The organism is Methylobacterium sp. AC315, from assembly GCF_979253755.1.
On record NZ_CEEDEA010000001.1, the window covers coordinates 114211 to 169834 of the forward strand.

Genomic DNA, 55624 nt, shown 5'->3' on the forward strand with positions numbered 1-55624 from the left:
GGCCGTCGAGGGTCAACCGGAACCCGCCCGGCCCTTCCGCGAAGCCGGCCTCCTTGTAGAACCGGCGGGGGAGGGCGGGCTTGGCATGGCCGCGGGCCGCACGCACCGGGTCGGGACGTTCCCCATCGCCCGGTTCGCCGAGCCACTCGTTCGTCACATCGCTCATGGATGCCAGATAGGAGCTTTCCGGTGCGTCTGCGAGCCTCGTTGCAAGGCTAGGTCTCACCCCTGGAGAACAACCCCTCCAGCGCGCCCGCGCTCGACACGACCGTGACCGCCCCGGCCCCGTAAAGGGCGCCGGCCGGGTGGTAGCCCCAGCCGACCCCGATCGCCACGGCACCGGCCGCGACGCCCATGCCGATGTCGAAGGTCGTATCGCCGACCATGATGGTGGCGTCCGGGGTGCAGCCGGCCTCCGCCATCGCCTGCTGCAGCATGGTCGGGTCGGGCTTGGAGGGGGCGTCGTCCGCGCTCTGCGTGGTGGCGAACCAATCGGCCCAACCGTGATGGGCGATCAGGCGATCGACCCCGCGCCGGGACTTGCCGGTTGCGAGGCCGATCAGCACGTCGTCGCGGGCATGAAGCCGCGCCAGCAGATCGCCCATCCCGGGAAACAGCGGCTCCTCGTAGGCGGGGTCGATCCGAAGGCGGTTATAGGCCTGCTTGTAGCTCTCGGAGAGGTCCGCGATCGGCCCGTCCTCACCGACGAGGCGCCGGAACGCCTGCGGCAGCGACAGCCCGACCACCGAGAGCGCCTCGCGCCGTCCCGGGGCCGGCAGGCCGTTCTCCGCGAAGGCGAGCCCCTGGGCGGCGACGATCAGGTGCTGGCTGTCGACCAAGGTGCCGTCGACGTCGAACACGATGAGCTTCATCGCCGTGTCACGTCCGGCACGGGACGACCGGTCACGGCTTCCGGCCCGGCTGTACCGGTTGGCCGGGATTCTGCTGCGCCGGCTGGCCGTGCGTGCGCTCGTAGCCGAGCCGGCAGCGGATCAGGAACCGTCGGCGCTTGCCGCCGCGTAGGCCGCGCTGGTGGGAGGCGCGGTTGCAGGCCGCATAGGACCGCCGGCGGCGCTCGGCCCGGGCGCTCGAGGCCGGGCGCTGGGCGGCCTGCGGCGTGGTTGCGGATGGGGCGGCCGAAGGGGACATCGATGGGGACAATGGAGGAGCGGCCGGAGGCGCCGGCTGTGGGGCCTCGCCCACCGGCGCGGGCTGCGCCGACTTCGGCACGCTGGCCGCTGGGGCTGGGCTCGCCGGGACGGCCGGCTTGGGCGGATCGCCCGGCGCGGCGTAGGCGGCCGGCCCGACCAGGCAGAGGACAGCGAGGCAGGCCAGCGTCGCGAGCTTCATGCGTCAGGGTCTCGAACCGCGGGAAATCGGCCCCGCGGCGGAACGGCGGGTCGCGGATCAGCATATGAGGCGAGGCGGCCAATTGCCAAGGCGTGCCGGTCGGGAGACTTTCAGGCTGCGGTCCGCGCTTCACCGGGGAGGCGCGCGCCGCATCTCGAAAGAGGGGCGCCGCTCCGACACCGACGATGCGCCGGGCCACCGAGGATCACGACCGCGCCATGCCCCTCGTTCTGCTTCCCGGCTTCATGACCGATCCGGACCTGTGGGCCGACATGGCCCCGAGCCTCGCGCCGTTCGGGCCGATCCTGCACGGCGATCTGGGCCGGGACGACAGCATCGCGGCGATGGCGCGGCGGGTCGTCGAGGAGGCGCCGGACCGTTTCGCCCTCATCGGCTTCTCGATGGGCGGCTACGTGGCGCGCGAGATGGCCCGCATCACACCGGAGCGGGTCGGAGCGCTCGTATTGATCGCCACCTCGGCGCGGGCGGACACACCCGCCCAGGCGCGCCGGAAGGATGCGGCCGTCGGGCACGTGCGCCGCCAGAGTTTCACCGGGCTCAGCCGGTCCGCAATTCGTGGATCGGTGCATCCGGACCGGGCCGGTGACGACGCCCTGATCGCCCGCATCTGCCGCATGGGCGACCGGCTCGGGGGCGACGTGTTCCTGCGCCAGGCCGGACAGACGCGGGCGAGCGACCGGGACAGGCTCGGCGCGATCTCCTGCCCGACCCTTGTGGTGGCAGCAGCCCAGGACGGCCTGCGCAGCCTCGACGAGGCGCGGGAGCTGCGAGACGGCATCCCCGGCGCCGCCCTGATAGTGATCGACGGCTCCGGCCACATGCTTCCGATGGAGGCCCCCGAGGCGCTGGCAGAGGCCATCGTACCGTGGCTGCGCGATCAGCTCTCCGGCGCCTCGACGATCGGATCGTAGCGGGAGGCGTCGAAGCCCAGCAGGTTCCAGCTCTGGGCCATGTGCTGCGGCAGCGGCGCGCTGACATCCACGGGCCGGCCGGTGCGCGGATGCGGGATCACGATCCGCCGGGCGAGCAGGTGGAGCCGGTTCTGGATTCCGCCCGGAAGCTCCCAGTTCTCCACGGAAAAGTATTTCGGATCGCCGACGATGGGGTGGCCGATATGGGCCGCGTGGGCGCGCAGCTGATGGGTCCGCCCGGTGACGGGCTTGAACGACAGCCACGACAGCTTCTGGGCGGCCTGATCGACCATCGCGTAATAGGTCAGCGCGTGGCTGGCGCCCTCGTCGCCATGCTTGGCCACCCGCATCCGCGCATCGGCGTCGGTGGGCTCGTCCTTGGCCAGGTAGGTCGAGACCCGCCCCTGCCGCACCCGCGGCACGCCCGCGGTGAGCGCCCAGTAGATCTTGCGCGCCGCCCGCGAGCGGAAGCTCTTCGCCAGCGTCGCGGCCGCCAACCGGGTCTTGGCGATGATCAGGCAGCCGGCCGTGTCCTTGTCGAGACGGTGGACGAGGCGCGGCTTCTGGCCGTCCGGGCCGGTCAGCGCGGCGAGCAGCCCGTCGACGTGGCGGACGGTGCCCGACCCGCCCTGGACCGCGAGGCCGAACGGCTTGTTGAGCACCATCATGTCGGCATCCTCGTAGAGGATCAGCGAGCGCAGGAACTCGGCATCGTCCTGCTCCCGCGCGGCGCTGCGCGGGCGCTCGGTCGGCTGGTCGAGGCGCAGCGGCGGTACGCGCACGCTCATGCCCGGCTCCAGCCGGTCATTCGGCTTGGCGCGCTTGCCGTCGACCCGTAGCTCGCCCTTGCGGACGATGCTCTGCACCCGTGTGAAGGGCAGGAGTGGAAAGCGCGCGGTGAGGAAGCGGTCGATGCGCATGCCGGCCTCGTCCGCCTCGACCGTCAGGGTCTGCACCCCGGAGGCGAGGGTCGCGGAGGCGGCAGCACGCTGCTCGCGCCTTGTCGGGCCGGCCGGCGGGGCGGGGGGCGAAGGCTGGGCAGCCGGCCGCGTCTCGACGGGTTTGGCATACGCCTTCGCGGCCGGCCTGGCGCTCGGCCGGGGCGGGGCCTTGCGCGGGGGCGCGGCATCGTCGCGCTCGACCCGGGCAGGCCGCGGCCTCGGTTTCGCGGCGGCAGCGGCGGCGGCTGCAGCCGCAGCCGCCATAGCGTGGGGCGTGCCCGGTGCGGTCCAGGGATCGCGCGCGCCGGCATCGTCGCCGCGGTTGCGGGCCGCGCGCTCGGCCGCGTCGCGGGCGCTGGTGCGCGGGCCTGTGCGGGCGCGATCGCCATACGGCTGAAACTTACCGGACGGGGGCTTGCGTCCCTTCGGGCCGCCGCGGGGAGGTGGTCGTGTCGTCATGATTCCGCCAGCACCCGTCTCCGCTTCGGACGGAACGTCCGGGCGCATCGGCCGCGGCGTCGCGGAGGACCCGGACCGATGGGGTCACCCGGCTCTAGCATCGCGGGGGCGCAGCGGCAAAGGCGGCGATGGCCGACGCCACAACCATCAGTATTTGAGGCCGCTGTCGCATAGCACCGTCACGGCGACCGCGTCTGCCGGCAGGCGACCGGAAATGAGCAGGGCGGCGGCGACGCAGACATTGGCGGCGGCCGAGTAGCCGACATGCAGACCCTCCCGCGTCGCCAGCAACCGGCGCCATCGCACGACCTCGTCGTCGGTCACCGCGACGGCCAGATCCTTGAGCCCGGGATCCCAATGCGGCGGCACGCTGCCGTACCCCGTCCCCTGCAGGACATGACGCGGCTTGGTGACAAGCTCGCCCGCCAGCGGCCGGCAGCCGTCGGGCTCCACAGCCACACAGACGACGCGCGGATCGCGCGCCCGGAGCGCTGCGGCGACACCCAAAAACGTCGCGCCCGTCCCGACCGAGGCGACCCAGGCATCGACCCGCCCCTCGGATTGCGCCCAGATCTCCGGCCCGGTCGTATCCCGGTGGATCGCGACGCCCTCCGGGGCATGGAACTGATCGACATAGAAGCCGCCGCGTTTACCCGCCAGGCGTTGCGCCGACTCGACGGCAGCCGCGACATCGGCCCCGGTCACCTGCCCCGGCACCCCATCGACCTGCGGCACCAGCATGACCTCCGCGCCGAGCGCCTCAAGCATCCGTGCCCGCTGCGGGCTGTTCCCCGCCGACAGGGTGACGAGCAGCGGATGACCGAGCGCCGCGCAGGCCACGGCGAGGCCGGCCCCCATATTGCCGCTCGACATCTCCACCACCGGGGCCGCCGGTGCCAAACGGCCGTCCGCCCGCGCGGCGAGCAGGATGGCGCGGGCGGCACGATCCTTCACACTCCCGCCGGGCTGCATGAATTCGGCCTTGGCAAGGATGCGGCCCGGCCCGGGATGGACGCGATCGAGGGCGATCAACGGCGTGCCGCCGATCAGATCGAGGGCGGACGCGGCGATGGGGTAGGGCACGGACGCGGGCTCGGCGTGGGTGATTCCACCGCGGTCGTTTAGCAGCCGCACCGTGCGCCCGGCAGGGAAAGCGCCCTTCGGCACAGGTACGCGCGCCTACGATCGCCGCTCGGCCAATAGCCGCGCCTTCAGTCCGACCGGGTACAACACGGGACCGCCGTCGCGATCGAGGACGTCCAGATCGTACCAGCGGGCGACGCACGGCGTGCCGCAATCCTCGTGGAAGACGACGCATTCCCGCGTATCGAGCGGGCCCGGCGGCAGGCCAACCGGGAACAGAAACAGCGCCTCGTGGCCCGGGCTGCCCTCGTGGGTGTAGAGGTTCTCCGTCACGAACGGGACGCCGAGGATCCGCACCGTGAGACCAAGCTCGTCCCGGAATTCCCGCACGAGCGCCGCCTCGGCCGGCTCAACGAATTCGACGCTGCCCCCGAGCTGCCGCACGCCCTTGAGGCGCCCGTCGTCGGTATAGACCTCGGCGACGAGCAGCTGGCGCCCGCGCCAGGGCAAGCCCAGCGCCTTCATGCGAATCTCTGGTGGGGGGCGCTAAACATTCATGCGGCCTGGTATGCTGCGGCTCGTAAACCGACAACGGCCCGGGGTGCAGGGTCCGTGGCTCCCGGCGGCGGCGCGCAACGCCTCGTTGTCGGCCGTACACTCTACCAGATGGGTCCAACGTGCGGAAAGCTTCGTCGAGCGGGTGTTCTATTTCACCGCTGCTTCATCGAACGCCGACGCAGCGGGCGTCGCGAGCCCTTGGACCCCCTCCGGGCCTACCCGGGCCTATCGGCTGCTCGGACTATTCTGTCGAACAAGTGGAGGCTTTGCAGGGCGAGCATACAGTCCCGCCCTCGGCTGCGACAGCTTCGGTCTCCATGATCCCTAGATCTGCTCCCGAACACGTTGCGATCGGGAGCAGTTCTAAAGCCTTGATTTAACGCGCTCGCGTATGCCGAACCCGCCTCCGACTTCGGCGGCGATCGCTCGAGCCGAGATCCGATAGGTGCGAACGTTACGCGAAGGCGTGCTTCCGTTCGGACGTATGAGCCCGTGTCTGCGCAACCTGGAGCCGTGTCGCGGCGACCTGGGACCAGGCCTTGGACATTGACTCGTTTCGAACATTCCGCTCGCGCCTGCGCACGGCGGCGATGTCGAACTGCTTCTGCATCTCCATCATCATTTCCATGCTGTACCCGAACGCCTGCTCGATCTGGAAAGCCAGGTCGGCAGTCAAAGGGGTCTTCTCGGTGAGAAAGTCGGTGAGCGCGTGACGCGTGACGCCCAGAAGACCGGCAGCCTCCATGATGGTCAGGTTGCGCGGCTCGAAGACCTTGCGGCGAACAAACAGACCGGGATGACACGGATTTGCCGGTTGATGGACAGCGTTCACCTGGGACTCCTTCGTCGATTGACACAATCGTTTTCGGATGAGCGTTTTGATCGACTGATCGGAACTGCGGCAGACCTCACGGGCACATGGGCGCAAGCAGCGCTCCATCAGCAACATCAGAATCGCCGACTACCTCAGCCACCCACAGTCTTACTTTATTTTGCCGGTTATATATTTTATTGTCTTGCAGATCCGATCAAATCGTCGATATCAATCGGATTGCAGCATGTCAATCTCATCCAGATTTACAAATTTATTTCGAATAAATCAATAATTCGACTGTATTAATCTGCAAAACTTCAAAAATATGCATGATAATTTTGATCGCGATACAGCCTGAGCAAATGTCTCCGATGAAACACGATCAGGGTCGCGTGCGCGGTACCGTCCGATATGGAGAATGCCGATCGCCTTGGCCCGTGACGACGAACGATACCAAGGCATGGGGACTGGTCCCCCTGCGATCGTCACCCAGTCTCGCGCGGAAACGTGCCGAGGTGTTTTCCGGAGCCGTCCATCATGCGTCGCAAAGCGGTGCGTCCCGGCCAAGAAGCGACGACAAGGCGTGGAGGCCCGACCAATGCGCGTTCACCCCGCGTCGCGCAGGGGAGATCCGGTAACGGCCCGGCATCCCGGACAACCGGTCGCCACGAATTGAGCTCACCCAAACGCGTGAACGCGCTTGACGATTACCTGAGGCCTTTCGGTCGGGGTCTGGACGCCGGTCCGGCCCGCGAGTTCCCTCTCGACCTTCTGTTCGAGTTTCCGCGCGCGCGAGATATCGTAGTGGGTCTGCATCTCCATCAGCATCTCCATGCGGGCCCCGAACACCTTCTCGACCCGCAGAGCCAGTTCGGCCGTAAGAGCGATCTTCTCGTTCAAGAAGTCGGACAGCGTTTGGCGCGTCACGTTGAGCAGGCTGGCCGCAGCCATGACGGTTAGGTTACGCGGCTCAAGGATATTGCGGCTAACAAACCCGCCAGGATGACAGGGATTCTCTAATACATAAGGTGAATTCATAATGATTCTCCTACCAGGTTTTGCAAATTTGGCGAATAAGCGACAGAGCGGAAACCACTATTTTAGCCGATGCGCCGTCTTAAAACACCTCTGATTTCGGCTCGCAAATCTTACGCGACAGCTCAAAAAAAGTTCCTGAGTTGTCTAAAAGTAAAATAAGTAGATTTTAATTTGCTTATTTTCAAAATAACAACGCTGATATCTGGAAAAATAAGTTCAAATTCGTTAAGCAGCAAGTCATTTTAAAAAATACTATTACAGTGGAAATACAAAATTTTGCGCCATGCAGTCGGAGGCCCGTGATCCGTTAAGCATCGCGCGAGGCGATCGTGCGCCTGATCGCAGGCCGCCCACGCAGGGGGCCGGATATCCACACGCTTGACGTTCCACCGGCATACAGCCACGCTAGTCGGCGACGGTTCCCCTCGGGGATCAAAAGGGAACGCGGTGAGGGGCCTGCCCTGAAACCGCGGCTGTCCCCGCAACTGTGAGCGGCGAGTCCTTCACCACCACGTCACTGGGTCTCAAGCCCGGGAAGACGGTGCGAGGGCGGCGACCCGCGAGCCAGGAGACCTGCCGTCAGCCGTGGTCACACGCGAAACGCGTCAGGCGGGGTGTCCTGGCGGGTGTCGAGACGGCCGTGCGCGAGCGCGGTCGGCGAGGCCTCGTTCGCGGTGACGTGCCACAGCAAGCGCGCCCGCGTCCCGGTTCCCGATGCTTTCCCTTGTCGTGCCGATCCCGGCCGCGTTTGCACGCGGCCTGATCCTTCACCCGGGCCGCCGCGCGTGGACCGGACCGGATCAGACACGCATCCGCAATTGTAATGTTATTACATTGCTATTAGGGCATCTGAACCGGCGGCCGCCGCGCTCGGACCTATCCTCACCATGTCGCGATCCAAACTTCCTCGTCGCAGCCGGCGTAGACCGCTCTGCGGTGCCATGCTCACGCTCCTGGCAAGCCCGGCCGCAGCCCAGGAAACCGTGACCCTCGATCAGCTCTCCGTCGAGGGGGAGGGCGGCGTCAGCCTGACCCGCGCTGCGCCGACCGGGCTGAACCTGCGCACGCCCGACCGGACCGCGAGCCGGCTCGGGCTGACGCCGCTGGAGACGCCGGCGAGCGTCGATATCGTGTCGGGCGAGACCGCACGGCTGCGCGGCCAGGACACGATCGCCGAAGCTGTGACCCAGGACGCCACCGGCATCACCACGATCGCGGCGCCGGGCAACGGCAACGGCGCCTTCACGTCGCGCGGTTTCGCGGGCCCGAACTCGATCCAGCAGCTCTACGACGGCACACGCTTCTATGTCGGGGCCAACACGGTCACGTTCCCGTTCGACACCTGGAACGTCGAGCGTATCGAGGTGCTGCGCGGCCCGTCCTCGGTGCTCTACGGCGACGGCGCCATCGGCGGCGTGATCAACGTGGTGCCGAAGAAGCCGGTCTTCGTGCCGATCAACACCGCGCGCGCGGTGATCGGCACCGACGGCGTCGCGCGGCTGGCGCTGGATTCGGGCGGGGCGCTCGGGCGCGAGGAATTCGGCGACACCTTCGCGTACCGCCTCAACGTCAGCGGCAACCGCGCGGATGGCTGGATCCGGCCGGAGGGCGATTTCCGCAACCTCGCCGTCTCGGCCGCCCTGCTGTTCCAGCCGAGCCCGGACCTCGCCGTCACGGTGAGCCACGACCTCGGCTACCAGGAGCCGGCGCGCTACTGGGGCACGCCCCTGGTCGAGGGTAGGATCCCGGACCTGATCCGGTTCAACAACTACAACGTCCGCGACGCGAAGATTACCTGGTCGGATAACTGGACCCAGTTCAAGACCGAGTGGACGCCCTCGGACGACATCATCGTGCGCAATACGGCCTATCGGCTCACCAGCCGGCGGCATTGGCTCGATACCGAGCAATACACCTACAACCGCGGCACCGGGCTGGTCGACCGGGGCAGCTACACCGAGATCTACCACAGCCAGGAACAGGTCGGGAATCGCCTGGACGCGAGCGTCAAGGGCAACCTGTTCGGCCTGCCGAACGCGTTCGCGGTCGGGTTCGACGTGAACCACATCGACTTCCGCCACACGAACAATTTCACCTTCGACCAGACCACCAGCGTGCCGCTGATAGGCTACGATCCAGGATACTTCCCGCAGAACGGGCGGGCGCAGCCGGCCTACGCGACACAGACCAGCCAGGCCTCGGTCTTCGCCGAGGACCGGGTGATCCTGTCGGACAAGCTCTCGTTCCTCACCGGCGTGCGCCTGGACGTGCCGACGCTCCGTCGCGAGGATTTGCAGAGCGGATCACAGTTCGAGAAAACCTATCAGGCGCTCGGCTACCGGTTCGGGCTGGTCTACAACCCGACGCCGGACAACGCGCTCTACGCCCAGTACAGCTTCGCGACCGACCCGGTGAACAGCCTCATCACCCTGACGCAGTCGCTCTCAGGGTTCCAGCTCGCCACCGGCACGCAGGTCGAAATCGGCGCCAAGGGCCTCGCATTCGACGGCGCACTGGAATGGACGGTTGCCGGATACCGGATCGTCAAGGACAACCTGATCTCGACCGTGCCGGGTCAGCCGACCGTGTCGACCCAGGTCGGCCAGCAATCCTCGCAGGGCTTCGAGCTGGCGCTGGGCTGGCACCTCGCCCCGGGCTGGCGGCTGGACGGCAACCTCGCGCTCCTGCACGCGCAATACGATACGTTCAATCAGAGCGTGAACGGCGCGACCGTCTCGTATGCCGGCAACCAGCCGATCGACGTGCCCGAGCGGGTCGCCAACCTGTGGCTGACCTGGGACTTTGCCCGCGCCTGGACGGCACGCGTGGGGCTCCAGAACGTCGGCCAGGTCTACAGCGACTTCTCCAACACGGCCCGGCGCCCGGCCTACAACCTCGTCAACCTCGTGCTCGACCATCAGGTGACGGCGGATTCGCGCCTGAGCCTGCGGGTCTACAACCTGTTCGACAAGGTTTACGCAATCAGCGGCAATGCCGTGAACGGGGTCGGCACCAACTGGCTGCTCGGCCGGCCGCGCTCGATGGAAGTCGCCTACACGGTGACTTGGTGAGGCAGCGGGTCGGCAAAGCCGCGCGTCGCTGGCTGCTGCTGTTCCACCGCTGGGCCGGGATCGCCACGGCCCTGATCTTCGCCCTGTGGATCGGCTCCGGACTGGTGATGCTCTACGTGCCGTTCCCGGCACTCACAGCGGCCGAGCGCCTCGCGCGCCTCGCCCCGATCGTCTGGGAGACCGTCGCGGTCCCGCCGGACGCGGCGCTCGCCGCCGGCGACCTTGCGGGCGTGCCGGCGGCGTTCGCGCTGGAGATGCGCGGTGCCGAGCCGGTCTACCGGATCACAGGCCGCGACGGGGGGCGGGCGACCGTATCGGGCCGTACCGGCGCGCGGCTCGGCCCGGTTGGTGCGGAGGCGGCCTTGCGGCTCGCCGCCGGGGATCGGCCGGATGCCCGCGTCGATCCGGTCGAGCGGGACCAGTGGACTGTGACCGCTCGCTACGACCCGCTCCGGCCGTTCCACAAGGTCGTCTTCGATGACCCGGAGGGGACCGAGCTCTACGTCTCCGCGGTAACCGGGGAGATCGCCCTCGACACGACCCGGTTCGAGCGGGCCTGGAACTGGCTCGGTTCGGTGCCGCACTGGATCTACCTGACGCCGCTGCGCGCCCGGGCGGAGCTGTGGCGGACAGTGCTGCTCTGGCTCTCCGGATTCGCCGCCCTCGGGGCGGTCAGCGGCTTGGTCGTCGGGATCTGGCGCCTGCGCCTGCGCCGCCGCTATGCGCACGGCGCCGTCACGCCCTATCGCGGGCTGGCGCGCTGGCACCACCTGTTCGGCCTAGCGGGCGGGCTGGGGCTCGGGGCGTTCATCCTGAGCGGCTGGATCTCCATGAACCCGAACCGCTGGTTCGCATCGAGCGCGCCGCCGACCGCGCTGCGCAGCGCCTACGCTGGAACGCCGGGACCGCTCGGGCTCGATGTCGGGCGGCTGCGCGATCTCGCCGGCCCGGACACCCGGTCGCTGCGCTTCACCACGGTCGGCGGTCGCTGGTGGGTGGTCGCCGAGGCGGTGGACGGCCCCCGCGCTGTCGCACCGGACGGCGGCCCCGGTCCGGACGCGGCGGCCCTGGCCGCCGCCGCCGCGGACGCGATCCCCATGGGACATCTACGGGCAGCGGGCCTGCTCGGGGCGTACGATGCCTACTGGTATCCGCATGGGGTGGACCCGCGTCCCCTGCCGGTTCTGCGCCTGCGCTTCGACGATCCGGACGCAACCTGGCTCCATATCGACCCGCGCGACGGCACCATCCTGCAGCGCCTCGACCGCTCGGGTCGCATCAACCGTTGGCTGTTCGATGCGCCCCACCGCCTCGACTTCCCGTTTCTGAGCGGACGGGCCGCCCTGCGCAACGCGGCGCAGTGGCTCCTGAACCTGCTCGCCGCCGGGATCGCGGTCACCGGGATCGTCGCGGGCTGGCGGCGCCTCGGCCGGACTGTTTCGACGCGGGCTCGCTGAGCGGAATGGGGCAGCTCTTGGCAACCGCCCCGTCAGTCCAGGGCCGCGGAGCGGAGCCCGGATGACGGGGCGGTTGCTCGGTGGACGGCTGCCTAACGCTCTGCCGCCTCGAAGAACCGCGTCCAGGTGAACCGCCGCGACTTGCGTTCGCCTGCGCCCTTCGACCTCAGACGTGTGGCGATGCCAGGTCGTCCTCCGCGAACTGGGACGCGGATCGCTCCTCCGGCACGAGCGGCAGCGCCACCGTCGTCCCGGTCCGCGCCGAGGTCAAAGCCGCGTCGATGCAGGCCATCACCTGGAGGGCCTCCAGCGCCGGCGTATGGTCGACGGCGCCCCGGGAGATCCCGTGAGCCACGTCTTGGTAGAACCGGCGCTGGTCCCCGGCCAATGCGGGCAGGCACCTCACGCTGCCGCGCCCGTCATGGACCGCGATTCCGTCCGGATCCTGGCCCCAACCCGGGGCGCCCGGAGCCATGCCGGCGAGAAGCTGCTGCTCCTGTCCGTCGAGGTGTTGCTTGACGAGGCTGCCGCCCTCGCCGTGGACGACGAAACGGGGCGATCCACCGGCGACCACCATGCTGGCGTGCAGGACCACGCGCACGTCCGGATAGTCCAGCACCACGTGGGCCCAATCGTCGGACAGCGCACCTTTGCGCAGCCGAGCCAGGTTCGCGGTCACCCGGTCCGGCAGACCGAAGAGCTGGAGCGCCTGGTCGACGAGGTGCGGGCCGAGATCGTACCAGATCCCGCTTCCCGGTCCGGCCCCCTCCCGCCACCGGTCACGGACGCCGGGGCGGAACCGGTCGAAATGCGATTCGAAATGCCGGACCTTGCCGATGACCCCGTCCGCGATGGCGGTTCGGACGCTGAGGAAGTCGCTGTCCCAGCGCCGGTTGTGGAACACCGACAGCCTCCGGCCATGGCGGCGCGCCAGCGCGACCAGGCTGCGCGCCTCGGCGAGGTCGAGGGTGAAGGGCTTGTCGATGACGACGTGCTTGCCGGCTGCCAGGGCGATCCGAGCCAGGGGCGCGTGCGTGTCATTGGGGGATGCGATGACCACGAGATCGACGCTGTCCGAGGCGGCGACCGCACCGGGATCGGCGATGACGCGCATACCGGGAAGGTCGGCCTGGACCTTGGCCTTATCCCGCGAAGCGACCAATCGGAGGTCGAGCGCCGGAACCGCACGGATCAGCGGCGCGTGGAAGGTCTTGCCGGCATAGCCGTAGCCGATCAGGCCGACTCGGATCGGTGCAGTCACGCTCGCCATGCAGGTGTCGTCCGGTCGGAATCATCGGGGCCACGCGCTTATAGCCCCGCGGCCGACACCGGTTCACCACCTCCGGAGCGCGAAACCTCCGACGCTGTCCAGACGGAGGCCACCGTGAGCTTCCTTCACCGTCATCACGCGCGCAACGAAGCGACCCAGGGCAGCGCGGCACGTCCGAGGATGGCGCCTTACTGGGTTGCGTCGCTGCACTCGCGCAGACGGAAGCGCTCGCAGGCCATCGCGTGAAACCATATCCGGTGCGGCCGGCGTCTCAGCCCGCCCTCAGAACCGCGCGGTCAGGAACAATCGCACGTTCCGCCCCGGCAGCAGGATCTCGTCCTTCTTGAACGAGGTCGAGTTGCGGATGTCGGCGTCGAGCAGGTTCCGGCCCTGGACCCCGAGGGTGATCGCGCTCGCCCCGTAGACCGCCGGATCGACCGCCTTGGTGTAGCTCAGCTCGGCGCGCAGATCGTCGTAGCCGGGGGTGGGGGTCTCGAACAGGGCGGTCGCCTGGTGGTCGAAGGCATGGAGCAGGTTCACCCGGGCGAACCAGCCATCGGCCCGCAGGTAGACGCCGCCGCCGAGCCGGTAGGGCGGGATGCGCGGCACGTTGGTACCGTTGTCGAACTGCGCGCGCACGAAGTCGAATTGGGCCTCGATGCCGGCGAAGCCGTTGCCGACGGGCAGGATGTCGTACTGGCCGATGATCTCGGCACCGTAGAAGGTGGCGTTCTGCTGCTGGTAGACGATCTGCCGATTCTCGGTGCCGGTGCCGCAGGATGCGAAGTCGTCGTCGCAGGCGAGTCCGGTGAAGTTGCGGTAGATGAAGCCCGTGTAGCGCGTGTAGTAGCCGGTGGCGTCGAGGCGCAGCGGGCCCTCGGCCCGGCGGATGCTGGCCTCCACGGTTCGGGCGCGTTCCTTCTTGAGGTCCGGGTTGCCGATCTCGAAGGTCGCGGTGGCGTCGTGCGGCCCCTGCGAGAACAGCTCGTAGCCGGTGGGTCCGCGCTCGACATAGGAGCCGTTGAGGCTCGCCACGAAGCCGAGGGGCAGGTCCTGCAGGGCGCCGATGCTGGCGCTCTTCGGGGCGAAGCGCCGGGTCCGGGCGTACTGGAACGGATCCTGCCCGTCGACCGGGGCGTAGTCCGCGGGGAACTGCGCCGCGATGCTCGACAATCGGTCCACCTCGTAGCGGCCGGCCGCCTGCAGCCGCGTGCCGGGGCGCAGCTCCAGCTCCTCGAACAGGTAGACCGCGTTGGCCCGGGATTCGGTCTTGGGCAGGAACGATTCGAGCTGGGTGTTGATCACCCGCCGGTCCGACTGGAAGCCGAGCGCCCCGGTCAGCACGCCGAACGGAGTCTCGACCGGGACGTGCTGGAGTTCCAGCCGCCCCTCGGCCTCGCGGTTCTTGAAGATCGCCTGGACACCCTCGATCCCATCCTCGCCGATGCCGACCTCGTTGTGGCGGTAGACCGAGTATCCCGCCCAGTAGCGGATCACTTCGAACGGGCCGTCGAGGGGCCGGTACTCGCCCCGCGACAGGACCCGGTCCTGGTTCGGGGTCAGGCGGGTGCGGTTCTGCTCGGCGACGCCGCCCGGGATCGCGTAGATCGCGTCGTAGTGGCTGAACGAGATGCCGACGAAGCCGCGGTCGCCGATCGCCGAGATGCCGACCGCGCCGCCCTGCGACTCGTTGTAGGAGTTGCGCTGGATCCCGCCCGGGATCGCGTAGCTGTCGTTGGCGGTCCTGAAGCCGTCGGCGTGAACCGCAATCCCGTCGCCGCCCGCATCCACGGTGGCGGCGCCGAGCCGGCCGTTGTCGACGCTGGAGAAGCCCGTGGTGACCTGACCCTGCACGCCGTTCGCCGGGATGAAGGTCGGCACCCGGCTGTTGTCGGCCGAGACCACGCCGCCGATGGCACCGGAGCCGTAGCGCAGGGTCGCGGGTCCGCGGATCACCTCGATCCGGTCGGAGACCAGAGGGTTCACCGGGACCGCGTGGTCCTCGCCGAGATCCGAGACGCCGCCGTTGACGATACCGTTCTCCTGGATGCGCACGCGGGCATTGTCGAGGCCGCGGATGATCGGCCGCGAGGCTGCGCCCGGCGCGTAGGTGGTGGACGAGATACCCGGCCGGTCGAACAGGGCGTCCCCCAGGGTCCGGGGCTGGTCGCGGGCGATCTGGTCCTGGGTGACCACGGTGACCGGCGAGAACGTGTTGGTGGCCACCGGGAGAATGCCGGTCTGGAGCGGCGCCGCGGGTCCGGCCGCAGGCTGGCCGGTCTGGATCGGGCTCGGGCTGGTGACGCTGATCTCGTCGAGGGCCACGGCCTTCTGCGCCTGCGCCGGCACGGCGAACAGGACGGCGTAGACGGGCGCCGACAGAATCGTGCCGGCCAGGAAAGCAAGGCGTCGCGTCGAGGTCATCGAAACTCACACAGTGTATATCGTTTCATTCAGGCCTCGGAGCGGATCGATGCAAGGGCCGATCATGCGGCTTCTCGTGATCGTTCGGAAACGTTACATCGTTACAACACCCGGAACGGCGGGCTTCGACGGGACGATATGCCGAAGGTTGACAATGCAATGTTATAACGTTTTTCTCATGACATGGCCAAACTCCATCGACGCCTTCCCGTCACCGTTCTCTCCGGCTTTCTGGGAGCCGGCAAAACGACGCTGCTCAATCACGTGCTCAACAATCGCGACGGCCGGCGGGTCGCCGTCATCGTCAACGACATGAGCGAGGTGAACATCGACGCCAACCTCGTGCGGACCGGTGGCGCCGGCCTGTCTCGAACCGACGAGATCCTGGTCGAGATGACCAACGGCTGCATCTGCTGCACCCTGCGCGACGACCTGCTGGACGAAGTCCGGCGCCTGTCCGAGGCGGGACGATTCGACTACCTGCTGATCGAAGGCACCGGGATTGCCGAGCCGCTGCCGATCGCTTCGACCTTCGCGTTCCGGGACGAGGCCGGGCGCGCGCTCTCGGACGTCGCCCGCCTCGACACGATGGTGACGGTGGTCGATGCCGTGAACCTGCTGAAGGATTACCGCTCGGCCGCGTTCCTGCGCGAGCGCGGCGAAACGGCGGGGGCGGAGGATACCCGCACGCTCGTGGACCTGCTGGTGGAGCAGATCGAATTCGCCGACGTGGTGGTGATCAACAAGGCGCACGACGTCTCGGACGCGCACCTGGCCCTGGTCCGCTCGGTGGTGCGCGGGCTGAACGCGGATGCGCGCATCCTTGAAATCGATTACGGGCGCGCACCCCTCGACGCGATCCTCGATACCGGGCTGTTCGAGGAGGAGAAGGCGCAACAGCATCCGCTCTGGTTCAAGGCGCTGTACGGCGCGCACGAGCACGTGCCAGAAACCGAGGAATACGGGATCACGTCCTTCGTCTACCGAGCGCGGCGGCCGTTCGATCCGCAGCGCTTCAACGCTTTTGTCAACGAAACCTGGCCGGGGCTGATCCGGGCCAAGGGCCATTTCTGGCTGGCGACGCGGCCGGACTGGGTCGGGGATTTCTCGCTGGCCGGCGCCGTGGCGCGGGTCTCGGCCATGGGCTTCTGGTGGTCGGCAGTGCCGCGCCGACGCTGGCCGGAAGCGCCCGAGTTCCGGGAGCGCCTCGACGCGGTCTGGAGCGAGATCTGGGGCGACCGGCGCCAGGAATTGGTGTTCATCGGCACCGGGATGGACCGGGACGCACTCACCGAAGCCCTGGATGCATGCCTCGTAGCGACCGACCACGCGAAAACGTTTGACCCCAAAGCCTATCGCGACTTGCCGGACCCGTTCCCGGCCTGGCGCCGGGCGGCCTGAGCCGGCAGCCCGTCAGACCGGGATCGCCTCGACCTCGTCTTCGGCCTCTGCATCGATCTCCGCGTCGACATCGGTGAGCTGGCCGGAGGCGCCGGCCGCCTCGGCGAGGCCGCGGGCGGCCTTGCGGAGGAGCTTGCGGAGGCGGCGCCGGTCGGTCTTGTCGAGATGGTCGAGCAGCTCGGCCTCGACATCCTCCTGGATCCGCTCGATGGCCTCGGCCTTCGCCAGGCCGGCCTCGGTGAGTTGCACCCGCACGACGCGGCCGTCACCCGATTCGGCCCGGCGCTCCACGATGCCGAGAGCCGCGAGCCGGGTAACCGTCTTGGACGCGGTCGGCGGGCGGACCCGCAGGAGGGCGGCGAGGTCGCCCATCGTCATGGTGCCGGCGGCGGCGAGCGCCTGGACCACCTGTTCCTGCCCGGCGAACAGGCCGAGCTTGGCCAGCCGGTCACCGGTGCGCGCGCGGTGCAGGCGCGCGGCCTGCACCAGGGCCCAGCCGACGCTGCGCACGCCAGGTGGCCGCATCTTCTTGGACGATCCTTCGGACGCACCCGTGTCCTTGGTCTCGCGCTCACGTTTCTGCTTGTCGCCCACCGGAGCGCCCGCATCTATGCCGGCGGCCGCCGGACCATCCTGAACCTGCACCGTCCACTCCCGTCCCAAGGCCGCCCGGTTTCCTGTGGCGCGCGCGGGTGACGGTGCGATGACGGGGGCCGAAAACGCCCTGCACTCAACAGGGCATCAAGCGCTTCAGCCGGTCAAGGATGTCCTCGCCCGTGCACGGACGGGCGATGAAGTCGGCATGGGCGGGCATCCGGGCCGGATCGGGCGCGGCCCGCCCGGACACGATGAGAATCGGCAGTTGCGGGCGGGCCTCGGCCACCGCGCTCGCCAGGTCGAAGCCGTCGGTCTTTCCCGAGAGCTGGACGTCCGTCACCAGGCCACAGATGTCAGGCCGCGCCTGCAGGATGCTGAGCGCCCGCTCGGCGGAGGCACATTGCACCGTGTCGTAACCGCCATCCTCCAGCACGTCCCCGAGGTCCATGATCGTCAGCGCCTCGTCCTCGACGAGGAGGATCACCGGCCGATCGCCGCCCGAAACCGTCTGCTCGCTCGCCACTGTGTACTCCCTCCGGCAGCGTCCGACCGCGAGGGCCGCCGCACGCGTTGTCAGCGGTGAGCCAACGGCAGAAACGGTTCCAGGTTGCAGGGCGGCGTGGCGACGGCTCGCGGGATCGTGTGGCGGATGCGCTCAGGCGAGCGCCGCGGCCCGCTCGGAGACGACGCCGACGACGGCCTCGATCAGTCGGTCGAGATCGGCGTCCGGAATGGTCAGGGCGGGGGTGAGATAGACGATGTCGCCGAACGGCCGCACCCAGACATCCCGGTCGAGGAAGCCCGCCTTGAGGGCGGCGAGGTCGGGCGGCGCGGTGAACTGCACCGCCCCGAGGGCACCCAGGACCCGGACATCCGCCACGCCGGGCAGTCCCTTCAGGCCGGACAGCCCATCCGCGAGCCGGCGGGCGATGGCACCGGCCTGTTCGAGGCGCGGCTCGGTCGCGAACAGGTCGAGGCTGGCATTGGCCGCCGCGCAGGCCAGCGGATTGGCCATGAAGGTCGGGCCGTGCATCAACGCTGCCGCCGGATCCTCGGACCAGAACGCCTCGAACACCTCCGTCCGGGCGACCGTGGCCGCCAGCGCCATGGTGCCGCCGGTGAGCGCCTTCGACAGGCACAGGATGTCCGGCACGATCCCGGCCTGCTCGCAGGCGAACAGGCTGCCGGTGCGCCCGAATCCGGTGAAGATCTCGTCGGCGATCAACGGCAGGCCGTGCCGGCGAGCGAGGCGGGCGACGGTCGCCAGCACCTCCGGCGGGTGCAGGACCATCCCACCCGCACCCTGGACGAGGGGTTCGACGATCACGGCTACCAGCGTCTCGCGGTGGGCGGCCAGAGCCGCATCCAGCGCCTCCGTCTCGGCCAGGCTCCGCGGCAGGTCACAGAACACCTGGCTGGGCAGGTAGGCGCCGAAGCGGCGATGCATGCCCTCCTCGGGGTCGCAGACCGACATCGCGCCCATCGTGTCGCCGTGATAGCCGCCCCGGAAGGCCAGCACTTTCGTCCGGCCGCTCACCCCGCGATTGAGCCACATTTGGGCGGACATCTTCAACGCGACCTCGACGGCGACCGAGCCCGAATCGCTCAGGAACACGTGGTCGAGATCCCCCGGCAACAGCGCGGAGAGCCGTGACGCCAGCCGCTCCGCCGGGGCATGGGTCAGGCCGCCGAACATCACGTGCGGCATCCGCGCCAGCTGGTCGGCCACGGACCGGGCGATGTGGGGATGGTTGTAGCCATGCACGGCCGTCCACCAGGACGCGATCCCATCCACCAGCTCGCGGCCATCGGCCAGCACGATGCGGCTGCCATGCGTCGCCACCGCCTCCAGGGGCGGAGCGGCCACGCCCATCTGCGTGTAGGGGCGCCAGAGAGTCTGTTTCAACGGTCGATCGGACGTCATGGCGGAGGGATGGGCGGCAAGGCCGGAGTGGTCAAGCAGACGCGCGATCCGGCGTGTGAACGGACTGAAGCCGCTATGTCCGCCGGCGACGGTAAGACAGGCGAATCGCGAGCAGTATTTGTTCTGTGCCGACGAGGGACGCCACGCCGGGGCGCTCGGAATACCCCACGCGTAACTTCCGCAGCTCCGCGCCGGTCGCCACCTTGACATCCACCGCCCCCGCGGCCCCATCACGCACCTGATGGACAGCCTCGACGCCTTCGCCCGCACCAAACTCGACGCGCTGGAAGCCGGCAGCCTGCGGCGGCGGCTCACGCCAACCGAGCGCGGCACCGGAGCCGCGGCGTCGCGCCGGGGCAGGGCGCTCGTCTCGTTCTCATGCAACGACTATCTCGGACTGTCGCATCACCCGCGGGTGATCGCCGCCGCGCAAGAGGCGGCCGGCCGCTATGGGGCCGGGGCGGGCGGCTCGCGCCTCGTCACCGGCGACCACCCCTATCTGGGCGCCCTGGAGGAGGGACTCGCCCGCCACAAGGGCGCCGAAGCCGCCCTGGTGTTCGGCAGCGGCTATCTCGCCAATCTCGGCATCACCCCGGCGCTGGCCGGGCGCGGCGACGTCGTGGTGCTTGATGAACTCTCCCATGCCTGCATGTGGGCGGGGGCGCGGCTGTCGGGCGCCGCAGTGCTGACATTTCGACACAACGATCCGGCCGACCTCGCGGACAAGCTCGCGGCGCACCGCCCGCACCACGCCCGCGCCCTCGTCTTGACCGAGCGGGTGTTCAGCATGGATGGCGACCGGGCGCCGCTCGGCGATCTGCTGGGTGTCGCGGAAGCCTTCGACGCCTGGACGCTGGTCGACGACGCCCACGGGATCGGGGTGGTCGAGGACGGGCCGCGGGCACCGCTGGAAATGGGCACGCTGTCGAAGGCGCTCGGCTCTTACGGCGGCTATCTCTGCGCCTCGCGGCCGGTGATCGACCTGATGACGAGCCGCGCCCGGAGCTTCGTCTACACCACCGGCCTACCCCCGGCCTCGGCCGCTGCAGCCCTGGAAGCGCTGGCGATCCTGGAGGAGGAACCGGCCCGGCGCGCCCGGCCGCTGGCGCTGGCCCAACGCTTCACCGCCCGCCTCGGCTTGCCCGAAGCCGAGAGCGCCGTGGTGCCGGTCCTGGTCGGCGACGCGCAGGCGGCGCTCGAAATCTCTACGGCCCTGGAGGCTGCCGGCTTCCTGGTCGTGGCCATCCGCCCCCCGACCGTACCGGCCGGGACCGCGCGGCTGCGGGTCGCGTTCTCGGCGGCCCACACGGATGCGCAGGTCGACGCCCTGGCCGACGCGGTAGCGGCGCTGACCGGCCGCGCTTCCCGTCCCTGAGCGCCGACCCTATACCTCGTCGCCGACGCTCCCGCACAAGAGGAGCCGGCCGGCACAGATCAACCCTGAGGACGACGCCATGGACGCCACCGCTCTGCGAGCCCTCCAGGCTCCGATCAAGGACCAGTACCGCACGGCGCCGGATTCGGCGGTGATCACCCTGAAGGCGCGGGGTACCCTCGACGACACCAAGATCGCCTGCAAGGTCGAGACCGGCCGCGCCATCGCGGAAGCCGGGCTCCACCCGGCGACCGGCGGCTCCGGCCTCGAACTGTGCTCCGGGGACATGCTGCTCGAAGCGCTGGTCGCGTGCGCGGGCGTGACCCTCAAGGCAGTGGCGACAGCGCTCGCGATTCCGCTGCGCTCCGGCACGGTGAGTGCGGAGGGCGACCTCGATTTTCGCGGAACGCTCGGCGTCGACAAGGAAGCGCCTGTGGGCTTTCGCAGCATCCGGCTGTTCTTCACTCTGGATACCGACGCCTCGGAGGACAAACTCGCAGACCTGCTCAAGCTGACCGAGCGCTACTGCGTCGTGTTCCAGACCCTGAACCACAAACCCGCGCTGTCGGTCGCCGTCACGTCGGCCTGAGGGAACACGACGATGGCCGGCGACATCACCCAGACGGAGTATTGGAACGGCGAGGTCGGCACCCGCTGGGCCCGCAATCAGGCGGTGCTCGACGCGGTGTTCGCACCGCTCACCGAGGCGCTGTTCGCGCGCCTGACGCTCCAGCCCGGGCAATCCGTGCTCGATATCGGCTGCGGCTCGGGCACCACGACGCTGGAGGCCGCCCGCCGGGTCGGTCCGCAAGGGAGCGTGACCGGCGCGGACATCTCGGCGCCGCTGCTCGCGGTCGCCCAGGACCGGGCCGAGGCGGAACCACTCGGTGCCGCGCCGATCCGGTTCGTCGAGGCGGACGTGGAGAACGCCGCTCTCGGAACCTATCAGCAGGCCTTGTCACGGTTCGGCGTGATGTTCTTTCCGGAGTCGGCCCACGCCTTCGCCAACATCCGCCGGATGCTCCAGCCCGAGGGACGGCTGACCTTCCTGTGCTGGCGGGCGCTGCCGGAGAACCTTTGGGTGACGGTGCCGCGCGATGCGGTGCTGCCGCTCCTGCCCGAGATCCCGCCGCCGCCGCAACCGGATACGCCCGGCCCGTTCCGCTTCGCCGACCAAGAACGGCTGGTCGCGCTGCTGCGCGGCGCAGGTTTCGGGACCGTGACCTGTGACGCGATCGACCGGGACGTGGTGCTCGGCCGCGGCGCCAACGAGACCGAGGCGGCGGAGGCCGCCGCCCATGTCGCGCTCAATCTCGGGCCGACCGCGCGTCTCCTCCGCGAGGCCGAGCCAGATCTGCGTGCCCGGGCCGAGGCCGCCGTCACCGCGGCCCTGCACCCGCACGCGGAGGGCGGTATCGTCAGTCTGCGCGCCTCCTGCTGGCTGGTCCAGGCAAGCTGACGACCTGCACGATCACACGGGCTTCCTGTCGGAGTGCCTGCCGCGGCCTGCACCGTCCCCGGATGAAACGCGCCCCTTTTCCGGGCCGCCCGGAATGTCAGCGGACGGTGATCCGGGAGCCAGAGCCGCGGAGCGGCCCAATCGCGAAACGACGCGCTAACCCTCGGCCGCTTCGCGTCACCGCGTGCTGGATCCCGGGTCGCAGTCCTCTGCCGCAGAATCGGTTTCGATTCACAACCCCAACGCCCCGCCGTCGGAACGCGGGTCGTGCATCGCCTCGATCCGCCCATCGCGGGCCCGGCGGACGAGCATGCCGGCATGGCCCAGCGTGTCGCTGTAGGGCACGCCGACCGGCTCGATCTGGTGGCCCATGCGCTCCAGAGCCGACAGGATCGCCGGATCGAACCGATCCTCCACCTTCACGCTGAGCGAGGGCGCGCCCCAGGTCCGGCCGTAGAGCAGCCGGGGGGCATCGACCGCATCGGCGACGGAAAACCCGTAATCGGCGTAGCGGCAGAAGATCTGCGCCTGGAATTGCGGTTGGCCGTCGCCGCCCATCGCGCCGTAGGCCATGACCCGGCCGTCGTCGAAACAGGCCAGCGCCGGGATCAGGGTGTGGAACGGGCGCCGCCCGGGCTCCAGCGGGTTCACGGCGTCCGGGTCGAGGGAGAACGAGACGCCCCGGTTGAGCCAGTCGATGCCGGTGCGCGGCAGAACCACCCCGGAACCGTATTCCCAGTAGACCGACTGGATGTACGAGACCGCCAGCCCGTCGCGGTCGATCGCCCCCATCCAGACGGTGTCGCCGGGGGAATCGCGCAAGGGAATCGTTGCGGCGCGCTTCATGTCGATACGCGCGGCTTCCGTGGCGAGGAAAGCCGGCACCAGGAACTCCTCCATGTCGTGCCGCAGGCGGCCGAAATCGGTCACCACCCGGTCGCGGATCGCGAAGGCGCGCTTCGTCGCCTCGATCAGCCCGTGATAATGCGCCGTGCTCTCCGGGGTGGCGACATTCAGGCGGTCGAACAGGCCGAGGATGATCAAGGCCGCGAGCCCCTGGGTCGGGGGCGGGAAGTTGAACAGCGTGGCGTCGCGCCGACGCATCGCCAAGGGCCTGCGCTCGACCGCCTGGTAGGCCTTGAGGTCGGCCCGGGTCACCGGCGCGTCGAGGCGTTCCAGGTCGGCGCCGATCTCGTGGGCGACATCGCCTCGATAAAAGTCGTCCAGCCCGGCATGTGCGAGCTGCTCGAGGGTCGCCCCGAGGGCCGCGAGCTTGCGGATCTCGCCCGCCCGGTAGGGCTTGCCGTCGTTGAGAAAGGTCGCGGCGAAGTTCGGGGCCTCATGCAGGGTGTCGCCCGGTTGCGGCTTGTAGCGCTCCTCGCTGGGTGAGACCGGGACACCGTCGCGGGCCTGGGTGATCGCGTCGGCGAGCAACACGTCCAGGGGCAGGCGGCCGCCGAGCGCCTTGGACAGCGCCAGAGCGAGGTCCCAGCCGCCGACCGCGCCGGCCACCGTCACCATGGCGTCGGGGCCGCGCGACGGGATCGTATCGTAGCCCTTTTCACGGTAGCGCTGGATCGTCGCGAGGCGCCCGGCCGGCCCGCATGCCTCGATGCCGCGCACCCGGCCGCCGCGCTCGCGAACCAGCCAGAATCCATCGCCGCCGATGCTGTTCATGTGCGGGTAGACCACGGCGATCGAGGCCGCCATCGCCACCATCGCCTCGATGGCGTTGCCGCCCTGTGCCAGCACGGTCCGGCCGGCCGAGGCCGCGAGATGGTGAGGGGCCGCAACAGCGCTGTCGGAGAAGACGGGGGTCTCGAGCATCGAAGATCCTGTGGTGTTCCAGCCGCAGCGTTAGGCAAGTCTGCGGCCGCTGCAAGGGACCACGGTTCGCCACGCCCGTCCCATGCTAGGAACGCCGATGCCCATCGCGCAGAAGCGGCCGATGTCGTTCAAGAGTTTACCTCCGTTGGCCCTCGGCCTCACCTTGGCCGCCCTGCCGGCCGCGGCGCAGCAGCGGGTGCGGACCGTCTACGAGGGTGCGGGCGCCGATCCGCGGATCTCGGTCTCGCAGCCGGAGAGCACCAGCCAGGCGTCCGGCGGCTATGTCCGGTCGATCGAGCCGTCGTTGGGCGCGCTTGGCGATCCCCTGGGGTTGCGCCCGGTGCTGAAAGCGCGTGGCATCGAGTACAGCGTCACCTACATCGCCGACCTATTGGGCAACCCGACCGGCGGTCTTCGTCAGGGGGCGATCGTCGAGGATCGCCTGAACCTGCGGCTCAACCTCGATCTCGACCGGCTGGCCGGCTGGGAGGGCGCGACGATCCACGCCAACGCCTACTTCATCCACGGCACCGGCTTGTCGCGCTACTATGTCGGCGACCTGCTCACCACGAGCGTGATCGAGGCGCTTCCGTCGAGCCGGCTGTACGTGCTGTGGTTCGATCAGAGCCTGATGGACGGGCAGCTCGGCCTCCGGATCGGCCAGCAGGCGGCCGACACCGAGTTCTTCGTCAGCCAGACCGCGACTTTGTTCGTGAACTCCACCTTCGGCTGGCCGGCGATCACCGGGCTCGACCTGCCGAGCGGCGGTCCGGCCTATCCGCTCTCGGCGCCCGCGATCCGCGCGAAGTACGCGCCGGGCAATGGTTTCTCCCTTCAGGTCGGGCTCTACGATGGCGATCCCGCGGGGGCGAACCGGCCAGGCCCGGATCCGGAGGCGCAGCGACTGAACCGTACCGGCACGAACTTCCGGACCAACGACCCGGCCCTGATCGTCGCCGAGGCGACCTACGCGTTCAATATCGAGCCGGGAGCCGAAGGCCTGCCCGGCGACATCACGTTCGGCGGCTGGCAGCATTTCGGCCGGTTCGACAGCCTGCGCTTTGACATCACCGGGGTGCCGCTGGCCGACCCGAACGCCACCGGCATCGGCCGCCCCCTGCGCGGCAATGCCGGATTCTACGGCATCTACGACCAGACCCTGTACCGGGAATCCGGCAAGGACGATGAGGGCCTCGGCTTCTTCGTGCGCACCGCCTACTCGCCGACCCGCTCAAGCCTGATCGACGCCTACGTCGATGCCGGCCTCGCCTACAAGGGCCTGTTCGACGGCCGCGACGACGACACCGTCGGGGTCAGCCTCGCTCATGCCCGGATCAGCGACGACGCCCACCGGGCCGACCGGGACACGATCCTCTACACCGGCGTCCCGACGCCGCGGCGACGGGCCGAGACGGTGCTGGAGGCGACCTACCAAGCCGTGGTGGTTCCGGGCTTCACGGTGCAGCCCGACCTCCAATACGTCTTCCATCCGGGTGCCGGCATAGCCGGCCCGGATGGACGCCGCTTGCGCAACGCGGTGGTGCTCGGGGTGCGCGCCAGCGTGCAGTACTGAGCCGTCCGGCCTGGAACGCGCGCGGACCTGCCCTCTTTCAGGGCTATGGTAATCTTCGAGTGGGTTGTCGGCGTCCTGTTCGGCGCCGTCCTTTTGGCCGCGCTGGCGCGTCGGCTGGGTGCGCCTTACCCGGCGTTCCTGGCGCTCGGCGGCGTCGCGCTGGCCTTCGTGCCCGGGGTACCGAACCTGCGGCTCGATCCCGAACTGGCGCTCGCCCTGTTCCTCGCCCCCGTCCTGCTCGATGCCGGCTTCGACGCGTCCCTGCGGGACATGCGCGAGAACTGGCGCGCGGTGTTCGGGTTGGCGGTGGGCGCGGTGGCGGTCACGACGCTCGCCGTCGCGCTCGTGGCCCATCTCATCGTGCCCGACATGCCGATCGCGGCCTGCATCGTGCTTGGCGCCGTGGTCGCGCCGCCCGACGCCGTGGCGGCCCTGGCGGTGCTGAAGCACGCGCCGATGCCACACCGGCTCGCCACGATCCTGCGCGGCGAGAGCCTTCTGAACGACGCCGCATCGCTGATCATCTACCGCCTGGCGGTGACGGCTGCGATGGCGGACGGCTTTCATCCGGCCGAGGTCGCCCCGGCCTTCATGCTCGGCGTGGTGGCCAGTTTGGCCGCCGGACCCTGCCTGGGCCTGGCCTTCGTCGCCCTGACGAAGCGCGTGACCGACCCGGCGAGCACCATCGTGATGCAGTTCGTCGCCGCGTTCGGGATCTGGCTCGCCGCGGAGCGTCTGGAGATGTCGGGGGTGCTGACCATCGTCACCTTCGCGGTCACGGTCGCCCGCCGGGCGCCCGGCATCACGGCCCCGCGCACCCGGGTGATCTCCTACGCGGTGTGGGACACGGCGGTATTCGTCCTCAACGTCCTAGCTTTCATCCTGATCGGCATTCAGATCGATCCGATCCAGGACCGCCTGACCGGTGCAGATTCCTGGCAGGCGATGTTCCTCGCCGCCGCGATCTTCGCCACCGTCGTGGTGACCCGTCTGGCCTGGGTCCTGCCCACGACCGGCCTCAAGGGCCTCGGCCTGCGTCAGGCCGGTGCCCGCGCGAAGTTCGGGCCGGGGCTCGCTCTGTCCTGGGCCGGGATGCGCGGCATCGTCACGGTCGCGGCCGCCCTGGCGCTGCCGATGGAGTTCCCGCACCGGGACCTCGTGGTGTTCACCGCCTTCTTCACGGTTTTGGGCACGCTAATCGTTCAGGGCCTGACCCTGCGTCCGCTGCTCGCGCACCTGAAGCTGGAGGATGACGATCCGGTTGGCCGGGAAGTGGGCTGGGCGCGCGCCGCCGCCTACAAGGCGGCCCTCGAGAGCCTTGCCGAATCCGGTGACGAGCCGGCGATCGATTCCCTGCGCGCCGAGTTCCGCTCGGCCCTCGAAGAGGCCGAGGCCCACGAGGAGGGCCTTGCTCCCGAGAGTCTCCCCTCGGATGCCGCCCGCCGCCGGTCGGTGGCGGCTGCGCGCAATGCGGTTCTCTCGCTGCGGCGGCAGGGCCGCATCGGAGACGATGCCTATTTCCTGCTGGAGGAGGAGTTCGACTGGGCCGAACTCAACGCCACGCCGAAGGCGGAGACCTGAGTCACAGCCTTCCTACGGCACCCGTTCAGACACCCTTGCGCGCTGCGACCCGGGATTCGATCGCGTCCCAGACTGCCACCGAGAGGTCCGGGCCGCCGAGCCGCTGGATGGCCCGGATGCCGGTGGGGGAGGTGACGTTGATCTCGGTGAGATGTCCGTCGATCACGTCGATCCCGACCAGGATCAGGCCGCGCCGGGCTAGCTCCGGACCGATCGTCGCGCAGATCTCGCGCTCGCGCTCGGTCAGCTCCGAAGCCGAGGCGGCCCCGCCGCGCACCATGTTCGACCGGATGTCGTTGGCCGCCGGCACCCGGTTGACCGCGCCCATCGCCAAGCCGTCCACCAGAATGATGCGCTTGTCGCCCTCGGTCACCCGGTCGAGGTAGCGCTGGATCACCCAGGCCTCCCGGAAGGTGGTGGCGAACAGATCGAACATCGAGCCGAAGTTCGGGTCCGTTTCGGTGACCTTGAAGACGGCAGCGCCACCGTGCCCGTGCAACGGCTTCATCGCGACGGTGCCGTGCTCCAACCGGAAGGCCTCGATCTCGGCCTTGTCGCGGCTGATCAGGGTCGGGGGCATCAGCTCGGGAAAATCAAGCACGAACAGCTTCTCGGGCGCATTGCGCACCTCGAAGGGATCGTTGACCACCAGCGTCTCCGGATGGATCCGCTGCAGCATGTGGGTGGCCGTGATGTAGGCCATGTCGAACGGCGGATCCTGGCGCATCAGCACCACGTCCGCCTCGGCGAGGTCGATCCGCTCCGGCGGCGTGAGCGTGAAATGCGCGCCCTCGACGTCCTGGACCGTCAGACGCTCGACCCGAGCCGTGACCCGCCGGCCCTGCATCGAGAGCCGGTCGGGCGTGTAGTAGATCAAGTCATGACCCCGCCGCTGCGCCTCGAGCAGTAGAGCGAAGGTCGTGTCCCCGGCGATCCGGATGTTCTGGATCGGGTCCATCTGGACGGCGACAGTCAGGCCCATCGAAAATGCCCTTCGCCTGCGGCGCGTATCTGGACCGGTGAAATGCTCAATCGTCCGACAGCGACTTGCTGCCGGTGCGCTTGTCGTAGTCGCCGATCGCCGAGCGGCACTCGGGCGATAGGCGCTTGCGGTTGCGCGTCATGCACCGGTCGGCGTCCTGGCTGTTCGGATCGACGCCGGCGCAGAGACGGAAATAGTCGTTGGCGCAGCCGAGTTGCAGGCCCTGGTCCTCACGCTGGGCGTAGGCCGGGCCGGTGGCGAGCGCGAACAGCACGAGCGCACCCGTCGCCAGGCCGCAGCGGCGGTTGGAGCGCAGGAATCGTTCCGGAACGAGTCGCATTCAGCGGTGTCCTCAAATCTCGGTCGCGCGGAAAATCGGTGCGGCGGTCAGCTCGTCCGCTTGCGCCCGGCATATCGGTCGCGCTGGGCGGTAGGCAAGCGGCACGGCTCTGCATGGGTTCCCCGCGCGCAACGCCGCGCCCACGCTTCGCCGCTGTGTGGCGCCCGGGCCGCATCGTCGGCCAAGAAAAAGGGCCCCGTCCAAGAACGGACAGGGCCCCAGTCAAAGGGAGGAAACGCCCGCCATGGGCGAAACCCGCATCGCAATTCGCGCGCCAGACCAGCCAAAATGCCGCCCCGATCCGGGCCGGGATCCGGCAAGACTCCGTTAACCACGTCATGCTGAATGGGTTCTGTAGCCCTTGCCGACCCCCTCTGCAGGGCCCGGGCACTGCCGCTCGAGCCGCCGACAGGAGCCGGAGACCATGACCCCATTCAAGCCGCAGGTGACTGGCCAGACCCGCCTGCCAATGCCCGCCAACGATGCGGCGCGCGACGCACGGCGGGATCCGCCCGCGGTCCTGCTACCGTTCCCCGGGCCCGACGCGCGCCGGACCCGCCAATTGCCGCGCACCGACGAGCAGCGCGGCGAGATCCTGTTCTTCCTGGGCGTTCGTTACGAGCGCCTTGCCTCCTGAACGCAGCGATAGCCGCCGACCGGCCCGGCCAGGCGACGTTTCCGACGGTTTGATCATGCCTGTTCCGGACCGCCATCGGCCGAGCGTCGCACCCGTTGGAGACAGGCGCGCGAGCCGCGCGCACAGGGCCACCATCGTCCTGGCCGCCGGCACCGCGCTGGCGCTGCTCGCCGCCTGCACGCAGAGCGGCGATTTCGGCCGCCCCCGCACCGGCGTTTGGAATGGACTGATCGACACCACCGGCAGCTTCTCGTCGCGGGATCGCGGCCGGCTGATCCTCGATTCCGGCCTGACCGACGACGAGCAGGCGCTGCGCGACCGCGCCTGGCGCTTCGTCCAGCCGGCCAGCACCCTCACGGCATTCCAGGATGCCCTCTTCGGACTGGCCAGCGCGCACGCGACGCCGACTTGGCGGTTCGACGAGGTCGGCGCCTATTACGACACGCTGACCGCAGAGCCGTCGCGCTCCCCGGTCTCCCGCTACCGCCAGCTCGCCGACGACGCCACGGCCGATGCCCGCCTGATCCCGATCTTCACGGCGCTCGCCGCGCGGGTGATCGACGCGGATGCCGCGCGGCTGCGCAGCTTGCCCTTTGCCAAAACCCTCGACGACGCGGATATCCGCCTCGCAGCCCAGCATGTCGCCGAGAACCGCTGCCTGATCGCCTGGGTGCGGATCGAGGCCGGCCTGCGGCTGGCGCGCTACCGCTATGCCCTGGAGCATCTCTTCGCCCAGGCTCCGGCCAAGGAGTCGGTCGCGGCCGAGCGCTCGCTGGCCATGCTCGCCGCGCGCCGCAACCTGCTCGACCCGCTGCTGCCACCGGACGCCGCGGCCCGATGCGGCCTCGAAGCCGCCATCGTGCCGGTCGCCGAGGCGCCGCCACTGGTCGTCAAATATTGAGTTGACCCGGCGTTACCGCCCAGCGGGCTTACCGCCGGCATCCTTGCCGCCGGCATCCTTGCCGCCGGACTCATCCGCAGGCATGTCGGTGGTGCACGAGACGGCTTGGACGGCGGCGTTAGCGCCGGGTCGCTGGCTCGGCAGGCCGGCGATCACCCGCACGACCACGACGCCCCGCGTGTCCGGCGCGACGATGCGCACGTCACGGCTCGGGTCATTCTCGTCGTCGTCGGCCAGAGCCTCGTCGTACTGTGCCCGGGTGAGGATCACGAGATCGAGGGCGCCGCGCACGGCGGCCTGATCGGTCACCGCGTAGAAGGCCCCCCGCCGGGCATGCGCGGCGAGCGACAACGACAGCGGCCCGGTCCGCGCAGAGACGCGCATCGGCCCGTCGGCGAGATCGTAAGCGCAGACGCCCACCGCCACGGCCGGATCCGGGATCGGCAGCCACGCCTCGGGCGGAGAGGGGTCGTCGCCGGTGGCGACCGTGTAGATCGGCTGCGGGTGGTCGAGGTTCTCGCTGGTCCGGGCGCGCGAGACGGCGTCCGTCTCGGACAGACGCGGGATCGCCAGCACCGCCGCGATGTGCACGATCCCGGCGAGCACCAAGCCGATCAGCGTGGCGAAGACGAAGCGCGGACTCACGAGGCGCATCCCAGGCGGGTGATGGCCGGCACCGAGGCTCGGTCGAGGGATCCGACGCTGGCGGCGACCGGCGTGTCGTAAAGGCGCAGGGCCAGGCGCACAGGCCCGCTGTCCCGGGGGCTCGGCAACCAGTTCCCGGGCTGGACGTCGGGGGCGAGGATCACCGAGAACCGCCCGTCGGCCGAGCGCAGGACCTCCGTGGAGGTGAAACCCTCGCGCATGGCCGGACGCCCGGGATCGCGCGCACCGCGACCCGCGACCGTGAGGGTCCAGGCCCTGGCCGGCGGCGTCCCGCCGCCGATGCGATAGGCGCAGGTCGCGTCGAGCGCCTGGCCCTGGTCGTCGGCCGCCGCGGTCAGCAGCAGGCCCTCACCCACAGCCAGGGGGATCTCCCCCCGGCGGGCGTTGACGGCACGGGTATAGGGATCGGCATTCCCGGCCCCCGCCCGGGGCCAGGCCGTCCAGGCGCCGACCGGCACGCCGCCGAACGGATAGCCGCCCCGCGTCGCCCAATCGGCGCTGGCGAGGCCGAGCACCCCGCCGAGCGCCAGGGCGTAGACCGCGAGGCCGGCGACCGAGCTCTTGCGCCAGACACGGGCGAGGAACCGGCCGGCGCCGCCGAGGGACCGGACCTTCGGCGCGGGACGGCGTTCTCCAGCCGCAGCGCTGTGGCCGGGGCTAGCGGGGATTGCGAACCTCATTGGGTCACCGCAGCTCGATGCGGCCGCCGACGGACCGTGCGCCCTCGGCGACCTCGCGCGGCTGGGCCGGGGGTGCCGCGGCCCGGTCGCCGGGCTTCCGGTCGGTCTTCTGGGTCGCCTTGTCGACGCCACCAGCGGCATCCGGCCGCGCGTCGCCCGAAGGCGGGCGCTCGACGGTGCGGAACAGGCCGTTCAAGCCGCCGATCACCTCGAAGGAGCGACGCGAGAGCTTGCCGTAGGCGCTGGCATTCGGATCGATCGGTGCGGTCGGACCGCCGGACGCCTGCTGCTGGGCGGCCCGCGGGCTTTCCTTCAGGCCGGGCAAACCCTTGATCTCGATGCCCTGGTGGGCCGGCTCCATCACGTCGTGCCAGAGCTGGGCGGGGAGCGAACCGCCGGTCAGCTTGTTGGTCGAGGTGTGGTCGTCGTTCCCGAACCAGACCGCGCCGACGTAATTGCCGGTGTAGCCGACGAACCACGCATCCCGGTAGGCGTTCGTGGTGCCGGACTTACCGGCGACCTTCACGCCCTCGAGCTGAGCGCGCTTGCCGGTCCCCTCCTCGACCACCTTGTTGAGCATGAAGTTCATGTCGGCGACGACCTGGGACGGGAGCACCCGATCGGGCGCCTCGTCGGCGTGGCGGTAGATCACCTCGCCGGACGAGTTCTTGACCTCCATGGCGGCGTAGGGCTTGGCCTTGTAGCCGCCGTTGGCGAACACCGCGTAGCCGGCGGCCTGGTCGATCACCGTCACCTCGTCGGAGCCGATCGGCATCGAGACCGTGTCGATCAGGTTCGAGGTGATGCCCATCTTGTGGGCCAGATCGGTGATCTTCGCGCGGCCGGCCTTCGCGGCGCGCGCCTCATGGCTGATACCCATGGCCTTGCCGAGCGAGATCGAGATCTTGATCGGGATCGTGTTGATCGATTTCGCCACGGCGAGCCACATCGGCACCCGGCCGGCATAGGACCGGCCGTAATTCTGTGGGCACCAGTTGCCGATGCAGACCGGGCTGTCGACCACCGTGGTCTCTGGCTTGAACAACCCCGATAGGAGGGCAGCGGAGTAGACGTAGGGCTTGAACGACGAGCCGGGCTGGCGCAGCGCGTCGGTGGCGCGGTTGAACTGGCTCTCGCCGTAATCGGCGCCGCCGACCATGGCGCGCAGTGCCCCGTCGGGATCAAGGATGACCATGGCGGCCTCGTCGACGTCGAAGGCGTCGCCGGACTTGCGCAGGATGTCGGCCACAGCCTCGTCGGCCCGCTTCTGGATCGCGAGGTCGAGGGGTGTCTTGACCGTCAGGACGCGGTCGTTGCGGAGCTTGCCCGCATCGGCCATGGCCTTGATCTCGCCGAATGCCCAATCGAGGTAATAATCGGCGGTGATGTCGCGGGTGCGAGTCACGGGGGTCGCCGGGTTGCGGAGGGCGGTCTGGATCTGGCCTTCCGTGACGAAGCCGGCTTCCACCATGTTGTGGAGCACGTCCGCGGCGCGGGCGCGGGCGGCGGGCAGGTTGACGTGCGGGGCGTATTTCGTCGGCGCCTTGAACAATCCCGCCAGCATGGCTGCCTCGGCCAGGCTGATGTCTTTCAACGGCTTGCCGAAATAGTAATCCGCCGCCGCCACGGCGCCGAACGTCCCGCCGCCCATGTAGGCCCGGTCGAGGTAGAGCTTCAGGATCTCGTTCTTGGTCAGGTGGCTCTCCAGCCACAGGGCCAGGAATGCCTCGTTGATCTTGCGCTCCAGCGACCGCTCGTTGGTCAGAAACAGGTTCTTGGCCAGCTGCTGCGTGATCGAGGAGCCGCCCTGCGTGCCGCCGCCGCCGCGCGAGTTGTTGACCAGGGCCCGCAGGGTGCCGATCGGGTCGATGCCCCAGTGCTCGTAGAAGCGCCGGTCCTCGGTGGAGACCAGCGCCTTGATCATGATGTCGGGAAACTCGTCGAGCTTGAGCGAGTCGTCGTGCTTGATGCCGCGCCGGCCGACCTCGGTGCCGTACCGGTCCAGGAACGTGACGGCGAGGTCCTGCTGCTTCAGCCAGTTCTCGCTGGTCAGCTGGAACGCGGGCTGCGCGAAGGCGAGCAGCAGAACCGCGCCACCGGCCCCCAGGGTGACGGCCTCGCTGGTCAGGTCGAGGGCGATCCGCTTCCAGCCGTGGACGGCGAACCGGCCCATGACCCGCTGGAAGCGTTCGTAGGCCGCGCCGGTCGAGCGACCGCTGTCGTAGAGGCCGGCATTGACCCAGGCATCGAACGCCAGCGCGGCGCGCTCGATGCGGATCTTGATCTCGGTGAGCGTCGGCAGGCGCACGTTGTCGGACCCGGCTTGTCGAGCGCCTTCGCGGCGGAGGATCGAGCGCCCGCGCCGCGGGCATGGCACCGCGCGGCCGAGACACCGCGCGGCGTATCCATCCTTAGCAGGATCCGGAACGGTCGGCGAGGCTCTGCGCGGTCCCGTGATTCGCCGCAGGTGCAGCGCCTTGCCCCGCGGCACCAGCTCGGGCAGAGACAGACACTTCCCGATCGCGAGATTGACCGATGTCCAAGCCCGAGGCGCTGCGCCACGGGGTCGCCGAGCCGTTCTGGCGGACCAAGACCCTCGAAGCCATGACGCCGTCCGAGTGGGAGAGCCTGTGCGACGGGTGCGGTCGGTGCTGCCTGATCAAGCTCGAGGATGACGAGACCGGCGAGGTCCATCATACCGATATCGGCTGCACCCTGCTCGACGGCCTGACCTGCCGCTGCCGCGATTATGCCCGCCGGCAGAAGCGCGTGCCCGACTGCGTCCGCCTCACCCCGGAGGCGGTGCGGACGATCCCGTGGCTGCCGCCGACCTGCGGCTATCGGCTCGTGCGCGACGGCGAACCGCTCTATCCGTGGCATCCCCTTGTCTCAGGCCGGGCCTCCAGCGTGCACGAGGCCGGCATCTCCATCCGCGGCCGGCTCGCCGGCAACGAGGAGGAGTTCTCCGACGACGAGTTGCCGGACCGGATCGTGGCTTGGCCGGGGGCGGATCCGGACGAGCGCTGACGCTCAGCTCGAGTTGACCCGGCTGCCGAGCAGCCGGCCGCCCGCGAGGCCATTGAGCCCGATCACACCGAGCACGGCGACGGCGTGGATCAGCAGATCCGACGCGGTGGCGTCGTGCGGATGGAACGGCATCAGCAACGCCGCCGCCGCCGCTGCGGCCGCAAGTCCGCCGAGCGCTGCCGTCAGGTTCGGCCGCAGCGGGCAGGCGCGGCGCAGCATCACGACGATCAGCACGGACAGCGGGACCGAGACGCAGACGAGGAAACTGAAGCAGCCGGCGACCTCCTGGGGATTCGGCCGGTCGGTGCCGGGGGCGATCCAATCGCGCAGGCAGCCGAAACCGCTCGCCCCGATCCAGAGGGCCAGGGCCGGGAGCGGCAGCAACGCCCAAGCCCGGGAGCGGCCCGGCACGCTCGTGGCGAAGGCCGCGAAGGCGGCGCCGACCGCCGTCAGCACCGCCCCGAGTGCGGCGCAGACGAGATCCGGCACCTGCATCCGCTGCATGAAGCCGGTGCTATCGATCCGGCTCGCCAGGACCAGCCCGACGATCAGCGCCGCACCCAGCCACAGGGCTGCACGCAGGGCCGGGGAGGGCAGCGGCCGCACCGGCTCCAGGCCGAAGGCGAGATCCTCGACCAGCCGATCGTGGCGGCTGAAGGCCTGCGGACCCGGGTCATGGCCGGCCAAATCGGCCATCAGCGCCGCTCCTGCATCAGGTTGGCGCGCAGGGCCTTGAGCGCCCGGTGAAGGTTGACCTTGAGCGCGCCCTTGCTGCGCCCGGTCAGGGCCGCGGTCTCATCCAACGACAGCTCCCGCAGGCCGAGATGTTCGACGGCCTGCCGTTGCCCGTCCGGCAGCGAGGCGACCGCACGCGCAAGGGCGGCGGAGCGGTCGCGCGCCTCCAGACCCTGGCCCGGCGCGGGACCGGGATCGGCCTCCGCCTCGTAGGCGATCGGATCGTGAACCTCGCGGGGCCGGCGCCCGGTCCGGCGCAGGCGATCGATCGCCCGGCGCTGGGTGATGGCGCGCAGCCACGGCAGGAACGGCCGCGCGGGATCGTAGCTGGCCCGAGCCCGATGCACGGTCATCAGCGCGTCCTGGACGACGTCGTCCACGGCCTCGCCGCGCACGCCCTGCGCACGGGCGATCGACGAGACCACCGGCAGGCACGCCTTGAGCAAGGCGCGATATGCGGCCGCGTCGCCACCCTGCGCCGCCGCCATCAGAGCGGCCAATTCACCTTCGAGCGCCATCCGGGCTCCGCCGCCGATCCATTCCCCGGCACGGCCGGAGTCTAGCGCGGGGTTGGAGTCGGGCGCCAGGGCCCATCCGCATCCCGCGACGCCGGGCATCGCCAGCATCATTGCGGCATCTCCGCGGCGCTGGCGACGCGTTCGCCCAGGCGGGCCGCGCCCAGGATACGGCCGTCGGTCGCTTGCACCAGGAGGGCCGCCGTCTCACCCGCAGGTGCAGCGGCCTCGAACATCATGGCGGCGCCGGACCACGCTCCGAGATCCCGGATCGAGCGGACGACGTTCGCCTGTTCGAGCGTGCGGCCGGCATTCTCGCCGCGCAAGACCCGGCTGGTATGGCTCGGATCGAAGCCAATTAGCAGGACCCGGCCTGTTCCGCTTCCGGCTCCGACCCGGGCGGCGAGGCCGGCACCGTCGCGGGACAGCGTAACTCCGACCGCCATCCCGGCACGCCGGGCCTGTGCCACGGCGGCCCGCAGGCCGGCCTCGTCGGAGCCGACAACGGCCGTGCGTCCGTCGATGACGGCCTGCGGGGTGTAGTTCGAACTGCCCAACCGGGCTGCGTAATCAGCCCGCCGCTCGGTGGCGGCGGGCAGGGAGTAGGGATCGCGCCAGTCGAGGTGGTTCCAGTAGGTGATGTGGAAGGCCAGCGGCAGCACGTCCGCACCTTCATGCGCGAGCCGCCCGATCAGCGCTTCGGCGGGCGGGCAGGAGGAGCAGCTCTGCGAGGTGAAGAGTTCGACGACGACGGGCCGCTCGAGCGCCGCGGCCGGACGTCCGGCGGCGAGCAACAGGGCGACGGAGATCAACGCGACGACTTTCATGGCCGGGCCTCTCGGCGCCGGCATATGCTGCACGGCGCGTAACGGACCTTTCGGCGGCACGTCCGCGCCGGTTACGCCGGATCCAGCTCGAACCGCGCCACGTCCCGCAGTAGTTCCACGAAAGCGGCGGCGCCGTGATCGAGGGCAACGTGACCGGCCTCGGCACTGCCGAGCCGGGCATCCCCCATGGCTCCGGACGGGTGCAGGTCGCCTGCCTTCCAGGCGAAGGCGGCTGGCCGGCCGGCGCGGAGATGGGTGAAATCCCGGATCATCGCGCGGCTGCGAGGTGGAAAATCCGCGATCCGGTCAGTCCGCACCAGATCCGGCCGCAGCGCCAACATCAGTGCGGTCTCGATGCCACCGGCATGGATGCCGTGGGCGATCTCGTCAGCGGGAAACAGGCCGTCGGGATAGCCGAACCGGGCCCAGGACGTCGTGACCGCGACCATGGCGAATCGCGCGCGCAGATCACTGGTCACGAGATCAATGAGGGCGCTGTTGCCGCCGTGGCTCGTGACGATCACCAGCTTGCGGCAGCCGGCGCGATGGATGGCGGTGCCGATCCCGGTCCAGGCCGCCAGGGCCGTCCCGGTATCGAGCGAGAGCGTGCCGGGAAACGCGTCGTGTTCGTCGGACTTGCCGATGGCCTGCACCGGCAGCAGCAGCACGTCGAGGTCGTGCGGCACACGCGTGCGCACACGGTCGAGGTAGCCGTCGGCGATGATCGCGTCGGTGCCGAGCGGGAGGTGCGGCCCATGCTGCTCGATGGCGGCCACCGGCAGCACCGCGATCACCCGCCGCATGTCGCGCCGGTTGAGGTCGTCCGTCGTCAGCTCGGACCAGTTTTGCGCCGCCATGCCTTGGCCGGAACTTTCCTTCGACACCGCCCTCGGCATCAGGTTGCCGAGGGCGATCTAACCCGCCCGACCGACACGCGTCGATGGGCGCCGGACCGACCGGTGCCGGAGCCGGTCAGGCGAACAGGGCGTCGATGTCGTTCTGGGACGGAGTTTCCTCGACGGCCTGGGGGCCGTTGAGAAGGAGGTCCTCCGCGCGGGCGCGGCGAGCCGTTTCGGCCGGGTCGGTGGAGGATGCATCCCGGGCCTTCACGGCGCCGACAAAGCGGGCGAGCCGCTGTTCGAACAGCCGCAGGGCCTCCACGACCTTGGCGATGCGCTGGCCGGTGATGTCCTGGAAGGCGCAGGCTTCGAAGATCGTGTTGATTCGCTCTTCGACGGCATCCCGGTAGCCGGGCCCGTCCGGGAGGCCGAGCATCGCCTCCGCGGCCTCCATGATCGTGTTGGTGGCCCCGGCGGTCGCGACCACGACGCTGCCGAGTTCCTCATGCGCCATGGGAATCCGGTCGCGGCTCATCTCGTTCGCCCGGAGCGCACCGATCTCTTCGCGCAAATGGGCGATGTAATCCGCGATCTCGATTAACTCGGAGATCACGGCGTGCGGTTCACGGAACCGCATATCGGGCTGTCGCGCGGCGGCTGACGACATGCTCTCCTCCTGGGATCGGCGAGCAGCGATGCCGGCGGCATCGCTCTTGGGCGCCTTCCGGCGTGCCGGCGGCTTTGCCGGAGGGCGCGTTGGACGTGCCACGGAAATCATCAGTTCCCGCAGACCGCCTCGATCTTGGACTTGAGCGTCGCCGCGTTGAACGGCTTGACGATATAATTGTTCACGCCAGCCTTCTTGGCGGCGATGACGTTCTCGGTCTTCGATTCGGCGGTCACCATGATGAACGGCGTCGTCCGAAGATTTTCGTCGGCCCGCACGTGCCGGAGCAGCTCGTAGCCGGTCATTGGCTCCATGTTCCAGTCGGAGATGACCAGGCCGTACTTGCGGTCCTTGAGGCGAGCCAGTGCCGCCGTACCATCCGATGCGTCATCGACCTCTTCGAAGCCAAGCTGCTTCAATAGATTCCGAATGATTCGGACCATCGTCTGGTAATCGTCGACAACGAGGATCGGCATGCTCAGATCGAGAGCCATAGACCAACTGCTCCGTATTGCCCGGCGGGAAGCCGCGGCGGCTCCCGGAAAGATGAACGCTTCACTAACGCCGCAAAATAGCCGCGCTGCACAGCATTTAAAATAGGCCCGCCGCATTGCGAAGCCGTTAATCTGCGGGTGTGTCTTTCGCAGACCGCCCCTGCGTCGTCACAGGGCGGGGAGGTCGCTTGACCCTCCGGACGGCTTTCGGCAGGGTCCGGCGCTGTCGGGCCTGACGCGAACCGCGCAGGCGCCTCTTTCTCATCCGACCCTTCCGAGTCTCCGACCCCGAATCGATGGCCTCAGGCGACAAACCGGCCATGCGGCCTTTCACGATTTGCGGCATCGATACGCCGATCCCACCGGCCCTCGCCGGAGCGGTCGCGGCGATCGGCAATTTCGACGGCGTCCATCGTGGCCACCGCGTGCTGGTCGAGAACGTCCGGGCGGCGGCGCGCGAGGTGGGCCGGCCGTCCGCGGTGCTGACCTTCGAGCCGCATCCGCGCGCCTATTTCGCGCCCGATGCGCCGATGTTCCGCCTCACCGCGCTGGCGGCCAAGGAGATCGTGTTCGCGCATCTCGGTCTCGACGGGCTGGTGGTGCGCCGCTTCGACGGGGCGCTTGCCGCCACGGGCGCCCGCGCCTTCGTGTTCGACTTCCTGAGAGGGTCTCTGGGGCTGTCCGGCGTGGTGGTCGGCCACGATTTCCATTTCGGGCGCAACCGCGAGGGCACGCCGGCGATCCTGGCCGAACTCTGTGGCGAGGCCGGCCTGTGCTGCCGGATCGTCGAGCCCGTCGCCCTGGCGGGCGAGACCGAGCCGGTCTCGTCCAGCGCGATCCGGGCTGCCCTGGCCGCCGGCGACGTCGCCCGGGCCAACGCGCTGCTCGGCTACCGCTGGTTCGTGCTCGGCCAGGTCCGTCACGGCGACAAACGTGGGCGCCAGCTCGGCTTCCCGACCGCCAACGTGATGCTTCCCGATTGCGGGCTGGCCCACGGCATCTACGCGGTGCGCGTCCGCCTCGGCCCCGGCGAGATCCGCGACGGCGTGGCGAGCTACGGGCGCCGTCCGACCTTCGACGACGGCGCGCCGCTCCTGGAAGTCTACGTGTTCGATTTCGCCGGGGACCTCTACGGACGGGAGATCGCCATCGAATGCGTCGGCTACATCCGCGGCGAGGAGCGCTTCGACAGCGCCGACGCGTTGATCGCGCGCATGCACGTCGATTCCGACGCGGCGCGGGCCCTGCTGGCCACCGATACCGCCCCGTCGATGCTGACCTGAATCCGCGGCCAGCGTGCACCATTCCGGGCGATGCTTGCCGGCGTTCGGGAAAATGTGATGCGGATCAGACCGCTAGACCCCTGTCGCGGATCCGATATCTAGGGCGGCAGGATCGATCAGGAGGCGGATGTGCTGGGTCGCTACGAGCGCGGACATAACGGCGAGGCGGTCGTCCAGTATGGGGACGGCACGATGCGGGTGGTCAAGCCGGGCAGCTTCGTGCGCTGCGCGGTCACAGGCGACCCGATCCCGCTGGACGAATTGCGCTACTGGAGCGCCGCCCGGCAAGAGGCCTACGTATCACCCGAGGCGATCCTGACGCGGCTCAAGGAAACCGGGCGCCCGTAGCGTCACAGGGCCCGGCGGATTTGCTCGCGCAGGGACTCGGGATCGTCCGGCACGAGGCGCACGGGCTGGACGTGGACCCGCGCCACGAACGCGCCGGGCAGGCGGACCGCGTCCTTCTCGGTGGTCACGAGTTCCGCACCGAGACGGTCCGCCTCGGCCGCCAGGGCGGCGAGTTCCGCCTCGCGGTAGGGATGATGATCCGGAAACGGCCAAGCAGCCGCGATGACGGCCCCGGTCCCGCGCAGCGTCGCGAAGAATTTCTCAGGCCGACCGATTCCCGCGAAGGCGAGACAACGCCGGCCGGTCAGGCCGACCGGATCCGGAACCAGCCGCGCCCGGTGGACGGGCAGCCCCCGCCGCGCCGCGGCCAGCGCCATCGCGACGCCGGGAGCCCCGTCTCCGACCAGGATCAGACCGGCGACATGGGACCATTGTCCTTCGAGCGGTGCCCGCAGGGGCCCCGCCGGGAACGGCCGGCCGTTGCCGATGCCGGCACCCCCATCGATCACCGCCCAGGCTAGGTCCTTGGCGAGCGTCGGATTCTGCAACCCGTCATCCATCACGATCACATCGGCACCGAGCGACAGGCACAGCGATGCTCCGGCGGGGCGGTCCCGGGACACGATCGTCGGCGCATGACGGGCGAGGAGCAGCGGTTCGTCGCCGACATCCGCGGCCCCGTGGCTGGTCGGATCGACCCGGACGGGCCCAGCCAGGCGCCCGCCATAGCCCCGGGACAGGAAGGCCGGCCTGCGGCCGAGTTCGATGAGCAGGGTCGCGACCGTGATCGCGGCAGGCGTCTTGCCGGCTCCGCCGAGCGTGAAATTCCCGAGGCACAGGACCGGGCAGCCCGCCTGGATGCCAGGGCGGTTCATGCGCCGGGCGCTCAGCGCTCCATAGGCCGCGCCGAACGGCGCGAGGGCGCGCGCGGCTGGATGGTCGGCCCCCGCCGTCCAGAAACGCGGTGGCCGCATCAGGCCCGCATGAGCGGGCGCGCGAGGTCGCCGCGGTCGAGCCGCTGAAGCTTCATCTGCGCCACGAACGGCTCCAGCACCGCCAGCGTTCGGCCGACCGCACCCTCGAACGGCTCCAACGCCCGGGGGCCGGCCTGCACCATGCCGGCCAGACGCGCCGGATCCCCCAAGAGTTCGCCGACTAGGACGGCCAACTCGACCCCGTCTCGCACCGGCAGGGCGGCGCCGGCACGGTCGAGCGCGCGATAGACCACATCGAAATTGGCGGTGTGTGCGCCGTGCAGGATCGCCGTATCGAGGCGAACCGGCTCGATGGGGTTCTGGCCGCCATGTGGAACCAGGGAGCCGCCGAGGAACGCCAGCGGGGCAAGGCGGTAGAACAAGCCCATCTCACCGATCGTGTCGGCGACGTACACTTCGACGGACGGATGCGGACGTCCGCCGCTGGAGCGCCGGGCGCTACGCAGGCCGTAGGTGGCCGCGGCTTCGGCCGCATCCGTACCGCGGCTCGGATGCCGGGGCGCGAGGATCGTCAGGAGTCTCGGAAATTGCGACTTCAGCACGGCATGGGCGTAGGCGACGATGCTGTCCTCGCCCTCATGGGTGCTCGCAGCGACCCAGACCGGTCGGTCGGCGACCATGCCGTCGAGATAAGCCAGTTGCTGGCGATCGACCGGCGGCACCTGGGAGTCGAATTTCAGGTTGCCGGCGACGCTGACCCGGGGTGCGCCGAGCTTGGCGTAGCGCGTGCCGTCCTCCTGGGTCTGCGTCAGGCAGATTGCGATCCGGGAGAGCAGCGCCTTGGCGGTGCGCGGGCACCGCTCCCAACCCTTGAACGAGCGCTCCGACATCCGGCCGTTGACCAGGATGAGCGGGATCTCGCGGGCGTCCAATTCCAAGATCGTGTTCGGCCAGATCTCTGATTCGGCCACGATGGCGAGATCGGGCTGCCAATGGTCCAGGAACCGCGCGACCCAGCGCGGCGCATCGAGCGGCACGTATTGGTGCACGGCACCCGGAGGCAGGCGGGCACCGATCAATTCGGCGGCCGAACGCGTCCCCGTGGTCACCAGCACCGAGAAGCCGCGGGCGATCATGCCCTCGACAAGCCCGATCAGCGACAGGACTTCGCCGACGCTGGCGCCGTGCATCCAGGCGAGCGGTCCGACTGGGCGAGCCCGGCCGGGCAGCCCGCGCCGCTCGGGCAGCCGCAGCGGATCCTCCTTGCCGTGATGCGCGCGCCACGCGAGGAGCCCGGCCAGCGCCGGCTCACCGACGCGCAGGCCGGCCCGGTAGGCCAGCAGCGGCAGGGTCACGGACGGCAGCTTCACGCGGGGTCTCCCACCGGGGCGGCCGCCGCGGCCGGAGACCCGTTGCGATAGAGCGCCGCCCGGTCGGCACGCCCGACCAGCGCGTAGGCCCGGGCGTGCACGCGGTCCATTTCGGCTTCGAGGTGGCGCCGGAGCGATTCGAACTCCTCGCCGGCGCAGTCGCGGGCGACGTAGATCGGCTCGCCGAGCACCACCGCGCCCCGGCCGAAGGGCAGACCGAGACAGGCCCTGTCCCAGGATCCGAAGCGCAGGTGCCGGCTCGTGACCACGGCAGCCGGGACGATCGGGCGTCCGGAGAACCGCGCGAGGGTCAGGATCCCGGCATCGCAACGCCTGGACACTTTCGGTACGTCGGCGCTGAACGCCACCGACTCGCCGGCCTTCAGGGCCCGCAGCATCGCCCGCAACCCTTCCGCACCGCCCTTGGCGCGCAGGTCGGTCGCCCGGTCCCGGCCGCGAGCGCCGGACGCCCGGATCACGCGCACGCCGAGATGCTCCAGCGCGATGGTGTTGATGTTGCCGTCCGGATTCTTAGAGATGATCGTCGCGACCCGATCGCTCGGCCGTCGCATGAACGGCATCATGATATGCTGCCCGTGCCACATGCCGGCGATGAGCGGCACATGTGCGCCGATCCATTCGTCGGAGCTCCCGTTTGCCGCCGCGCCGGCCTGCACCTCGAAGCGATTCGTCGCCTGCACGAGCCGCAGATAGCCGGCCGCGAGGCGCCCGAGGGCGCGCTGAACGACGGGATGGCGTAGGATGCGCTTGCCGAGACTCATGAAACGCTTTTGGCGACCGGAGCGGCGCAGCCCGATTGGGGCGAGCGCGGATTAGTCCGGCCATGGTCTAGTCCCCGCGCCTCGGCCAACGCAACTCGATCGGCCATCGGACAGACGCGATCGCACGCCCGGCACCGGAGCGGCCCAGGCGAAAGCGCGGCCATCGCAGCGAAAATCCGTCCGCGCGCTTGTTTATATCAATTCTAAACAGTAGATTAGAACAAATCCAAACAGGAGTGCCGAGCATGGCTGCCGCCTTCGAATCCGTGATCGACGCCGCCGAAGCGCGGCGGAATTTCGCGCTGCGCTACGTCCAGCCTGGGCTCGCCGGCCTGATCGACGGTTCGGTCTCGACCCTCGCGCCGATCTTCGCCGCCGCCTTCGCCACCGGCCATAACGGCGCGACCTTCCTGGTCGGGCTGGCGGCCTCCGTGGGGGCGGGCATCAGCATGGGCTTCACGGAGGCGCTGTCGGACGACGGCAGCGTCACCGGACGGGGCGATCCGTGGATGCGCGGCCTGGTCTGCGGGGTCATGACGACGCTGGGGGGCCTCGGCCATACGCTGCCCTACGCGATCCCGGACCGGCTGCCGCCCGGCTGGCCGAACCCGTTCCTGCTCGCCACGAGCCTCGCCGTCGTGGTCGTGATCGTCGAGCTGGTCGCCATCGCGGCGATCCGGACGCGCTTCATGGCGACGCCGTTCTGGCGCGCGGCACTCCAGGTGATGCTGGGCGGCGCGCTGGTGCTGGCCGCCGGGATGCTGATCGGCAGCGCTTGACGCGGGAGCCCGCGACCGCGATGCCGGGCGCGTTCCGTGCCCTCCTTCAGCGTTGATCGTCGGCCTTGATCTTCCGCCTGGCCCATCTCAGTGACCCCCATGTCGGCCCACTGGGCCGCGTGCGCCTGCACCAGCTCATCGGCAAGCGCGCTACCGGCTACGCCAACTGGCGGCGTGGTCGCTCGCGCAGCCACGACATGACCGTGCTCGAAACCCTGGTGGCCGACCTGAAGCAGCAGGGTGCCGCGCATGTCGCCTGCACCGGCGACCTGTGCAACATCGGCCTGCCGAGCGAGTGGGAGACGGCGCGCACCTTCCTGGAGGCCCTGGGGCCCCCCGAGACCGTGAGCTTCGTGCCGGGGAATCACGACGCCTACGTGCGTGGCTCCCTGGAGGGGTTGCTGGCGGCCTGCCATGGCTACACCGGGGACGATTCGGGCTCGTCGGGACGCTTTCCCTACCTGAGGCGGCGCGGCCCCGTGGCCCTGATCGGCCTCTCGAGCGCGATCCCCACGAAGCCGTTCGTGGCCACCGGCCGCCTCGGACCGCCGCAACTCGCCGCGGCCGAAGCTTTATTGCGCGCGCTGGCGACCGAACCGGGCAAACCGTTCCGAGTGGTGATGATTCACCACCCGCCCCAACCGGGGGGCGCGTCGTCGGGGCGGGAGTTGAAGGACGCCGCCGCCTTCACGGCGATGATCGCGCGGGCGGGCGCCGACCTGATCCTCCACGGCCACAACCACACCACCACCTGCGCCCTTGTACCGGGGCCGGACGGCCGTTCCGTACCGGTAATCGGCGCGCCATCGGCGTCCGCGCGCCCGGATGGGCATGGCGGGCTCGCGGCGCGGCGGGCGTCCTATCTGATGTACGAGATCGCACGCTCGGGCGAAGGTTTCGCGGTCAGCGCGCGGCGGCGCGGCCTGGACGCAGCTGGTGTTGTCTGCGACCTCGGACCGATCAGCTTGACCTGAACGCCCGGGGCGTCGTCGAAACCGAGACCGGCCTGCCCGTCTGGCGGCCGGCCTCGGCCCAGGTCATCAATGGCTCGCAGCGGCGAGCTCGGACCGTCGCTGTTGGCTGATACTGGCCTCATAGCGCTCCGCCTGCAGGCGGGTCAGCCCGCTGATCAACGCGAGAGTCCCGCGATAGACCGTATAGGTGCCGTCGTGAGTCGGCTTGACGCGAATCATCTCTGCCATGGAAGCCTGCCTTGCTCTGGAGGTTGTCCGTCTTCGTCGGAGGAGATTGATCCTTCCCGCAGATTTGGCCGGTTGAACGGGCGAACTCTGGCGAGGTTATCAATCAGTCCATGCTTGGCAAGGGTCGGCTACCGCAAAATGCTTAGGTTCCTCTGCTGCGATGCGGCAAGCCGTTGCCGATACTCGCGATCGGCCAATGCTTAAAAAAACGGCCGCGCGCTTGCATAATGAATAAGGCCGTGACGGACGGTGTCGCGCCTCGACCCGGCGCGTGTCCGAAGCGAATCTCGCCCTGCGGGGCTCGGCAAAGGGACATCACATGCAGCTCTGGCGTCTGACCGCGACCGACCTGTCGGCTCTGATTCGCAGCGGCCAGGTCTCGGCCCGGGAGGTCGCACAGGCCGCCCTCGATCGCCTCGACGCGGTCAATGGGCGGATCAACGCCGTGGTCGAGCATCGCCCCGACGAGGTGCTGTCGCAGGCCGATGCGGTCGACGCCGCCCGCGCTCGAGGCGATACGCTCGGGCCGCTCGCGGGCGTGCCGGTGACGATCAAGGTCAATGTCGACCAGCGGGGCTTCGCGACCACGAACGGCCTGCGCCTCCAGCGCGATCTCATGGCTACCGACGACAACCCCGTCGTGGCGAATTTCCGGCGTGCCGGAGCGATGCTGCTCGGACGCACCAACACGCCCGCCTTCTCGCTGCGCTGGTTCACCACCAATCAGTTGCACGGCGAGACCAGGAATCCCCGCGATCCCGGCTTGACGCCAGGGGGCTCGTCCGGCGGCGCAGGCGCAGCCGTGGCGGCCGGGATCGGGGCCGTCGCCCACGGGACCGACATCGCCGGCTCCGTTCGCTACCCAGCCTATGCCTGCGGCGTTCACGGGCTCCGTCCGAGCCTGGGGCGGATCCCAGCCTGGAACGCCTCGTCGCCGGAGCGCGGGATCGGGCCGCAATTGATGGCGGTATCGGGTCCGCTGGCCCGCAGCATCGCGGATGTGCGCCTCGCTTTCCACGCGATGGCGGCCCCGGACCCGCGCGATCCTTGGTGGGTGCCGGCGCCGCTGGAGGGTCCCGCGGTGCCGCGCCGGGCTGCGCTCTGCGTGCGGCCCGGCGGCCTCGCGGTGGTGCCCGAGGTCGAGGCCGCGCTGCGCGAGGCCGCCCGGCGCCTGGCCGAGGCCGGGTGGGCGGTGACCGAGATCGCCGACACGCCGCCGATCCGTGAGGCGAGCGCCTTGCAGCTTCAGCTCTGGCTCGGCGACGGCTACGAGGCGGCCCGGGCGGCGGCCGAGCGCGAAGGCGACCCGGCAGCCATCGACCTGCTGGAACACTTCCGTACGCGCGCGGAAGCGATGGCCCCCGACGCCATCGCCAAGGCACTGACGCGTCGCGCGACGCTCGTGCGCGACTGGTCGTTGTTCCTCACCGAGCATTCCGTGTTGCTGGTGCCGGTCTCCGCCGAGCTGCCGTTCCCGGACGGGCTCGACCGGACCGGCGAGGTCGGGATCGCACGCGCCTTCGAGGCGAACCTCCTGCAGGTCGGCCTGGCGCCGATTGGAGTTCCGGCGCTCACCGTCACAACCGGGCTGGTCGGGCGCACGCCCGTCGGCGTCCAGCTCGTCGCCGCGCGCTACCGGGAGGATCTCTGCCTCGCGGCAGGTGCGGCCATCGAGGCTGCCGGCGTTCCGGAGATGCCCGTCGACCCAGTCTGACCCAGCGCCTCCCCGCAGGCGGGAACCTGATGGAAACAGCCCCGGTTATACAACCGATAGTTGCATGAGGTTCCCGATGTCCGTGATCGCCACCGCAGGCTGCGTCGGAAGCTCCCTGGTCTTCGCGCTGGCGGCGCCCTCGGGTCCGCTGCTGGCCATGGCGGGCTTCTTCGGGGGCGGCACGATCGGGGGGATGATCGGCGCCGTGGCGGTGGCCACCCTGGGCTGGGGCCGCGCCTGACCGCGACGCGGCGTCGGCTACCGGCCCCGTCGCCGCGCGGCCTCCGTCAGAAAGGCCTGGACCGTGGTCCAGCGCAGGTCCGGGTAGCGGGCGTTGTCGAGCGGCGTGAGCCGCGCCCGCCCCTCGAACATGTCGCGCAGGTACTGCATGCCCTGCCAGGGCGGGAACACCGCGCCCCGCCCCGGCGCCAGGGTGCGGGCGACCCGGATCATCAAGCTCAAGGTCCCGAGCCCACCGGCGCGCAGGGGCCGGAAGCGGGTGCCGAAAACATCGCCCGCCGTCTCGGCCAACGTGCGGGCGCTGAGGCTGTCGCCGGCGACGCGCAGCCAGCGCGGCGCCTCGGGGTCCAGGGCTGCCCGGGCCGTGAAGCCGGCGGTGTCGTCCTTCGTGGTGAAATCGAGGATCTGGTCGGCGCTGCCCCAGCAGAGCACCCGGTGCGGACGATGGAGGATCAGCGGGGCCTGCCCGTCGAGCAGTTCCATGAATGCGCCGCTGAGCACCGAGGTGGCCTGGATCGGCGCGGCGTCGAGCCGGGCCTGAAAGGCTCGGCGGAGGTCGAGGTTGCGGTTTCCGCCGGGCGCGGTTTTCGCATAATCGATCGCGAAGTCGGACGGGATGAAGCGCGGGACGCCGGCCCGGACCGCGCCCTCGAGCAGGGCGGTCTGCGCGTCGATCACCGTGCCGCTCAGACCGTTGAGCGCCGAAACCACGCAGCCGGCGCCAACGCAGGCTGCCTGCCAGCTGCCCGGGCGTCCGGGGCCGGCCTCCACGATGCGCGCGCCGAGGGCCGTGAGCGGTGCCGTCCGGGCGAGATCGGTCCCGGGCCGGACGATGGCGGTCACAGGCGCACCCTCGCGCCGAAGGGCCCGCACGATCCGCAGTCCGAGGTCGCCGGTCGCGCCGGCGACGACGACCGTCACGGGGTCCGCGCTCACGGCTGTCCCACGGCGCCGAGATTGGCCAGCAGAGCCGCGAACAGGCGCGCCCGCCGGGGCAGCGTCTCGATCAGCACATGCTCGTCGAAGGTGTGGTAGCCCTGGCCGAGCGGCCCGAGACCGTCGAGAGTCGGGATGCCGTTGGCGCCCGTGAAGTTGCCGTCGGAGCCGCCTCCGGCGCTGCGGTGGGGCAGGGCCTGGCCGAGAGATTCGCTCAAGGTAAGCGCCTGCTCGTAGAGGGCCATGCAGCCGGCATCCGGCTCCCAGACCGGCCGGGTGACGCCCCGGGTGACCGAGAAGTGGACGCCGTCCTGCTCGCCCGTCAGCGCCAGCATCCGCTCGACCCCCCGGTCGAGGTCCACCTGGCGCTTGGCCATGCTCAGCGCTTGGCCGCGGCACAGGGTCGGGACGCAGTTGACCCATTGCCCGCCCGAGACGATCCCGGTGGAGAAGGTACAGTCGGCGTCCGACATGGCGTCGATCGCCAGGATCATCCGCGCCATGGCGCGGATCGCCGAGCGGCCCTCAAGCGGGGACGCGCCAGCATGGCTCGGGCGGCCGAACGCTTCGAGGTCGAAGCGCGCGATGGCGTAGCGCCCGGTGACGACGCCGTTGTCGGCTTGGCCGGGCTCGGGCACCAGCACGATTGCGTGGCGGGCAGCCTCGGCCTCGATCAGGTCCCGGGTCGAGGGGCTGCCGACCTCCTCGTCGCCGGTGAACAGGAACGTCACCGGCAACGGCGTCTCGATCCGGGACGCCGCCAGGGCCCGGATCGCCGCGAGCGCGATCACGTTGCCGCCCTTCATGTCGAGGATGCCCGGCCCATAGGCACGGTTGCCCTCGATCCGCCAGGGCAGGCTCCCGAGGGTGCCGACGGGATGCACGGTGTCGAGATGCCCGAGCACCAGGATGCCGGGCCGGTCAGGATGCCTGTGCGGGAACCGGGCGCGGACGCAATCGCTCAAGCCCATCGATCCAGGAATGGTCTCGACCGCGGCCCCGGCGACCGCGAGGTCGCGCGCGGCCAGGCCCATCATGCGGTTGACCGCGGCCGCGTCGTGGGTCGGGCTCTCGCATTCCACCCAAGGACGCAGCGTCGCCAGGATCGCGTTGGCATCGAAAGACAGGTCCGGGGTCATCGGGCGCCCTCGGCGAAGGGATCGGCAACCTTGGGCCAGTAGCGGTCCGAGCGCTTCGTGTAGGGAATCGCACCGTAATCGGGCGGGACCGCGCCAGGGGCCGCGACATAGCGGACCTCGCTCGCGATCGGTGCGAAGGCGGCATAGAAATGCTGCATCGATTTCACCACCACGATCCGCTTGTCGTCGAGGGTCAGCCCCAGCCCCGTGAAGGCGTCGGGCGCGAAGGCCTGCTGGCGGATATGGGTCAGGACCACGTGGATCCCGTCGGCCTCGACCCAGGCGGCGGGGCCGAGGTGGGCCCGGCCGCCGCTGAGGCCGCCCTGGCTGTGATCCTCGGAGAGGCCGCGCACGGTGATGCGCAGGTCCACGGGATCGCCCGAGGTCACGCCGCACTTGCCGCCGATGCGCAGCACGAAGGACGCGCCGAGCCCGGCCTCGTGGCAGATCCCGACCGCGCCCGGATCCCAGATCAGCCCGAGTGCCACATCTTTGATACCGCGCTCGGCCAGCCGCGCCAGGATCGCGGTGTTGTCCGAGGGCGCTCCGGCGCCGGCATTATCCGCGAAGTCGGCCAGCACCATCGGGCGCGGATCGCCGGAGGCGAGCGCGGCGTCGATGGCGGCATCGATCGTATCGCAGCGGCTCGCCGCCGCCTCGCGCATCGCCCAGACTGCGCCGGCGAGTTCGTTCGCGAGCGCCTGCGCCTTGGCGGCATCGCCGTCGGCGACGACCAGCATCTTGGCGCCGACATCCGGCACGTCGCCCCATGGGAAGCCGTGCCCGAAGGAGACCGACAGGATGCCGTCCCGGCCCTCCAGGGCCTCCATCCGGCGCACGAAGCCCGCGACCGGCTCGCGGGTGGTGCGCCACATGTTGACCATCCGGCAATCGGCATACGCCATCACCGGGCGGATGTTCTTCGCCACCGTGCGCATCACCAGCGGGTAGAGGTCGCGGGCGCGGTCCACGATGTCGGTGTGGGGGTATTCCTTGTAGATCACGATGATGTCGGCGCTCCGCCGCATCGTCTCGGTCAGGTGGCAGTGCAGGTCCAGCTCGAGGCCGATCGTGACGTCGGGCCCGACGATGGCGCGGACCCGCTCCAGGGTGTCGCCCTCGCAATCGTCATAGCCCTCGGCGACCATGGCGCCGTGCATGAACAAGAGAACGGCATCCACCGGCATCGCGGTCCGGAGATCGTCCAGCAGCGCGTCGCGCAGCTCCTCGTAAACGGCGCGCAGGGTGATCCCCCCCGGCTGCGCGAAGGTCGAGACGCTCTCGACCACCTCGTGCCCGTCCGCCTCGGCCAGCTCGCGCCAGGCCTTGAGGCCGATATTGCTGAGGCGGGGCGGGTTTTTGCTGCCGTCGCGGCGGGCATAATCGGCCAAAAAGGCCGCCCGGCCAGTGGGCAGCGGCGCGAAGGTGTTGGTCTCGGTGGCCAATCCGGCGATGAAGATCTTCAAGGTTTTTCGGTCCCCGTCTTCGACCCGCCGCCGGTCAGGCGGCGGCCGGGCTCAGCGTGATGATCGTCTCGGTGGCCGCCTCCACGGACGCGCGTCCGTAGAGCATCGGCACATGGTGCTGGCGCCCCCAGACGGGAGCCAGGTCGCCGTAATGCGGGCTGCCCGGGTCCCCTGACTGTCCGGGCACGTTGATGAAGACCGAACGGTCCCAGTCCCCCACATCCACGACCATGCGGAACGAGGCACCGTGGGTCAGCCGGAACGTGTCGGTCCGGTACTCCGCGTGCATGACCGATGCCGCGGCGCCGCCGATGGGCAACGGACCGACATCCCAGTCCAAATTCGGCCGCAGCGGCGAGAGCGGATGCGCGAACAGGGCCTGGTGCAGGCGGCCCCAGGACCAGGTTTCCGGGTCCTGACCCATGCGAACACGGCAATCCCGGAACGCGGCGCCTAAGGTCTTGATGAGGAGAGCGTCGCGCGTGGCCGGCTCAAGGCCCGTCTCCAGCCGCTCGATCAGGCTCTGCGTGTCGCCGGGCGGCAGCAGGCGCTGCGTCTCGGCATCCGGCACCAGTGCCTTCAGCAGCGCCGGGCGCAGGTGGCGGGCCCAGACCACCTCGATAAGAGCAGCCGCCGCGGAGTTCTCGTGCAGCGTCCCGTCGAACGCGGCCAGCAGGGCCCGGGCCGCGGCGACGTCGGGATCCGACACCGCCGGAAGCGCGCGGACCAGCCCGGCGAGCCGTAGGGCCGGCTCGGATAGCGCGTCGCCCTGAAGGGCCTGGGAATCCGCCAGGCTGTGACGGGTCTGCCCGTCGAGCACCGCCCGGACGCGGCGGGCGCGCCAGGGCTCGGCCCACTCGAAACCGACCTTGCGGGTCTCGGCGGGAAAGTCCGGCGGCAGGTTCATCTCGTTGGCGGTGGCAAGGTAGCCCTCCGGCGGGTCGATGCGAGAGGGCAGGGTGGCCGGATCGTGGAATCCGGCCCAGTCGTAGCGGCCGTCGCCCGGCACCGGCAGCAGCCCGTCATGGGACGGCCGAACCGGTGCCTTGCCGGCCATGAACCAGGCGATCCGCCCGGTCGCGTCGGCGTAGAGCTGGTTGACGGAGGGGGCCGACCAGTGGCGCAGGGCCTGCCCGAACGCCTCCGGGGTCGTGGCGCCGAGATAGGCGAGACTGCCGAGATAGGCGGCAGCGCCCGGATCGGACCAGACCGTGCGCAGCGCAAAGGCGCGTCCGCCCGCCTCGCGGAGCACCGGACCATGCCGGGTGAAGCCGAGCACCGAGGTCTCGTCCGGGCCGCCACGCACCGGGATCGTCTCGATGACCCGCTCGATCCGCTCCCAGCCACCCTCGTACTTGTAGCGGTCGGCGTCATCGGGATCGGTCTCGCAGACGAAGAGATCCTCCTGGTCCATCGGCGCGATGGTCAGGCTGAAGGCCGCATGGCCGTTATGGCCGATCGAGATACCCGGCAGCGCCGGCTCGCCGGCCCCGATCACGTCGAGCCCCGGCGCGGTGAGGTGGACCGCGTAGCGCAGCGAGGGCTGCAGATAGATCCTGTGCGGGTCGCTCGCCAGGATCGGGCGGCCGGTCTCGGTGCGGGAGGGCGCCACCACCCAGTTGTTCGAGCCTTCGGCCGGCTCCCTCGGGGCGGCGCGCGGCCCTCGCGTGACGGCGCCGTGCGCATCGACCCTGGTCCAGTCCCAGGCTTCTTCGCGCGTCGCCGCCATCCGCTCGGGCGTGAACCCGACCGGGGCGGTGGCCAACCGGAAAGCGTCGAGGAGATCGTCAGGCCAGCCGGCGGCGTCGATCCCGTCCGGGATGACCGGATCGTGCGGCGGGCTCATCCGCTTGCGCAGGTCGTCGGCGGCCAAGCCGGCCTCGCGGGTCTCGGCCCTGGCCAGCACACGCGCGCGGGCGACTTCGGACAGGACGTTACGCACCAGCCCATGGCTGCGGATTCGGACCACGTCTTCCGGAAGCCATCGCGCCGGGCGCGTGTCCGTCAGGGCGAATTCCGGCGGCAGCAGCGCCGGCCGCGCCTCGGCCAGCGCCACGAAGGCGTTGATCCCGTCCGCGAAGGCCGTGACGATCGCTTGCGTGTCCTGCGGCCCGTAGGCGGCCCACTCGTCCGCCATGTCGCCGCGATACAGGAACAGCCGGGCGGCGCGGTCCTGGGCGAGGTAGCCCGGCCCAAAATCCGCCGCCAGCAAGCCGAGGCCGCGCTTGCGCCAGAGGTCGAGCTGCCACAGCCGGTCCCGGGCGGCGTTGAAGCCCTGGGCCCGGAACGCGTCGAGCGTCGTTCCGGCCCGGATATGTGCCAATCCCCAGCGGTCGACCCGGATTTCCACCGGGCCTTCCAGCCCGGTGAGCGGGTAGGTGGTGCGGCTCACAGAGCCACTTCGATCAGGTGCGGGCCGGGATTTGACAGGGCGTGCTGGAACGCCGCGATGAAGTCCTCCAGCGTTTCCACCCGCCGGCCCTCCACCCCGAAGCCCTTGGCGAGACTGACCCAATCCAGGGCGGGATCGTCCAGGCTCAGCATGCCGATCGCCTTGGGGCCGGGATTGAGCGCGCCGACATTGGTGAGTTCCGCCCGCAGGATCGCGTATGAGCGGTTCGACCAGACCAGAGTCACGACATCGAGCCGCTCGCGGGCCTGGGTCCAGAGCGCCTGCACGGTGTAGAGCCCGCTGCCGTCGGCCTGGAGGTTGATCACCTTGCGGCCCGGGCAGGCGATCGCCGCCCCGGTGGCCATCGGGATGCCCAGCCCGATCGACCCGCCGCTGAGCTGCAGCCAGGAATGCGGCACCGCATCCCGGGTCAGGGCGAAGAAGTTGCGGCCCGTGGTGATCGACTCGTCGCAGATCACCGCGCCCTCCGGGATCAGCGCGCCCAGGACCTGGCCGATCGTGTCCTGGTCGAGGGGCCCGGAGGTGGGAAGCTTCGGACGCGAGTTCACGGCGACAGGCGCGGCCGGCGGGGCTTCCACCGCCTCGGCCAGCCGCTCCAGTGCGTCGATCTGGTCCTCCTCGGGGGCGGCGAGGGTGATGGTCGAGGCTCCCTCCGGCGCGAGAAGGCTCGGCTTGCCCGGATAGGCGAAGAAGCCGACCGGCTGGGTAGCGCCGATCAGGATGATGTGGCGGAAGCCCTTGAGGGCCTCGATCGCCTGATCGATCGGGTAGGGCAGGCGCTCGATCGGTACGGTGCCGGCGCCCCGGTCGATCCGGGCGTTCGAGGTCATCGCCATCAGCGTCGCGCCGGTCTTGCGGGCGATCCGGTCGGCGATGACCCGGCCCTCGCCTCGCACCGCCCGGTCGCCGAGATGCAGGAGCACCGGTTCGCCGCTGGAGAGCACGGCGACGGCGGCCGCGATCGCGGCCTCCTCGGCCTTGGCCGGCTCGGGGATCGCCGGCACAGGCGCGATACCGGTCCCGGGGTCCCACGCGGTGTTGGCCGGCAGGACCAGGGTCGCGACCTGCCCCGGCGCGGTGCGGGCGGCAGCGATGGCGGCGGCGCCGTCCGCGCCGATCTCGGCCGCGCTCATGCCGGTGTGAACCCAGGACGACATCGGCCGGGCCAGCCCCTCGATGTCCGAGGTCAGCGGCGCGTTGTACTCGCGGTGGTAGGTGGCGTGCTCGCCGACGATGTTGACGACGGGGGTGCGCGCCTTCTTGGCGTTGTGCAGGTTGGCCAGCCCGTTGGCGAGACCCGGCCCGAGATGCAGCAGGGTCGACGCCGGCTTGTCGGTCATGCGGGCATAGCCGTCCGCGGCGCCGGTGGCCCCGCCCTCGAACAGGAACAGCACGCAGCGCATGCCCTCGACCCGGTCGAGCGCCGCCACAAAATGCATCTCGGACGTGCCGGGATTGGTGAAGCAGACCTCGACCCCGCCGGCGACGAGGGTCCGAACCAGGCTCTCGGCCCCGTTCATCGTGGTTGGCGTCCCATCACTCACGGGCAGCTCCCTTCCGGTCCGGCTCGAGCGTCCGGCGAATCGCATTCTTTATTATCGTGGCGCAGCCCGTGCCGAGCGCAAGGGCCGAAACGCGCGTTGCCCGGTCATCGGGCGCCTGGACTATCGCACGATCTGGCGCAAGATTTGCCGCTGGCGTCCCGCAACTTCGACGAACGGGATCCGATGAAACTTCGCCGCCTGATTGCCGCCTCCCTGGCTGGTTCCTTCGCCCTGGTCCCTGCGGCCCGGGCCGAGAGCGTGCTGCGCATCGCCATGACGGCCTCCGACATCCCCACGGCCACCGGGATGCCCAACAACGGCTTCGAGGGCATGCGCTTCCTCGGCTACCCGATCTTCGAGGGTTTGGTGCAATGGGACCTGAAGAGCACCGACAAACTCGCCGGCATCATCCCGGCTCTGGCCGAGCGCTGGGAGCAGGATCCCAACGACAAGACGATCTGGACCTTCCACCTGCGACAGGGCGTCAGCTTCCATGACGGCACCCCGTTCAATGCCGACGCGGTGGTCTGGAACCTCGACCGCTACTTCAAGAACGACAGTCCGCAATTCGAGCCGCAGGGGGCCGGCATCTCCCGGGCCCGGGCGCCCCTGGTCGGGACCTACAAGAAGATCGACGAGTCCACCGTGCAGATCACGACCACGCAGGTCGCGTCGTACTTCCCCGACATGGTCGTCTACCTGCTGTTCACCTCGCCCCAATCGTTCGAGAAGGCGGGCCGCGACTGGGCCAAGGTCGCGGCGCTGCCGGCGGCCGGCACCGGCCCGTTCAAGATCACCCGCGTAGCCCCGCGGGAATCGGTCGATCTGGCCAAGTTCGACGGTTACTGGGATCAGAACCGGATGGCCAAGGTCGACAAGGTCCGGCTGATGCCCATCCCCGAGGCGAATGCCCGGGTCGCCGCCCTGCGGTCGGGGCAGGTCGACTGGATCGAGGTGCCGGCGCCCGATGCGATCCCGTCCCTGAAGCAGGCGGGCTTCGCCATCACTACGGGCTCCTACCCGCATGTC

At 69.9% G+C, this 55624-nt stretch carries 52 protein-coding genes, 1 pseudogene and 1 riboswitch (2 of these 54 running past the window's edge); of the genes and pseudogenes, 19 read left to right on the top strand and 34 right to left on the bottom strand.

The genetic code is table 11. The features are described 5' to 3' along the window. The 3 genes in view from AC0IY0_RS00540 to AC0IY0_RS00550 are tightly spaced (at most 49 nt apart) and all read right to left on the bottom strand, a layout consistent with a single transcriptional unit that may run on beyond the window. A protein-coding gene (locus AC0IY0_RS00540) for an ATP12 family chaperone protein (RefSeq protein WP_471762793.1) crosses the window boundary here: on the bottom strand, nucleotides 1-166 show its start. Its footprint begins 623 nt before the window's first position; 166 of the gene's 789 nt are visible here — the first part of the coding sequence; the start codon lies at nucleotides 164-166; its stop codon lies beyond the left edge, outside the window. Between the two features lie 49 nt (nucleotides 167-215). Next, nucleotides 216-872 (bottom strand): HAD-IA family hydrolase, encoded by a 657-nt coding sequence (locus tag AC0IY0_RS00545; RefSeq protein ID WP_147910094.1) that lies wholly within the window; start codon nucleotides 870-872, stop codon nucleotides 216-218. Between the two features lie 31 nt (nucleotides 873-903). Further along, nucleotides 904-1350, bottom strand: a complete 447-nt coding sequence (locus AC0IY0_RS00550) for a hypothetical protein (protein ID WP_147910095.1) — start codon at nucleotides 1348-1350, stop codon at nucleotides 904-906. A 218-nt stretch (nucleotides 1351-1568) separates the two neighbouring features. On the opposite strand from AC0IY0_RS00550, the gene AC0IY0_RS00555 reads away from it, so the two are divergent. Next, nucleotides 1569-2282: an alpha/beta fold hydrolase gene (locus AC0IY0_RS00555; RefSeq protein WP_471762795.1), complete on the top strand. Its 714-nt coding sequence runs from the start codon at nucleotides 1569-1571 to the stop codon at nucleotides 2280-2282. Here the strand turns inward: AC0IY0_RS00555 and AC0IY0_RS00560 are convergent. The 5 genes from AC0IY0_RS00560 to AC0IY0_RS00580 all read right to left on the bottom strand — a co-directional run bounded on the left by AC0IY0_RS00560 (nucleotide 2249) and on the right by AC0IY0_RS00580 (nucleotide 7175). Then, a complete protein-coding gene (locus AC0IY0_RS00560) occupies nucleotides 2249-3682 on the bottom strand; it encodes an RluA family pseudouridine synthase (protein ID WP_471762796.1) in 1434 nt (477 codons plus the stop codon). The genes AC0IY0_RS00555 and AC0IY0_RS00560 overlap by 34 nt on opposite strands. 147 nt (nucleotides 3683-3829) lie before the next feature. Further along, nucleotides 3830-4765 (bottom strand): PLP-dependent cysteine synthase family protein, encoded by a 936-nt coding sequence (locus tag AC0IY0_RS00565; protein WP_471762798.1) that lies wholly within the window; start codon nucleotides 4763-4765, stop codon nucleotides 3830-3832. A gap of 96 nt (nucleotides 4766-4861) precedes the next feature. Next, nucleotides 4862-5290, bottom strand: a complete 429-nt coding sequence (locus tag AC0IY0_RS00570; protein ID WP_471762800.1) for an NUDIX hydrolase — start codon at nucleotides 5288-5290, stop codon at nucleotides 4862-4864. 487 nt (nucleotides 5291-5777) lie between these two features. After that, the gene (locus tag AC0IY0_RS00575; RefSeq protein WP_246692603.1) at nucleotides 5778-6272 is read right to left on the bottom strand and encodes a HigA family addiction module antitoxin; all 495 of its coding nucleotides are present in this window, start codon (nucleotides 6270-6272) and stop codon (nucleotides 5778-5780) included. 543 nt (nucleotides 6273-6815) lie between these two features. Then, a complete protein-coding gene (locus AC0IY0_RS00580) occupies nucleotides 6816-7175 on the bottom strand; it encodes a HigA family addiction module antitoxin (RefSeq protein ID WP_471762801.1) in 360 nt (119 codons plus the stop codon). Between the two features lie 399 nt (nucleotides 7176-7574). Further along, a riboswitch (cobalamin riboswitch) is annotated at nucleotides 7575-7770 on the top strand. 292 nt (nucleotides 7771-8062) lie between these two features. Here AC0IY0_RS00580 and AC0IY0_RS00585 point away from each other — a divergent pair. Beyond that, nucleotides 8063-10246, top strand: a complete 2184-nt coding sequence (locus AC0IY0_RS00585) for a TonB-dependent receptor (RefSeq protein WP_471762802.1) — start codon at nucleotides 8063-8065, stop codon at nucleotides 10244-10246. After that, a complete protein-coding gene (locus AC0IY0_RS00590; RefSeq protein ID WP_471762804.1) occupies nucleotides 10243-11703 on the top strand; it encodes a PepSY domain-containing protein in 1461 nt (486 codons plus the stop codon). Before AC0IY0_RS00585 ends, AC0IY0_RS00590 begins: the two co-directional genes overlap by 4 nt. Nucleotides 11704-11869: 166 nt before the next feature. On the opposite strand, the gene AC0IY0_RS00595 is transcribed toward AC0IY0_RS00590, so the two are convergent. Together AC0IY0_RS00595 and AC0IY0_RS00600 are read right to left on the bottom strand one after the other, a co-directional pair. Then, entirely contained in the window at nucleotides 11870-12973 is a 1104-nt protein-coding gene (locus AC0IY0_RS00595) for an oxidoreductase (protein WP_471762806.1), read from the bottom strand. Nucleotides 12974-13255: 282 nt separating this feature from the next. Beyond that, a complete protein-coding gene (locus tag AC0IY0_RS00600; protein WP_471762807.1) occupies nucleotides 13256-15397 on the bottom strand; it encodes a TonB-dependent receptor in 2142 nt (713 codons plus the stop codon). A 183-nt stretch (nucleotides 15398-15580) separates the two neighbouring features. On the opposite strand from AC0IY0_RS00600, the gene zigA reads away from it, so the two are divergent. Next, on the top strand, nucleotides 15581-16798 hold the full coding sequence (zigA, locus tag AC0IY0_RS00605; protein ID WP_471762808.1) for a zinc metallochaperone GTPase ZigA: 1218 nt from the start codon (nucleotides 15581-15583) through the stop codon (nucleotides 16796-16798). A 12-nt stretch (nucleotides 16799-16810) separates the two neighbouring features. Here zigA and AC0IY0_RS00610 read toward each other — a convergent pair whose 3' ends face one another. The 3 genes from AC0IY0_RS00610 to AC0IY0_RS00620 all read right to left on the bottom strand — a co-directional run bounded on the left by AC0IY0_RS00610 (nucleotide 16811) and on the right by AC0IY0_RS00620 (nucleotide 19319). Further along, complete coding sequence (locus AC0IY0_RS00610) at nucleotides 16811-17443, bottom strand: MarR family winged helix-turn-helix transcriptional regulator (RefSeq protein WP_471762809.1); 633 nt, start codon at nucleotides 17441-17443, stop codon at nucleotides 16811-16813. 85 nt (nucleotides 17444-17528) lie between these two features. Further along, the gene (locus tag AC0IY0_RS00615; protein WP_147853788.1) at nucleotides 17529-17918 is read right to left on the bottom strand and encodes a response regulator; all 390 of its coding nucleotides are present in this window, start codon (nucleotides 17916-17918) and stop codon (nucleotides 17529-17531) included. Nucleotides 17919-18050: 132 nt separating this feature from the next. Continuing rightward, nucleotides 18051-19319 carry an adenosylmethionine--8-amino-7-oxononanoate transaminase gene (locus tag AC0IY0_RS00620; protein ID WP_419830281.1) on the bottom strand — a complete coding sequence of 423 codons (1269 nt, stop codon included), beginning with the start codon at nucleotides 19317-19319 and terminating at the stop codon, nucleotides 18051-18053. Nucleotides 19320-19560: 241 nt separating this feature from the next. On the opposite strand from AC0IY0_RS00620, the gene AC0IY0_RS00625 reads away from it, so the two are divergent. The 3 genes from AC0IY0_RS00625 (at nucleotide 19561) to AC0IY0_RS00635 (ending at nucleotide 22153) form a co-directional block, all read left to right on the top strand. Further along, complete coding sequence (locus tag AC0IY0_RS00625) at nucleotides 19561-20694, top strand: aminotransferase class I/II-fold pyridoxal phosphate-dependent enzyme (protein WP_419830280.1); 1134 nt, start codon at nucleotides 19561-19563, stop codon at nucleotides 20692-20694. Nucleotides 20695-20773: 79 nt separating this feature from the next. Then, nucleotides 20774-21283, top strand: a complete 510-nt coding sequence (locus AC0IY0_RS00630) for an OsmC family protein (protein WP_147907291.1) — start codon at nucleotides 20774-20776, stop codon at nucleotides 21281-21283. 12 nt (nucleotides 21284-21295) lie between these two features. Continuing rightward, a complete protein-coding gene (locus AC0IY0_RS00635; protein WP_471762810.1) occupies nucleotides 21296-22153 on the top strand; it encodes a class I SAM-dependent methyltransferase in 858 nt (285 codons plus the stop codon). 231 nt (nucleotides 22154-22384) lie between these two features. Here the strand turns inward: AC0IY0_RS00635 and AC0IY0_RS00640 are convergent, their stop codons facing one another. Continuing rightward, on the bottom strand, nucleotides 22385-23980 hold the full coding sequence (locus AC0IY0_RS00640) for a gamma-glutamyltransferase family protein (RefSeq protein ID WP_471762812.1): 1596 nt from the start codon (nucleotides 23978-23980) through the stop codon (nucleotides 22385-22387). 121 nt (nucleotides 23981-24101) lie between these two features. On the opposite strand from AC0IY0_RS00640, the gene AC0IY0_RS00645 reads away from it, so the two are divergent. Continuing rightward, on the top strand, nucleotides 24102-25553 hold the full coding sequence (locus AC0IY0_RS00645) for a carbohydrate porin (RefSeq protein ID WP_147907340.1): 1452 nt from the start codon (nucleotides 24102-24104) through the stop codon (nucleotides 25551-25553). A gap of 45 nt (nucleotides 25554-25598) precedes the next feature. Beyond that, the gene (locus tag AC0IY0_RS00650; protein WP_147907294.1) at nucleotides 25599-27134 is read left to right on the top strand and encodes a cation:proton antiporter; all 1536 of its coding nucleotides are present in this window, start codon (nucleotides 25599-25601) and stop codon (nucleotides 27132-27134) included. Between the two features lie 25 nt (nucleotides 27135-27159). Here the strand turns inward: AC0IY0_RS00650 and gshB are convergent, their stop codons facing one another. Next, on the bottom strand, nucleotides 27160-28116 hold the full coding sequence (gene gshB / locus AC0IY0_RS00655) for a glutathione synthase (RefSeq protein ID WP_471762813.1): 957 nt from the start codon (nucleotides 28114-28116) through the stop codon (nucleotides 27160-27162). A gap of 46 nt (nucleotides 28117-28162) precedes the next feature. Beyond that, nucleotides 28163-28456, bottom strand: coding sequence for a hypothetical protein (locus tag AC0IY0_RS00660; protein ID WP_147907296.1), 294 nt, complete (start codon nucleotides 28454-28456; stop codon nucleotides 28163-28165). Nucleotides 28457-28880: 424 nt separating this feature from the next. On the opposite strand from AC0IY0_RS00660, the gene AC0IY0_RS00665 reads away from it, so the two are divergent. After that, nucleotides 28881-29093, top strand: a complete 213-nt coding sequence (locus AC0IY0_RS00665) for a hypothetical protein (RefSeq protein WP_147907297.1) — start codon at nucleotides 28881-28883, stop codon at nucleotides 29091-29093. Between the two features lie 55 nt (nucleotides 29094-29148). Continuing rightward, on the top strand, nucleotides 29149-29994 hold the full coding sequence (locus AC0IY0_RS00670; RefSeq protein WP_246692377.1) for a hypothetical protein: 846 nt from the start codon (nucleotides 29149-29151) through the stop codon (nucleotides 29992-29994). A gap of 12 nt (nucleotides 29995-30006) precedes the next feature. Here AC0IY0_RS00670 and AC0IY0_RS00675 read toward each other — a convergent pair whose 3' ends face one another. From AC0IY0_RS00675 to AC0IY0_RS00685, 3 genes are read right to left on the bottom strand one after another with little or no spacing between them, the layout of a single operon-like run. Next, the gene (locus tag AC0IY0_RS00675; protein WP_147907298.1) at nucleotides 30007-30648 is read right to left on the bottom strand and encodes a DUF1254 domain-containing protein; all 642 of its coding nucleotides are present in this window, start codon (nucleotides 30646-30648) and stop codon (nucleotides 30007-30009) included. After that, entirely contained in the window at nucleotides 30636-31340 is a 705-nt protein-coding gene (locus AC0IY0_RS00680; protein WP_471762814.1) for a DUF1214 domain-containing protein, read from the bottom strand. Before AC0IY0_RS00680 ends, AC0IY0_RS00675 begins: the two co-directional genes overlap by 13 nt. Nucleotides 31341-31344: 4 nt before the next feature. Continuing rightward, the gene (locus AC0IY0_RS00685) at nucleotides 31345-33648 is read right to left on the bottom strand and encodes a transglycosylase domain-containing protein (RefSeq protein ID WP_471762815.1); all 2304 of its coding nucleotides are present in this window, start codon (nucleotides 33646-33648) and stop codon (nucleotides 31345-31347) included. Nucleotides 33649-33875: 227 nt separating this feature from the next. On the opposite strand from AC0IY0_RS00685, the gene AC0IY0_RS00690 reads away from it, so the two are divergent. After that, nucleotides 33876-34367, top strand: coding sequence for a YcgN family cysteine cluster protein (locus AC0IY0_RS00690; protein WP_147907301.1), 492 nt, complete (start codon nucleotides 33876-33878; stop codon nucleotides 34365-34367). Between the two features lie 3 nt (nucleotides 34368-34370). On the opposite strand, the gene AC0IY0_RS00695 is transcribed toward AC0IY0_RS00690, so the two are convergent. From AC0IY0_RS00695 to AC0IY0_RS00720, 6 genes are all read right to left on the bottom strand, one after another. Next, on the bottom strand, nucleotides 34371-35063 hold the full coding sequence (locus AC0IY0_RS00695) for an NrsF family protein (RefSeq protein WP_419830275.1): 693 nt from the start codon (nucleotides 35061-35063) through the stop codon (nucleotides 34371-34373). Then, nucleotides 35063-35620: an RNA polymerase sigma factor gene (locus tag AC0IY0_RS00700; RefSeq protein ID WP_471762817.1), complete on the bottom strand. Its 558-nt coding sequence runs from the start codon at nucleotides 35618-35620 to the stop codon at nucleotides 35063-35065. Before AC0IY0_RS00700 ends, AC0IY0_RS00695 begins: the two co-directional genes overlap by 1 nt. A 107-nt stretch (nucleotides 35621-35727) precedes the next feature. Continuing rightward, nucleotides 35728-36444, bottom strand: coding sequence for a DUF1223 domain-containing protein (locus AC0IY0_RS00705; RefSeq protein ID WP_471762818.1), 717 nt, complete (start codon nucleotides 36442-36444; stop codon nucleotides 35728-35730). Between the two features lie 71 nt (nucleotides 36445-36515). Further along, nucleotides 36516-37301 carry a creatininase family protein gene (locus AC0IY0_RS00710; RefSeq protein ID WP_419830273.1) on the bottom strand — a complete coding sequence of 262 codons (786 nt, stop codon included), beginning with the start codon at nucleotides 37299-37301 and terminating at the stop codon, nucleotides 36516-36518. A gap of 115 nt (nucleotides 37302-37416) precedes the next feature. After that, nucleotides 37417-37950 carry a protein phosphatase CheZ gene (locus tag AC0IY0_RS00715; protein ID WP_147907305.1) on the bottom strand — a complete coding sequence of 178 codons (534 nt, stop codon included), beginning with the start codon at nucleotides 37948-37950 and terminating at the stop codon, nucleotides 37417-37419. 110 nt (nucleotides 37951-38060) lie between these two features. Beyond that, nucleotides 38061-38444, bottom strand: coding sequence for a response regulator (locus AC0IY0_RS00720; protein ID WP_007560016.1), 384 nt, complete (start codon nucleotides 38442-38444; stop codon nucleotides 38061-38063). 296 nt (nucleotides 38445-38740) lie between these two features. On the opposite strand from AC0IY0_RS00720, the gene AC0IY0_RS00725 reads away from it, so the two are divergent. Together AC0IY0_RS00725 and AC0IY0_RS00730 are read left to right on the top strand one after the other, a co-directional pair. After that, complete coding sequence (locus AC0IY0_RS00725; protein WP_471762819.1) at nucleotides 38741-39727, top strand: bifunctional riboflavin kinase/FAD synthetase; 987 nt, start codon at nucleotides 38741-38743, stop codon at nucleotides 39725-39727. A gap of 129 nt (nucleotides 39728-39856) precedes the next feature. Beyond that, nucleotides 39857-40075, top strand: coding sequence for a DUF2093 domain-containing protein (locus AC0IY0_RS00730; protein ID WP_419830272.1), 219 nt, complete (start codon nucleotides 39857-39859; stop codon nucleotides 40073-40075). 2 nt (nucleotides 40076-40077) lie between these two features. On the opposite strand, the gene lpxK is transcribed toward AC0IY0_RS00730, so the two are convergent. Genes lpxK through AC0IY0_RS00745 form a run of 3 tightly spaced genes read right to left on the bottom strand, consistent with a single transcriptional unit; the run spans nucleotide 40078 to nucleotide 43162 of the window. Beyond that, complete coding sequence (gene lpxK, locus AC0IY0_RS00735) at nucleotides 40078-41049, bottom strand: tetraacyldisaccharide 4'-kinase (RefSeq protein ID WP_471762820.1); 972 nt, start codon at nucleotides 41047-41049, stop codon at nucleotides 40078-40080. After that, on the bottom strand, nucleotides 41049-42380 hold the full coding sequence (locus tag AC0IY0_RS00740) for a 3-deoxy-D-manno-octulosonic acid transferase (protein WP_147907309.1): 1332 nt from the start codon (nucleotides 42378-42380) through the stop codon (nucleotides 41049-41051). The genes lpxK and AC0IY0_RS00740 overlap by 1 nt, the downstream gene beginning before the upstream one ends. Further along, entirely contained in the window at nucleotides 42377-43162 is a 786-nt protein-coding gene (locus tag AC0IY0_RS00745; protein WP_419830270.1) for a lysophospholipid acyltransferase family protein, read from the bottom strand. The genes AC0IY0_RS00740 and AC0IY0_RS00745 overlap by 4 nt, the downstream gene beginning before the upstream one ends. A gap of 287 nt (nucleotides 43163-43449) precedes the next feature. On the opposite strand from AC0IY0_RS00745, the pseudogene AC0IY0_RS00750 reads away from it, so the two are divergent. Both AC0IY0_RS00750 and AC0IY0_RS00755 read left to right on the top strand, forming a co-directional pair. Further along, a pseudogene (locus AC0IY0_RS00750) lies at nucleotides 43450-43941 on the top strand (VIT1/CCC1 transporter family protein); the annotation flags it as partial. Between the two features lie 68 nt (nucleotides 43942-44009). After that, a complete protein-coding gene (locus tag AC0IY0_RS00755; protein ID WP_147907343.1) occupies nucleotides 44010-44915 on the top strand; it encodes a metallophosphoesterase family protein in 906 nt (301 codons plus the stop codon). Between the two features lie 66 nt (nucleotides 44916-44981). On the opposite strand, the gene AC0IY0_RS00760 is transcribed toward AC0IY0_RS00755, so the two are convergent. Next, entirely contained in the window at nucleotides 44982-45143 is a 162-nt protein-coding gene (locus AC0IY0_RS00760) for a hypothetical protein (protein WP_187193651.1), read from the bottom strand. 319 nt (nucleotides 45144-45462) lie between these two features. Here AC0IY0_RS00760 and AC0IY0_RS00765 point away from each other — a divergent pair, with 319 nt between their 5' ends. Together AC0IY0_RS00765 and AC0IY0_RS00770 are read left to right on the top strand one after the other, a co-directional pair. Continuing rightward, a complete protein-coding gene (locus tag AC0IY0_RS00765) occupies nucleotides 45463-46857 on the top strand; it encodes an amidase family protein (RefSeq protein ID WP_471763015.1) in 1395 nt (464 codons plus the stop codon). Nucleotides 46858-46921: 64 nt separating this feature from the next. Continuing rightward, nucleotides 46922-47098: a hypothetical protein gene (locus tag AC0IY0_RS00770; RefSeq protein ID WP_187193755.1), complete on the top strand. Its 177-nt coding sequence runs from the start codon at nucleotides 46922-46924 to the stop codon at nucleotides 47096-47098. A 17-nt stretch (nucleotides 47099-47115) separates the two neighbouring features. Here the strand turns inward: AC0IY0_RS00770 and AC0IY0_RS00775 are convergent, their stop codons facing one another. From AC0IY0_RS00775 to AC0IY0_RS00795, 5 genes are read right to left on the bottom strand one after another with little or no spacing between them, the layout of a single operon-like run. After that, nucleotides 47116-48033: an NmrA family NAD(P)-binding protein gene (locus AC0IY0_RS00775; protein ID WP_471762821.1), complete on the bottom strand. Its 918-nt coding sequence runs from the start codon at nucleotides 48031-48033 to the stop codon at nucleotides 47116-47118. Next, nucleotides 48030-49172: a M20/M25/M40 family metallo-hydrolase gene (locus AC0IY0_RS00780; RefSeq protein ID WP_471762822.1), complete on the bottom strand. Its 1143-nt coding sequence runs from the start codon at nucleotides 49170-49172 to the stop codon at nucleotides 48030-48032. The genes AC0IY0_RS00775 and AC0IY0_RS00780 overlap by 4 nt, the downstream gene beginning before the upstream one ends. After that, nucleotides 49169-50638, bottom strand: coding sequence for a M81 family metallopeptidase (locus tag AC0IY0_RS00785; protein WP_471762823.1), 1470 nt, complete (start codon nucleotides 50636-50638; stop codon nucleotides 49169-49171). Before AC0IY0_RS00785 ends, AC0IY0_RS00780 begins: the two co-directional genes overlap by 4 nt. Before the next feature lie 34 nt (nucleotides 50639-50672). Beyond that, the gene (locus AC0IY0_RS00790) at nucleotides 50673-53030 is read right to left on the bottom strand and encodes a penicillin acylase family protein (RefSeq protein WP_471762824.1); all 2358 of its coding nucleotides are present in this window, start codon (nucleotides 53028-53030) and stop codon (nucleotides 50673-50675) included. Beyond that, a complete protein-coding gene (locus AC0IY0_RS00795; protein ID WP_471763016.1) occupies nucleotides 53027-54571 on the bottom strand; it encodes an acetolactate synthase large subunit in 1545 nt (514 codons plus the stop codon). The genes AC0IY0_RS00790 and AC0IY0_RS00795 overlap by 4 nt, the downstream gene beginning before the upstream one ends. 207 nt (nucleotides 54572-54778) lie before the next feature. Here AC0IY0_RS00795 and AC0IY0_RS00800 point away from each other — a divergent pair, with 207 nt between their 5' ends. After that, nucleotides 54779-55624, top strand: partial view of an ABC transporter substrate-binding protein gene (locus AC0IY0_RS00800; RefSeq protein WP_147907316.1) — the 5' portion only. 756 nt of this gene lie beyond the right edge of the window; the window shows 846 of its 1602 coding nt (coding positions 1-846); it begins with the start codon at nucleotides 54779-54781; its stop codon lies beyond the right edge, outside the window.

What these genes read in the sequence shown, in the direction of transcription:
- AC0IY0_RS00545 (WP_147910094.1), bottom strand. Translation starts at nt 872, where the DNA reads ATGAAGCTCATCGTGTTCGACGTCGACGGCACCTTGGTCGACAGCCAG.
- AC0IY0_RS00550 (WP_147910095.1), bottom strand. Translation starts at nt 1,350, where the DNA reads ATGAAGCTCGCGACGCTGGCCTGCCTCGCTGTCCTCTGCCTGGTCGGG.
- AC0IY0_RS00555 (WP_471762795.1), top strand. Translation starts at nt 1,569, where the DNA reads ATGCCCCTCGTTCTGCTTCCCGGCTTCATGACCGATCCGGACCTGTGG.
- AC0IY0_RS00560 (WP_471762796.1), bottom strand. Translation starts at nt 3,682, where the DNA reads ATGACGACACGACCACCTCCCCGCGGCGGCCCGAAGGGACGCAAGCCC.
- AC0IY0_RS00570 (WP_471762800.1), bottom strand. Translation starts at nt 5,290, where the DNA reads ATGAAGGCGCTGGGCTTGCCCTGGCGCGGGCGCCAGCTGCTCGTCGCC.
- AC0IY0_RS00575 (WP_246692603.1), bottom strand. Translation starts at nt 6,272, where the DNA reads ATGTTGCTGATGGAGCGCTGCTTGCGCCCATGTGCCCGTGAGGTCTGC.
- AC0IY0_RS00580 (WP_471762801.1), bottom strand. Translation starts at nt 7,175, where the DNA reads ATGAATTCACCTTATGTATTAGAGAATCCCTGTCATCCTGGCGGGTTT.
- AC0IY0_RS00585 (WP_471762802.1), top strand. Translation starts at nt 8,063, where the DNA reads ATGTCGCGATCCAAACTTCCTCGTCGCAGCCGGCGTAGACCGCTCTGC.
- AC0IY0_RS00595 (WP_471762806.1), bottom strand. Translation starts at nt 12,973, where the DNA reads ATGGCGAGCGTGACTGCACCGATCCGAGTCGGCCTGATCGGCTACGGC.
- AC0IY0_RS00600 (WP_471762807.1), bottom strand. Translation starts at nt 15,397, where the DNA reads ATGACCTCGACGCGACGCCTTGCTTTCCTGGCCGGCACGATTCTGTCG.
- zigA (WP_471762808.1), top strand. Translation starts at nt 15,581, where the DNA reads ATGGCCAAACTCCATCGACGCCTTCCCGTCACCGTTCTCTCCGGCTTT.
- AC0IY0_RS00620 (WP_419830281.1), bottom strand. Translation starts at nt 19,319, where the DNA reads ATGACGTCCGATCGACCGTTGAAACAGACTCTCTGGCGCCCCTACACG.
- AC0IY0_RS00625 (WP_419830280.1), top strand. Translation starts at nt 19,561, where the DNA reads ATGGACAGCCTCGACGCCTTCGCCCGCACCAAACTCGACGCGCTGGAA.
- AC0IY0_RS00630 (WP_147907291.1), top strand. Translation starts at nt 20,774, where the DNA reads ATGGACGCCACCGCTCTGCGAGCCCTCCAGGCTCCGATCAAGGACCAG.
- AC0IY0_RS00635 (WP_471762810.1), top strand. Translation starts at nt 21,296, where the DNA reads ATGGCCGGCGACATCACCCAGACGGAGTATTGGAACGGCGAGGTCGGC.
- AC0IY0_RS00640 (WP_471762812.1), bottom strand. Translation starts at nt 23,980, where the DNA reads ATGCTCGAGACCCCCGTCTTCTCCGACAGCGCTGTTGCGGCCCCTCAC.
- AC0IY0_RS00645 (WP_147907340.1), top strand. Translation starts at nt 24,102, where the DNA reads ATGTCGTTCAAGAGTTTACCTCCGTTGGCCCTCGGCCTCACCTTGGCC.
- AC0IY0_RS00650 (WP_147907294.1), top strand. Translation starts at nt 25,599, where the DNA reads ATGGTAATCTTCGAGTGGGTTGTCGGCGTCCTGTTCGGCGCCGTCCTT.
- gshB (WP_471762813.1), bottom strand. Translation starts at nt 28,116, where the DNA reads ATGGGCCTGACTGTCGCCGTCCAGATGGACCCGATCCAGAACATCCGG.
- AC0IY0_RS00660 (WP_147907296.1), bottom strand. Translation starts at nt 28,456, where the DNA reads ATGCGACTCGTTCCGGAACGATTCCTGCGCTCCAACCGCCGCTGCGGC.
- AC0IY0_RS00665 (WP_147907297.1), top strand. Translation starts at nt 28,881, where the DNA reads ATGACCCCATTCAAGCCGCAGGTGACTGGCCAGACCCGCCTGCCAATG.
- AC0IY0_RS00670 (WP_246692377.1), top strand. Translation starts at nt 29,149, where the DNA reads ATGCCTGTTCCGGACCGCCATCGGCCGAGCGTCGCACCCGTTGGAGAC.
- AC0IY0_RS00675 (WP_147907298.1), bottom strand. Translation starts at nt 30,648, where the DNA reads ATGCGCCTCGTGAGTCCGCGCTTCGTCTTCGCCACGCTGATCGGCTTG.
- AC0IY0_RS00680 (WP_471762814.1), bottom strand. Translation starts at nt 31,340, where the DNA reads ATGAGGTTCGCAATCCCCGCTAGCCCCGGCCACAGCGCTGCGGCTGGA.
- AC0IY0_RS00690 (WP_147907301.1), top strand. Translation starts at nt 33,876, where the DNA reads ATGTCCAAGCCCGAGGCGCTGCGCCACGGGGTCGCCGAGCCGTTCTGG.
- AC0IY0_RS00695 (WP_419830275.1), bottom strand. Translation starts at nt 35,063, where the DNA reads ATGGCCGATTTGGCCGGCCATGACCCGGGTCCGCAGGCCTTCAGCCGC.
- AC0IY0_RS00700 (WP_471762817.1), bottom strand. Translation starts at nt 35,620, where the DNA reads ATGGCGCTCGAAGGTGAATTGGCCGCTCTGATGGCGGCGGCGCAGGGT.
- AC0IY0_RS00705 (WP_471762818.1), bottom strand. Translation starts at nt 36,444, where the DNA reads ATGAAAGTCGTCGCGTTGATCTCCGTCGCCCTGTTGCTCGCCGCCGGA.
- AC0IY0_RS00710 (WP_419830273.1), bottom strand. Translation starts at nt 37,301, where the DNA reads ATGGCGGCGCAAAACTGGTCCGAGCTGACGACGGACGACCTCAACCGG.
- AC0IY0_RS00715 (WP_147907305.1), bottom strand. Translation starts at nt 37,950, where the DNA reads ATGTCGTCAGCCGCCGCGCGACAGCCCGATATGCGGTTCCGTGAACCG.
- AC0IY0_RS00720 (WP_007560016.1), bottom strand. Translation starts at nt 38,444, where the DNA reads ATGGCTCTCGATCTGAGCATGCCGATCCTCGTTGTCGACGATTACCAG.
- AC0IY0_RS00725 (WP_471762819.1), top strand. Translation starts at nt 38,741, where the DNA reads ATGGCCTCAGGCGACAAACCGGCCATGCGGCCTTTCACGATTTGCGGC.
- lpxK (WP_471762820.1), bottom strand. Translation starts at nt 41,049, where the DNA reads ATGCGGCCACCGCGTTTCTGGACGGCGGGGGCCGACCATCCAGCCGCG.
- AC0IY0_RS00745 (WP_419830270.1), bottom strand. Translation starts at nt 43,162, where the DNA reads ATGAGTCTCGGCAAGCGCATCCTACGCCATCCCGTCGTTCAGCGCGCC.
- AC0IY0_RS00760 (WP_187193651.1), bottom strand. Translation starts at nt 45,143, where the DNA reads ATGGCAGAGATGATTCGCGTCAAGCCGACTCACGACGGCACCTATACG.
- AC0IY0_RS00765 (WP_471763015.1), top strand. Translation starts at nt 45,463, where the DNA reads ATGCAGCTCTGGCGTCTGACCGCGACCGACCTGTCGGCTCTGATTCGC.
- AC0IY0_RS00770 (WP_187193755.1), top strand. Translation starts at nt 46,922, where the DNA reads ATGAGGTTCCCGATGTCCGTGATCGCCACCGCAGGCTGCGTCGGAAGC.
- AC0IY0_RS00780 (WP_471762822.1), bottom strand. Translation starts at nt 49,172, where the DNA reads ATGACCCCGGACCTGTCTTTCGATGCCAACGCGATCCTGGCGACGCTG.
- AC0IY0_RS00795 (WP_471763016.1), bottom strand. Translation starts at nt 54,571, where the DNA reads ATGAACGGGGCCGAGAGCCTGGTTCGGACCCTCGTCGCCGGCGGGGTC.